This window comes from Streptomyces sp. NPDC001594 (assembly GCF_042893675.1).
Lineage (GTDB): Bacteria > Actinomycetota > Actinomycetes > Streptomycetales > Streptomycetaceae > Streptomyces.
This window is the reverse complement of sequence record NZ_JBIAVB010000030.1, coordinates 1-52447: the sequence shown is the minus strand read 5'-3', so window position 1 is coordinate 52447 and position 52447 is coordinate 1. Positions and strand designations below refer to the sequence as shown.

At 74.8% G+C, this 52447-nt stretch carries 41 protein-coding genes and 1 pseudogene; 29 read left to right on the top strand and 13 right to left on the bottom strand.

Going from position 1 to position 52447, the window contains the following annotated elements:
* Nucleotides 1–287: 287 nt before the first annotated feature.
* On the top strand, nucleotides 288–1229 hold the full coding sequence (locus ACFY0O_RS36900) for an SMP-30/gluconolactonase/LRE family protein (protein WP_388955280.1): 942 nt from the start codon (nucleotides 288–290) through the stop codon (nucleotides 1227–1229).
* 31 nt (nucleotides 1230–1260) lie between these two features.
* On the opposite strand, the gene ACFY0O_RS36895 is transcribed toward ACFY0O_RS36900, so the two are convergent.
* Complete coding sequence (locus tag ACFY0O_RS36895) at nucleotides 1261–1839, bottom strand: snapalysin family zinc-dependent metalloprotease (protein ID WP_388955278.1); 579 nt, start codon at nucleotides 1837–1839, stop codon at nucleotides 1261–1263.
* A 493-nt stretch (nucleotides 1840–2332) separates the two neighbouring features.
* On the opposite strand from ACFY0O_RS36895, the gene ACFY0O_RS36890 reads away from it, so the two are divergent.
* From ACFY0O_RS36890 to ACFY0O_RS36880, 3 genes are all read left to right on the top strand, one after another.
* A complete protein-coding gene (locus ACFY0O_RS36890) occupies nucleotides 2333–2500 on the top strand; it encodes a hypothetical protein (RefSeq protein WP_388955276.1) in 168 nt (55 codons plus the stop codon).
* Nucleotides 2501–2749: 249 nt separating this feature from the next.
* Entirely contained in the window at nucleotides 2750–3169 is a 420-nt protein-coding gene (locus ACFY0O_RS36885; RefSeq protein ID WP_388955274.1) for a molybdopterin-binding protein, read from the top strand.
* A 57-nt stretch (nucleotides 3170–3226) separates the two neighbouring features.
* Nucleotides 3227–4699: an aminotransferase class I/II-fold pyridoxal phosphate-dependent enzyme gene (locus tag ACFY0O_RS36880; RefSeq protein ID WP_388955272.1), complete on the top strand. Its 1473-nt coding sequence runs from the start codon at nucleotides 3227–3229 to the stop codon at nucleotides 4697–4699.
* A gap of 25 nt (nucleotides 4700–4724) precedes the next feature.
* Here the strand turns inward: ACFY0O_RS36880 and ACFY0O_RS36875 are convergent, their stop codons facing one another.
* Together ACFY0O_RS36875 and ACFY0O_RS36870 are read right to left on the bottom strand one after the other, a co-directional pair.
* Nucleotides 4725–5726 carry a PHP domain-containing protein gene (locus tag ACFY0O_RS36875; protein ID WP_388955270.1) on the bottom strand — a complete coding sequence of 334 codons (1002 nt, stop codon included), beginning with the start codon at nucleotides 5724–5726 and terminating at the stop codon, nucleotides 4725–4727.
* A gap of 95 nt (nucleotides 5727–5821) precedes the next feature.
* Nucleotides 5822–6001 (bottom strand): annotated as a pseudogene (locus ACFY0O_RS36870) (hypothetical protein); the annotation flags it as partial.
* Between the two features lie 100 nt (nucleotides 6002–6101).
* Here ACFY0O_RS36870 and ACFY0O_RS36865 point away from each other — a divergent pair.
* From ACFY0O_RS36865 to ACFY0O_RS36840, 6 genes are all read left to right on the top strand, one after another.
* Entirely contained in the window at nucleotides 6102–6656 is a 555-nt protein-coding gene (locus ACFY0O_RS36865) for an isochorismatase family cysteine hydrolase (RefSeq protein WP_388955268.1), read from the top strand.
* 214 nt (nucleotides 6657–6870) lie between these two features.
* Nucleotides 6871–7470, top strand: coding sequence for a nucleotidyltransferase family protein (locus ACFY0O_RS36860; protein ID WP_388955266.1), 600 nt, complete (start codon nucleotides 6871–6873; stop codon nucleotides 7468–7470).
* Entirely contained in the window at nucleotides 7457–7735 is a 279-nt protein-coding gene (locus ACFY0O_RS36855; protein ID WP_388955263.1) for a hypothetical protein, read from the top strand. Before ACFY0O_RS36860 ends, ACFY0O_RS36855 begins: the two co-directional genes overlap by 14 nt.
* On the top strand, nucleotides 7732–8478 hold the full coding sequence (locus tag ACFY0O_RS36850; RefSeq protein ID WP_388955261.1) for a metallophosphoesterase: 747 nt from the start codon (nucleotides 7732–7734) through the stop codon (nucleotides 8476–8478). The genes ACFY0O_RS36855 and ACFY0O_RS36850 overlap by 4 nt, the downstream gene beginning before the upstream one ends.
* A gap of 26 nt (nucleotides 8479–8504) precedes the next feature.
* Nucleotides 8505–8861 carry an ArsR/SmtB family transcription factor gene (locus ACFY0O_RS36845; RefSeq protein WP_388955258.1) on the top strand — a complete coding sequence of 119 codons (357 nt, stop codon included), beginning with the start codon at nucleotides 8505–8507 and terminating at the stop codon, nucleotides 8859–8861.
* Nucleotides 8862–8966: 105 nt separating this feature from the next.
* Nucleotides 8967–10250, top strand: coding sequence for an MFS transporter (locus tag ACFY0O_RS36840; RefSeq protein ID WP_388955256.1), 1284 nt, complete (start codon nucleotides 8967–8969; stop codon nucleotides 10248–10250).
* Here the strand turns inward: ACFY0O_RS36840 and ACFY0O_RS36835 are convergent.
* From ACFY0O_RS36835 to ACFY0O_RS36825, 3 genes are all read right to left on the bottom strand, one after another.
* Entirely contained in the window at nucleotides 10201–11898 is a 1698-nt protein-coding gene (locus ACFY0O_RS36835; protein ID WP_388955254.1) for a hypothetical protein, read from the bottom strand. The genes ACFY0O_RS36840 and ACFY0O_RS36835 overlap by 50 nt on opposite strands.
* Before the next feature lies 1 nt (nucleotide 11899).
* Nucleotides 11900–14611 carry a hypothetical protein gene (locus ACFY0O_RS36830; protein WP_388955252.1) on the bottom strand — a complete coding sequence of 904 codons (2712 nt, stop codon included), beginning with the start codon at nucleotides 14609–14611 and terminating at the stop codon, nucleotides 11900–11902.
* Nucleotides 14612–14772: 161 nt separating this feature from the next.
* Entirely contained in the window at nucleotides 14773–16353 is a 1581-nt protein-coding gene (locus ACFY0O_RS36825) for a serine/threonine-protein kinase (protein ID WP_388955250.1), read from the bottom strand.
* Between the two features lie 196 nt (nucleotides 16354–16549).
* On the opposite strand from ACFY0O_RS36825, the gene ACFY0O_RS36820 reads away from it, so the two are divergent.
* The 11 genes from ACFY0O_RS36820 to ACFY0O_RS36770 all read left to right on the top strand — a co-directional run bounded on the left by ACFY0O_RS36820 (nucleotide 16550) and on the right by ACFY0O_RS36770 (nucleotide 29156).
* On the top strand, nucleotides 16550–16948 hold the full coding sequence (locus ACFY0O_RS36820) for a hypothetical protein (protein WP_388955249.1): 399 nt from the start codon (nucleotides 16550–16552) through the stop codon (nucleotides 16946–16948).
* Nucleotides 16949–17071: 123 nt separating this feature from the next.
* A complete protein-coding gene (locus ACFY0O_RS36815) occupies nucleotides 17072–18556 on the top strand; it encodes a CehA/McbA family metallohydrolase (protein WP_388955246.1) in 1485 nt (494 codons plus the stop codon).
* A 162-nt stretch (nucleotides 18557–18718) separates the two neighbouring features.
* Nucleotides 18719–21358: a polysaccharide lyase family 8 super-sandwich domain-containing protein gene (locus ACFY0O_RS36810; protein ID WP_388955244.1), complete on the top strand. Its 2640-nt coding sequence runs from the start codon at nucleotides 18719–18721 to the stop codon at nucleotides 21356–21358.
* A gap of 330 nt (nucleotides 21359–21688) precedes the next feature.
* Entirely contained in the window at nucleotides 21689–22639 is a 951-nt protein-coding gene (locus ACFY0O_RS36805) for a SagB/ThcOx family dehydrogenase (protein WP_388955241.1), read from the top strand.
* A gap of 3 nt (nucleotides 22640–22642) precedes the next feature.
* Nucleotides 22643–23731 (top strand): hypothetical protein, encoded by a 1089-nt coding sequence (locus ACFY0O_RS36800; RefSeq protein WP_388955238.1) that lies wholly within the window; start codon nucleotides 22643–22645, stop codon nucleotides 23729–23731.
* Entirely contained in the window at nucleotides 23728–25092 is a 1365-nt protein-coding gene (locus ACFY0O_RS36795) for a YcaO-like family protein (RefSeq protein ID WP_388955236.1), read from the top strand. Before ACFY0O_RS36800 ends, ACFY0O_RS36795 begins: the two co-directional genes overlap by 4 nt.
* A complete protein-coding gene (locus ACFY0O_RS36790; RefSeq protein WP_388955233.1) occupies nucleotides 25067–25816 on the top strand; it encodes a type II CAAX prenyl endopeptidase Rce1 family protein in 750 nt (249 codons plus the stop codon). The genes ACFY0O_RS36795 and ACFY0O_RS36790 overlap by 26 nt, the downstream gene beginning before the upstream one ends.
* The gene (locus tag ACFY0O_RS36785) at nucleotides 25813–26574 is read left to right on the top strand and encodes a type II CAAX prenyl endopeptidase Rce1 family protein (protein WP_388955230.1); all 762 of its coding nucleotides are present in this window, start codon (nucleotides 25813–25815) and stop codon (nucleotides 26572–26574) included. The genes ACFY0O_RS36790 and ACFY0O_RS36785 overlap by 4 nt, the downstream gene beginning before the upstream one ends.
* Nucleotides 26571–27560, top strand: coding sequence for an ABC transporter ATP-binding protein (locus tag ACFY0O_RS36780; protein WP_388955228.1), 990 nt, complete (start codon nucleotides 26571–26573; stop codon nucleotides 27558–27560). Before ACFY0O_RS36785 ends, ACFY0O_RS36780 begins: the two co-directional genes overlap by 4 nt.
* Before the next feature lies 1 nt (nucleotide 27561).
* Nucleotides 27562–28311: an ABC transporter permease gene (locus ACFY0O_RS36775; protein WP_388955226.1), complete on the top strand. Its 750-nt coding sequence runs from the start codon at nucleotides 27562–27564 to the stop codon at nucleotides 28309–28311.
* A 2-nt stretch (nucleotides 28312–28313) separates the two neighbouring features.
* The gene (locus ACFY0O_RS36770) at nucleotides 28314–29156 is read left to right on the top strand and encodes a class I SAM-dependent methyltransferase (protein WP_388955223.1); all 843 of its coding nucleotides are present in this window, start codon (nucleotides 28314–28316) and stop codon (nucleotides 29154–29156) included.
* A 28-nt stretch (nucleotides 29157–29184) separates the two neighbouring features.
* On the opposite strand, the gene ACFY0O_RS36765 is transcribed toward ACFY0O_RS36770, so the two are convergent.
* Entirely contained in the window at nucleotides 29185–30411 is a 1227-nt protein-coding gene (locus ACFY0O_RS36765; protein WP_388955220.1) for a saccharopine dehydrogenase family protein, read from the bottom strand.
* A 113-nt stretch (nucleotides 30412–30524) separates the two neighbouring features.
* On the opposite strand from ACFY0O_RS36765, the gene ACFY0O_RS36760 reads away from it, so the two are divergent.
* The gene (locus ACFY0O_RS36760) at nucleotides 30525–31235 is read left to right on the top strand and encodes a TetR/AcrR family transcriptional regulator (RefSeq protein ID WP_388955217.1); all 711 of its coding nucleotides are present in this window, start codon (nucleotides 30525–30527) and stop codon (nucleotides 31233–31235) included.
* A gap of 153 nt (nucleotides 31236–31388) precedes the next feature.
* Nucleotides 31389–32918, top strand: coding sequence for an APC family permease (locus tag ACFY0O_RS36755; RefSeq protein WP_388955215.1), 1530 nt, complete (start codon nucleotides 31389–31391; stop codon nucleotides 32916–32918).
* 26 nt (nucleotides 32919–32944) lie between these two features.
* On the opposite strand, the gene ACFY0O_RS36750 is transcribed toward ACFY0O_RS36755, so the two are convergent.
* Nucleotides 32945–33736 (bottom strand): ABC transporter ATP-binding protein, encoded by a 792-nt coding sequence (locus tag ACFY0O_RS36750; protein ID WP_388955212.1) that lies wholly within the window; start codon nucleotides 33734–33736, stop codon nucleotides 32945–32947.
* Between the two features lie 110 nt (nucleotides 33737–33846).
* On the opposite strand from ACFY0O_RS36750, the gene ACFY0O_RS36745 reads away from it, so the two are divergent.
* From ACFY0O_RS36745 to ACFY0O_RS36730, 4 genes are all read left to right on the top strand, one after another.
* Complete coding sequence (locus tag ACFY0O_RS36745; protein WP_388955210.1) at nucleotides 33847–37113, top strand: FtsX-like permease family protein; 3267 nt, start codon at nucleotides 33847–33849, stop codon at nucleotides 37111–37113.
* A complete protein-coding gene (locus ACFY0O_RS36740) occupies nucleotides 37110–40031 on the top strand; it encodes a hypothetical protein (RefSeq protein ID WP_388955208.1) in 2922 nt (973 codons plus the stop codon). Before ACFY0O_RS36745 ends, ACFY0O_RS36740 begins: the two co-directional genes overlap by 4 nt.
* Nucleotides 40028–40987: an ABC transporter ATP-binding protein gene (locus ACFY0O_RS36735; protein ID WP_388955206.1), complete on the top strand. Its 960-nt coding sequence runs from the start codon at nucleotides 40028–40030 to the stop codon at nucleotides 40985–40987. The genes ACFY0O_RS36740 and ACFY0O_RS36735 overlap by 4 nt, the downstream gene beginning before the upstream one ends.
* A gap of 184 nt (nucleotides 40988–41171) precedes the next feature.
* Nucleotides 41172–41912, top strand: coding sequence for a methyltransferase domain-containing protein (locus tag ACFY0O_RS36730; RefSeq protein WP_358897722.1), 741 nt, complete (start codon nucleotides 41172–41174; stop codon nucleotides 41910–41912).
* A 32-nt stretch (nucleotides 41913–41944) separates the two neighbouring features.
* Here ACFY0O_RS36730 and ACFY0O_RS36725 read toward each other — a convergent pair whose 3' ends face one another.
* Nucleotides 41945–42805, bottom strand: a complete 861-nt coding sequence (locus ACFY0O_RS36725; RefSeq protein WP_388955204.1) for a TrmB family transcriptional regulator — start codon at nucleotides 42803–42805, stop codon at nucleotides 41945–41947.
* Between the two features lie 373 nt (nucleotides 42806–43178).
* On the opposite strand from ACFY0O_RS36725, the gene ACFY0O_RS36720 reads away from it, so the two are divergent.
* Together ACFY0O_RS36720 and ACFY0O_RS36715 are read left to right on the top strand one after the other, a co-directional pair.
* Entirely contained in the window at nucleotides 43179–45098 is a 1920-nt protein-coding gene (locus ACFY0O_RS36720; RefSeq protein WP_388955283.1) for a putative Ig domain-containing protein, read from the top strand.
* 177 nt (nucleotides 45099–45275) lie between these two features.
* Nucleotides 45276–47507 carry a sulfatase-like hydrolase/transferase gene (locus tag ACFY0O_RS36715; RefSeq protein ID WP_388955201.1) on the top strand — a complete coding sequence of 744 codons (2232 nt, stop codon included), beginning with the start codon at nucleotides 45276–45278 and terminating at the stop codon, nucleotides 47505–47507.
* Nucleotides 47508–47522: 15 nt separating this feature from the next.
* Here ACFY0O_RS36715 and ACFY0O_RS36710 read toward each other — a convergent pair whose 3' ends face one another.
* The 4 genes from ACFY0O_RS36710 to ACFY0O_RS36695 all read right to left on the bottom strand — a co-directional run bounded on the left by ACFY0O_RS36710 (nucleotide 47523) and on the right by ACFY0O_RS36695 (nucleotide 51941).
* Nucleotides 47523–48218 (bottom strand): DUF4232 domain-containing protein, encoded by a 696-nt coding sequence (locus ACFY0O_RS36710; protein WP_388955199.1) that lies wholly within the window; start codon nucleotides 48216–48218, stop codon nucleotides 47523–47525.
* A gap of 105 nt (nucleotides 48219–48323) precedes the next feature.
* Nucleotides 48324–49244 (bottom strand): formylglycine-generating enzyme family protein, encoded by a 921-nt coding sequence (locus tag ACFY0O_RS36705; protein ID WP_388955196.1) that lies wholly within the window; start codon nucleotides 49242–49244, stop codon nucleotides 48324–48326.
* Between the two features lie 73 nt (nucleotides 49245–49317).
* Nucleotides 49318–50721 (bottom strand): sulfatase, encoded by a 1404-nt coding sequence (locus tag ACFY0O_RS36700; RefSeq protein WP_388955193.1) that lies wholly within the window; start codon nucleotides 50719–50721, stop codon nucleotides 49318–49320.
* A gap of 353 nt (nucleotides 50722–51074) precedes the next feature.
* Nucleotides 51075–51941: a glutathione S-transferase C-terminal domain-containing protein gene (locus tag ACFY0O_RS36695; protein ID WP_388955191.1), complete on the bottom strand. Its 867-nt coding sequence runs from the start codon at nucleotides 51939–51941 to the stop codon at nucleotides 51075–51077.
* Between the last annotated feature and the right edge of the window lie 506 nt (nucleotides 51942–52447).

The following is a 52447-nucleotide window of genomic DNA, read 5'->3' as shown; positions in this document are numbered from 1 at the left end:
CCCCTCCGCCTCCAAGGCCCCAACCCCGGCAGCGAGCCGGGCCAGCCGGTGAACGTCAGCCTGCCCGGCCAGGTCTCCTTCGACGACGGCGCCCGCGTCACCTACTGGATCCCAGCCTCCGGCCTCGCCCTGCGCTTCATCATGTCCTCCTGACCGGGCATCGGAGTGGCGCGCGGCGGCGTTGATGGCGTGGCTCTCGTGACGTCCGCGGTCGCTGCCTAGGGTCGGCGGGAGCAGGCCGGCACGACGGAGGGCTGCCGGCCGGTCACGGAACAGGTGGGTGAGTCGTGGAACGCATCACGGTCAGGCCGTACGAAGACGAACCCCCCGTCCCCACGAGCCGGATCCGGCGGCGGGTGGTCGGGCGGGCCGCCCTCGCCGGACTGCTGCTCCTGTGCGTGTCGCCCGCGCACACCGTGGACGCCGCCGAACCGCACGACGGGCACCACCCGCACACCGGCCGGCGGCTGTACGTGTCCGACTACGGCGACAACCGCGTGGTCACCCTGCCCAGCCACGGCGGGGGCGAGAGCGTCCTCGTCCTCGACGGCCTGCTACGCCCGACCGGTCTCGCATGGGACCGGTCGGGCAGCCTCTACATCGCCGACACCGGCAACAACCGGGTCCTGCGGCTGCTGCCGGACGGGGGCGGCGAGGTCACCGTTCCCACCCACGGGCTCTCGCGCCCGCTGGGCCTCGCCGTCGACGCGTCCGGCGACCTCTACATCGCCGACAGCTTCAACGACCGCGTCGTGAAGGTGGCCGCCGACGGCAGCGGCCAGACCACGGTCCCGGCCACCGGGCTGTTGCACCCCTGGGGACTGGCCCTGGCGCCCGGCGGGGACCTCTACATCTCCGACTTCGTCAACGACCGCGTGGTCAGGGTGTCCTCCGCCGGCGGCCAGACCACCGTCCCCACCGACGGGCTCTCCCAGCCCACCGGGCTCGCCCTGAGCCCGACCGGAGACCTGTACGTCTCCGACAGCGGCAACAACCGCGTGGTCAAGGTCGCGGGCGGGGGCGGCGCGCAGACCACCGTGCCCTTCACCGGTCTGAACAGCCCGCTCGGCCTGGCCCTTGACCACCGCGGCACCCTCTACGTCGCCGACGCCTTCCACAACCGGGTGCTCCGCCTGCGCCCGAACGGCACCCAGACCGTGCTGAACCCCACCGGCCTCAACACCCCCACCGGCCTGGCCTTCCCGCCGCGCACCGGCGCAGACGGGTAGCTCCGGTCCGCACCCTTCCCCGTGGGGCTGGTCAGGGGGCGTCGACGAGGACCCGGCCGTCGGTCGGCCCGGCGGCTGCCAGGCCGTTGGCGTAGGTGTTCTGGACGCGGGTCCGCTCCGCCGCGTCGGGCACGGGGTTGGTGCAGGCCGTTCCGGCGCTGGATCCGGACATCAGCTGGGTGCACGGTCCCGGCTTGGTGTCCGGGAGGCCCAGGCTGTGGCCCAGCTCGTGCGCCGCGATGCGCGTCTTGTCGTACCCGTCGCCGACGGCCTGCGCGCCGAGTTCGACCCGCACCTGCCGCCCCGGGCGGACCGGTCCGAGGGTCGCCTGCGGCCAGCCGGTGGTGGCCACGATGAGGATCTCGGCCCGGACCCCGGGTGCGGCCTTGACCAGCCGCACGGTGCCGACGTTCGCGTTCCAGGAGGCGACCCCGGCCGCGATGGCGGCTTCCCAGCCGGCGGCCCGGCTGTCGTCGTAACGGAGCGTCACGGCCGCGGTGGTGGCGCCGGGGGTCGCCGCGGTGGCGGGTGCCGCGGTCGCGGCGGTCGCGGCGGCGAGGACCAGCGCGGCGGCGGAGGTTCCGGTCTTCAGCCGGGTACTCGGGGACATGGTGGTGCCCTTCGTGTGTGGGGGCCCGGCCCCTGGGGCGGAGCCGGGGCGTCGGAGGCGCCGCCACCGCCCGCCGGTGGCCCGGGCGTTCGGACAGCCGCCCCTCCGGAGCTCTAAGACGGTAGCCCCGGGCTCGCCCCGGTCGTCATGCACCTGCCAGCCATTTCGGAGGTGCTCCAGCCGATGCCCGGTCGGCGGGTCGGCGGCATGCGGCGAACGCGGGCCGGGCCCGCCGAGCGGCGTCCGGAGCGGCTCCGTGCCAGGTGTCCGCCCCGGCGCGGCGCCCTTCTCGCCCCGAGGCCCGAAGTCCCCTGTCAGCGTGACCGCATGCGCGTTCTGGTCATCGGCGGCAGCGGCTACGTCGCCGGCCTGACCTGCCCGCCCTCACGACCCGGCACGAGGTCACGGTCCTCGACCCCGTCCCGGCAGCGGTACCGGAACCCACACCCACATCACGGCATCCGCCACCGACCCGGCCGCGCTCACCGCCGCCATGGACGGCGTCGACGCCGTCCTGCGCCTGGCCTGGCCGACCACCAACCAGGCCTGGCCCGCCTGGGCCGTGCCCGGCCGGCCTCCCAGGAGCCACACCGAGGACGGCGCGCCGGTCCACGCCCTGGCCGCCGACGACCTGCTGCGCTGGGAACCCCGACGCCGCTGACCGCGCCCGCCCGTCGGCCCGTGGCGGAATCCCGCTTTTCCTCGCGGCGTGAGGTTGGCCCGCAATTTCGCCGTCTCAGGTCGTGAGACCTTTCGGAATAAGCCAAGGGGATTCGGCTATTCGGTTGGCGGATGAGAGGTGCCGTCCTTGGCCGGTTTTGCCTTCCTGTAATGTCGGCCGCAACGCAGATCACACACCGGGCTGCGCAATTTCCGTCCCTCTTTTCTTCTTCTGTGAGGCGTGGTTTTCATGACCCTGTCCATCCGCAACCAGATGGCCGGAACCGTCACCTCGATCACGGCCGGCGAGGCCATGTCCTCGGTGAAGGTCCGGCTGGAGGGCGGTCAGGAGATCACCGCGGCGATCACCACCGACGCCGCCAAGGAGCTGGGTCTCGCGGCGGGCTCCGCGGTCAAGGCCCTGGTCAAGGCCACCGAGGTGTCCCTCGCCACCGCCGCCGTCTCCGGCGTCTCCATCCGCAACCAGATCCCCGGCACCGTCGTCGACGTGGCCGCCGGCCCGGCGATGGCCTCCGTGAAGGTCGACGTGAACGGCGGCGGCCTGACCGCGGCCATCACCGCCGACGCCGCCCACGACCTCGGCCTCGTCGCCGGTACCCCCGTCGTCGCCCTGATCAAGGCCACCGAGATCTCCCTCGCCGCCGCCTGATCCACCGTCACGTCCCGCGCCCGTTTCCGTGGTCTCGCGGTGGGCAAGCGGGCAGGTATGGATCAGTCGAAGACGCCCGTACTGGACGCGCTGGCCGACTACCACGCATCCGGCCAGACGCCGTTCACGCCGCCGGGACACAAGCAGGGGCGCGGGGCCGACCCGCGCGTGCGCGCCGTGCTCGGCGACGCCGTGTTCCGCTCCGACGTCCTGGCCACCAGCGGCCTGGACGACCGCACTTCCTCCCACGGGGTCGTCGAGGAGGCGCAGGCGCTCATGGCCGACGCCGTCGGCGCCGAACACGCCTTCTTCTCCACCTGCGGCAGCTCGCTGTCGGTGAAGTCCGCCATGCTCTCGGTCGCCGGCCCGCACGAGGAGCTGGTGGTCGGACGGGACGCGCACAAGTCCGTGGTCGCGGGGCTGATCCTGTCCGGGATCCGCCCCGTCTGGGTCGACCCGCAGTGGGACGCCGAACGGCACCTGGCCCACCCGCCGTCCGCCGAGGCGTTCGCGCGAGCGCTGTCCGCACACCCCGACGCCCGCGGCGCGCTCGTCACGACCCCCACCCCCTACGGGACCTGCTCCGACCTGGCCGCCATCGCCGAGGTCTGCCACCGCCGCGGCGTGCCCCTCATCGTCGACGAGGCGTGGGGCGCCCACCTGCCCTTCCACCCCGACCTGCCCACCTGGGCGATGGACGCCGGCGCCGACGTGTGCGTCACCTCGGTGCACAAGATGGGCTCCGGACTCGAACAGAGCTCGGTCTTCCACCTCCAGGGCGACCTGGTGGCCCCCGAAGTACTCAAGGGCCGCGAGGACCTGCTGGGCACCACCAGCCCCTCCGTCCTCGTGTACGCGGCCCTCGACGGCTGGCGGCGGCAGATGGTCGAGTACGGCAAGTCCCTGTACGACGACGCCCTCGCGCTCACCGGACGGGTCCGCGACCGGATCTCGCGGATCGACGGCCTGCACGTCCACGACCGCGCCGACTTCTGCGGCCCCGGCAAGGCCACCGACCTGGACCCCCTCCAGATCATCATCGACCTCAGCGCCTGGCAGGTCACCGGATACCGCGCCGCCGACTGGCTGCGCCGCACCCACCGCATCAACCTCCACGTGTCCGATCACCGCCGCATCAGCGCCCAGTTCACCCACGCCGACGACGACCACACCGCCGGCACCCTGATCGCCGCCCTCACCGACCTCGCCGCCCACGCGCCCGAACTGCGCACCGGGCAGCCGGTGTACGTCCCCGATCCGGCCGAACTCAGGCTGGAGCAGGCGCTCCTGCCCCGGGACGCCTTCTTCGGCCGTACCGAGCAGGTCCCCTGGGAGCGGGCCGCCGGACGCATCGCCGCCGAGATGCTCACCCCCTACCCGCCCGGCATCCCGGCCGCGCTGCCGGGTGAACGCCTGACCACGGACGTGCTGCGCTACCAGCGCACCGGAGTCGAGGCCGGCATGGTCGTGCCCGACGCCGTCGACCCCGAAGCCACCAGCGTCAGGGTCGTGCGCGAGGACGCCGGCTGAACGGCCGGTCCGGCCCGGCGGGTGGTCACCGCCGGCGGCTTCCGTGCTCCAGCAGACGCCCGAGCGGCCAGGTCGTGATCAGCCGGTCCGCCGGCAGGCCGGTCCGTGCCGCGCGGGCGTAGCCGGTGCTCTGCCAGTGCAGTTGCTCCGGGGCGTGGGCGTCGGTGTCCACGGCGAAGAGGCAGCCCGCGGCGGCGGCCAGCGCGAGCAGGTCGTCCGGCGGATCGCGCCGCTCGGGCCGGCAGTTGATCTCCACGGCGGTACCGGCCTCCGCGCAGGCGGCGAACACGGCCTCGGCGTCGAACCGGGACTGCGGGCGGCCCCGGCCGGTGACGATCCGTCCCGTGCAGTGCCCCAGGACGTCGACGCGCGGGTTGCGCACCGCGGCCAGCAGGCGGGCGGTCATCGGCCCGGGCTCGGAGCGGAGCTTGGAGTGCACGGACGCCACGACGACGTCGAGCCGGCCGAGCAGGTCTTCCTCCTGGTCGAGCGAGCCGTCGTCCAGGATGTCGCACTCGATGCCGCTCAGCAGCCGGAAGCCGGGCCCCAGCCGGGCGTTGACGGCGGCCACGGCCCGCAGCTGGCTCCTGAGCCGGTCCGGGCTCAGTCCGTGGGCGATGGTCAGGCGCGGTGAGTGGTCGGTCAGCACGGCCCACCGGTGGCCCAGGGCGTGGGCCGCGTCGGCCATGTCCTGGATCGGGCTGCCGCCGTCCGACCAGTCGGAGTGCAGGTGGCAGTCGCCGGTGCTCGCGGCCGCGAGCTCCCAGCCGGCGCGGGCGTCCGGGCCGCCTTCGGCCTCCAGACGGGCGAGATAGCCGGGCACCGCGCCGGCCGACGCCTGGGCGATCACCTCGGCGGTGACCGGACCGACCCCGCGCAGGCGTCCGGCCCGCGCGGCGTCCACCGGACCGGGGGGCAGGTCGCGGACGGCGTCGGCCGCCGTGTGGAAGGCCCGCACCCGGTAGGGGGACGCCCCGCGCCATTCGAGGAGGAAGGCGATCCGCCGCAGGGCTTCGTCGGGCGTCACGGCAGTGCGGCTTCACCGGTGGCGGGGCGGGGCATTCCGGTCTCCTTCCGGCTCCGGGCTCACGGCCGTCAGGCGGAGGGTGGGCAGGCGACGGCCTTGCCGTAGGTGAGCACGCGGCCCTCGTCGTCGCTCTCGCCGATTTCGGCGTCCAGGCGTTCGAGGACACGTTGGGCGACGCTGGCCAGCAGGTGCGAGCTCGACGGCTTCGGTGACGGCGACAGTGAACAGACCAGCGAGACGGCGGGCAGCGGCGTGGTGTCGGTCGTGGTGTCCATGGGGCGCGGCTACCCCGATCATCGCCGCGTACCCGGAGGCCCGTCCGCGATTGGGTCCCGGCGGCGCGGGCAGGCGCCCGGCGTGACGGGAGGCGGTGGTATGGGCCGGACGGCACTCATCGTGATCGACATGCTCAACACCTACGAGCACGAGGACGCCGAGGTGCTGGTGCGGTCCGTCCGCAAGGCCCTCCCGGGCGTCGAGACGCTCCTCGAGCGGGCGCGCGACGCCGATGCGCCGGCCGTCTACGTCAACGACAACTTCGGGCGCTGGCGCTCCCACCACGGCGAGATCCTCGAAGCCGCCCTCGCGGGCCGCTACTCCGACCTGGTCGAGCCGGTCGCGCCCGACGAGGACGCCCTCTTCGTCGTCAAAGCACGGCACTCGGTCTTCTTCGAGACCCCCCTGGCCTACCTGCTGGGCCAGCTCGACGTGCAACGGGTGGTGCTGTGCGGGCAGGTGACCGAGCAGTGCGTGCTCTACTCGGCCCTCGACGCCCACATCCGCCACCTCGACGTCGTCGTGGCCCTCGACGCGGTCGCCCACATCGACGCCGGCCTCGCCGAGGCGGCCCTGCGCATGATGGAGCGCAACATGGCGGCCGAGCTGCGCCCGAGCCTGGAGATCAACTTCGACGACGCCCCGCCCGGCTGACGGGAGGCCGGGCGCCTTCGATCCCGGGCCGCGGGACGCGCGGGTTTGTGCCAGGGTGGCAGGGGGCACGCGCCTACCGGAACCGGAGACCGGGGAACGCGGTCCCGGTACAGAGTCCGCGCTACGGATCGGACAGGCCATGAACGCCCACCCCACCGGTGCGGGTGCACGACCGCGCACCGCCCGGGGAGACGCGGCGGCGGGGAGGTGAGCCGTGAGCGAGTCGGGCCTTCCGCGTGATCACACGCAGGCCATCCTGGAGACCACCAAACGGGTCGGCGCGCTCCTCAAGGAGGCCGGGGTGCCGTTCGCGCTCGCCGGAAGCGTCGCCGCCTTCGCCCACGGGCTGCCGGCCGGCTTCCGGCACGACACCGACTTCTGCCTGCGCCGCGAGGACGCGCCCGCCGCCGTGGCCGCGCTGGCCGAAGCGGGCATCACCGTCGTCGACGCCCCCGAGGACTGGCTGATCAAGGGCCGCGACGGCGACGAGGAGATCGACCTCATCCTGGACCTCGCGGGCCGGCCCGTCGCGCACGAGCTCCTCCAGCGGGCGGACGTCCGCGCCGTGGACTCCGTACGCATGCCCGTCCTCGCCCCCACCGACCTCATGGACAGCCGCCTGACCGCCCTGTGCGAGCACTACTGCGACTTCGCCGAGCTGCTCCCGATGGCCCGGATGCTCCGTGAACGCATCGACTGGCCGCTCCTGGACCGACGCCACCGCGACCAGCCCCTGCCCGACGCCTTCCTGTACCTCCTCGAACGCCTGCAGGTGATCGAGCCCCGAAAGCAGGCCCGCCATGAGCACCCCTGACCCCGCCGGCACCGCCGCCGGCGCACTGCCCGAGTACCGGGCCCAGCACCTGCGTGACCGGCTCGCCCAGGAGGACATCGCCGAACTCGGGGTCCGCGTCGAGTTGCGCGGCCCCACGGTCCTCGTCTGGGGGCCGGTCTCCAGCCGGGACTGCCGCGAAACGGTCCTGCGCATCGCCGCGGAAGCCCTCCACCCGCTCGACTGGCGCCACGACCTCACCGTCGTCAGCGCCCGCCCGCCCGACCGTGAGGAGGACCTGCCGTGATCCGCGTCGCGGCCGTGGGCGACATCCACCTCGCGCCGGGCTGCGAGGGCACCCTCCGGCCGGCCTTCGAGACGCTGGGGGACCACGCCGACCTGCTCCTCCTCGCCGGTGACCTCACCCGCCACGGCACCCCGCCGGAAGCCGCCGTCGTCGCCGGGGAGGTCGCCGGCCTGCCCGTCCCCGTCGTGGCCGTTCTCGGCAACCACGACCACCACGGCGAGCAGGCGGGGGAACTCGCCGCCGTCCTCGCGGAGGCGGGGGTGACCGTGCTGGAGGGGGAAGCCGTCGTCCTCGACCTCCACGGCACCACCGTGGGGGTGGCCGGGGCCAAGGGGTTCTGCGGGGGATACGCCGGCCGCTGCGGCAGCGACTTCGGCGAGCCCGAGATGAAGGCCTTCATGCGGCACTCCCGTACGTGCGCCGACGGGCTGCGCCGAGCCCTCACCGACCTGGCGCAGGCGCGCACCGCCCTGCGGATCGCCCTGACCCACTACTCGCCGGTGCCGGACACCCTGGCCGGCGAACCCCCCGAGATCCACCCGTTCCTCGGCAGCTACCTCCTCGCCGAGGCCATCGACGAGATCGGGGCCGACCTCGCCGTCCACGGCCACGCCCACCTGGGCACCGAGCACGGCACCACGGCCGGCGGGGTGCGGGTCCGCAACGTGGCCATGCCGGTCATCGACCGGGCCTACGCCGTCTACCACCTCACCCCGCGCCCACCCGGCGACCCCGCCCGGTAGGCGCGCGCCCGCCCTACGATGGGCGGATGACCTCAGGCACACCTGGAGCACCTGCGCATCCCTCGCAGAGCGGGGCGGGCGGGGAGCGGCTGGTGGTCGCCGCCTCGATCCTGGCGCTGCTCGCCGACCGCACCCGCCTGGCGCTGCTCCAGCGGCTCGGCGAGGGCGAGGCGGACGTCACGACGCTCACCGAGGTGTGCGGCGCCCCCCGCCCCTCGGTCAGCCAGCACCTGGCCAAACTGCGCCTCGCGGGTCTGGTCGCCACCCGCAGGGACGGGCGCCGGGTCGTGTACTCGCTCGGCCACGGCCACCTGCGCCGCCTCGTCGGCGAGGCGCTCAGCGCCGCCGACCACCGGATCGGCTCCCTCCCGCCCCACGACTGACCGGCCCCCCTCGGGCGGAGCGGTGCCCGGGCGCTGATATGTGCATGCTTGCGCACGCGTTGTCTACGATGGGACCGCCCCCATCCGTCGGACCTGGGCGAGGCCATGTTGTCCGTGCTGCGCAACCGCACCTACCGGCGACTGTTCACGGCCCAGGCCGTGGCCCTGACCGGCACCGGGCTGGCCACGGTCGCCCTGGGCCTGCTCGCGTACGACATCGCGGGGGAGGGCGCCTCCGCGGTACTGGGGACCGCACTGGGGATCAAGATGGTCGCCTACGTGGCCATCGCCCCGCTGGCCGGCGCGTTCGCCGCCCGGATGCCGCGCCGGACCCTGATGGCGGGGACGGACCTCATCCGGGCGTCGGTCGCCCTCGCCCTGCCGTTCGTCTCCCAGGTCTGGCAGGTCCACCTCCTGGTCTTCGCCCTGCAAGCGGCGTCGGCCGCCTTCACCCCGGCCTTCCAGGCCACCATCCCCGAGGTGCTGCCCGCCGAGCGCGACTACACCCGGGCCCTGTCGATGTCCCGGCTCGCCTACGACCTGGAGAGCCTGGGCAGTCCCGCGCTGGCCGCCGGCCTGCTGACCCTGGTCTCCTACGACTGGCTGTTCGCCGGAACCGCCGTCGGCTTCCTCGCCTCGGCCGCGCTGGTGTGCTCCGCCGTGTTGCCCGCGCCGGCGCCCGTGGACCGCGTCGGCGGCGTCCGTGCGCACGCCGTCTCCGGCCTCCGGCTGTTCTGGGCCACCCCGCGGCTGAGGGCGCTGCTCGCCCTGGACCTCGCGGTCGCCGCCTGCGGAGCGATCGTCTTCGTCGACACCGTCGTCCTGGTCCGCGACCACTTCCACCGCTCGGCCGGGGCCGTCTCCCTCGCCCTGGGCGCCTACGGGGCGGGTTCCGTGCTCGCGGCCCTGCTCCTCCCCCGCCTGCTGCGGCGGGCCGGTGACCGGGCCGTCATGCTGACCGGCGCCTTCGCCCTGCCGGCCGTGCTCGCCGCCGTCGCCGGCCTCGTGGCGGGCGCACCCGGCGACGGGGCCTGGTGGGCGCTCCTCGGGGCGTGGGCCGCGATCGGCGCCGCCTGCTCCGCCGTCCTCACCCCGGGCGGCCGGGTGCTCCGCCGTTCCGCCTCCGACGAGGACCTCCCCGCGGCCTTCGCCGCCCAGTTCTCCCTGTCCCACGGCTCCTGGCTGCTCACCTACCCCCTCGCGGGATGGCTCGCCGCCGCCGCGGGACTGCCCCTCACCGCCGCCCTCCTGGGCGCCGTCGCGCTCGCGGCCTCCCTCGCCGCCGCCGTCCTGTGGCCCGCGCGGGACCCGGGACACCTCGAACACACCCCGCCGCCGTTCAGCCGGCGCGCAGTTTCGCCGCGTGGCCGAAGCCGAGGGCAGCCGTGAAGCGGTGGATCAGGCGGGGGTCGCCTGATTCCAGGGGGAAGAGGGGGAGGACGCCCTCGGGCCGGGTCGGGGCGCGCAGAAGCTTCGCCCGGTAGAACGCGGCCGTCCAGCGGCCGTCGTCGGAGTGCCATTCCTCGGCGAGTCCGGGCAGCGCGGCGGCCTGGTGGGGAAGCCGTGCCAGGGCGGCGAACCGCCGGTGCGCCGGGGCGTCCCCCAGGGTGTGCTCCGAATGGTAGAGGCGCATGCGGCGGTCGTTCCCCGCACCGAACCACTGGAGGAGGTGCTGCTCGTAGTCGGCCGTCCTGATGCCCGTCTCACCGGTGTTCAGCGCCAGGTCGAGGTCCCACCATTCGCGCCAGACCGCGCCGAACGCCGCCGCGTCACCGCCGAAGAGGTGGCGCGGGAAGTGGTGGGGGAGGGAGATCTCCCGGCGGGTCAGGAGCGGGTGGATGCCCATGATCGCGCTGCTGAACCCGCAGACGGTGACGTTGCGCAGGGCCGGCGGGGGCGTGGGCACGGAGCCGGAGCGGCGCGCCGTGGGGAGCGGGGGCAGCGAGCCGACCGGGGCGGTGCTGCCCTGCCAGCGGCTGAAATCGGTGCCGGAAGGGCCGTAGCCGAAGCGGTGCAGGAAGTGCGTCACCTCCAGCAGGAGGCGGTGGAGGCCCTCCTGGGAGTTGAACGGCTGCCAGGCGAGCCTCTCGTTGTCCCTGCCCGGGGGCAGCGCCGGGACGATGGGGACGACGAGCACGGCCGGGCGGCCCGAGACGTGCTGCGCCTGCACGAGGTTGAGGTCCCGCAGCATGTGCCGGTAGCCCACGACGACGTACGGCTGGTCGGCCGGGGTGTCCTTCTTGACGGTGTAGGGGTAGTTGGTGCGGAAGGGGTAGGCGGAGAGCGGGAACCCGTCCGTCTCGGTGGAGGGGGTGAAGTAGCAGACGACGTCCGTGCCGTCGGCCGCGGCCGGCGCCGGGGGCGGCTTCGGTGCCCAGACCGCGACCAGGAAGCGCGGCTGCGGCGGGCGCGCGTCGTCGTTGCCGCCGTACTCCAGCCAGAGGAAGCCCCCGGTGTCCGCCAGAACCACCACCTGGTCGGTGGTGCGCAGCCGGTCCCAGCCGCTCTGGCCGGAGCGGGCCGGAGCGGCGTCCGTGAGCGTGCGGACGGTCACCTTCTCCAGCCACAGGGGCGTCTCGGGCGGGGGCGGGTTGTTCAGCACCGCGTACCTCCGGGGCTGACCCGACGCCTCCCGGAAGAAGACCCCCGGCTGGTCGCCGCGCGCCTTGGTGCCGGTGTACGGGGGCGCCGTGAGCGGTGACTGGCGGACGCGGCCCAGCTCCATGGTGAGGCGGAGGTCGTCCCCGTCCCGGGTCACCGAGACGCCCCGGTTGTCCCAGTACACGGGGGCGTCGGGGTTGCGGGTGAGGGTGACCGACTCCGGCACGTAGTCGGGGTGGGCGACCTCCAGGTCGATCCGGCTCCACTCCTGCGCCGGCACCGCCCGGGTGACGGGCCGGTCCAGCGGGACGCTGATGAGCTGGGTCACCGGCCCCCGCGCGTCCGTCCACGTCAGCTTCACCTCGGCCGCGGTCCCGGCCTGCGGCGGGCGGCCGAGGACGTCGGCCGCGGCGAAGGTGAGGCGGGTCGTGGCCATCTCAGAGCTGCATCCCGGTCTTCGGGTCGTAGCGGACCTCGGTGGCGACGATCTGATCGGTCGGCATGACCTCGATCCACTGGTCGAAGACCTGGAAGGGCTCGGTGCCGTCCGCCTCGAACCCCTCGCCGAGCGGATCGAATCCGCGCTCGTAGACCTTGTCGGTGGGCAGGTAGTTCACGGGCGTGCCGTCCGGAAGCCGGTCGCTGACCTTCGCCCGCGACTTCTGCCAGTCGCCGCCGACCACCACGGCCAGATAGCGGATGGCGTCGTGCACCGTCAGCGCCTCGGCCGGCAGGTCGCGGTAGCGGGCGGTGAGCGCCGGGTCCTTCCACGGGTACCGCTTGAGCACCAGCAGCATCCGGGCGCGTTCGCCCGGCACCGACTCGGCGTACAGCGAGTCGAGTCCGTCCGTGCCCTCCACGCCGGCGTTGGCCAGCCAGTCCAGCGCCTCGAACTCGTGCCCCTGGCGGATCGGGACGACGGCCTTGACCCAGGGGGCGTTGAGGAAGGCGTTGCGCAGGTTGTCGCCGTCGAGCTGGAGCAGCCAGCCCAGGGAACTCCCGAGCCTGGCGGGCCGGGAGCCGGCGGTGATGTAGTAGTCCGCGCCGGCGCCGCCGGTGCGGCCCCAGCCGACGACGGCGCTCTTCTCGAACTCCTTCTCCGAGGTCCCCGAGCCGTCGAAGCCCAGGTTCTCCTTCACGGCGAGCTTGTTGGGCACCCACCACTCGGGGGCCACGAAATACAGCATTCGGTCGACGTCGAAGAACGTCTGGACCAGCTCCGCCATGATGTGCTGGGTCTGGCTGCTGACGCCGGACAGCCCCTTGCCCTTGAACAGCTGGCGGACCAGGCTGCGGTACACGACGATCTGCTCCTCCGCGCGCAGATCCTCGAAGCGGCGGGGGCTGATGCCCGCGGCCAGCTCGACGCGTTCCTGGGCGGCCTTGAAGAACGCCTCCTTCGCCAGCCGCTCCTTCTCCTGGTCGACCTCCTTGAGGCGCTCGGCGTTGACCTTGTTCACCTGCTCCACGTAGGCCGAGGTGGGGCCGTAGTTGACGGTGAAGCGGTAGGGGAACATCTCGCCGTCGTCACCGCTGTGTCCGGCGATCCGCAGCCTCAGCCGGTTGCTGCCCTCCGCGAACGGGCTGACCCGCAGATCGGCGACGTTGCTGCTCAGCCACTGCACGTTGGTGTGGCTCTTGTACTCGTACCCGTACTTCGGATAGAGCAGGAGGTCCGCCAGCGCGTCGTCGAAGTAGTCGTCGTCGGGCCCCTTGTAGGTGCCTTCGACGGTCTCCTGGTACTGCTCGGGCATCGGTACGAGCTGGGCGGGCTGGACCTGGCCCTGCGGGGGCTGCGCGAGGTGGACCAGCTCGGCGACCCCGAGTTCGTCGCCGGGCCGGTCGATGTAGGTCTGCCAGCACAGCTGGGTGCCGATCTCCTGGACCTGGACCCCCACCTGGCGCATCTTGCGCCGCAGTTCGTAGTTGACGAGCTTGTCGGTGGTGTTCTGCAGGAGGTACCTCTTGCTGGAGGTGTCCGTGGTCTCCACGACCGTCTTGAACGTCGACTTGAGGCTGCGTTTGATCTCCGTGGACAGCTTGATCGTCTGCTGGCGCAGCTGCTTGTGGGTCTGCTCCTTGGCGGTCTTGCGCGCGTCCGCCGAGTCGTAGCTCGTACGGGCGGTGGCCTGGGTGTTGAAGACCCCGAGCTTGCCGCTGGTGCTCGCCTCCAGGCTCACCCCGAACTTGCTGCTGCTCTGGTTCTCCTCGCTGACCGAGGCCGACAGTTCGTCCTCGGACCGGCTCTCCTGCTCGCCGCGCCGGCTGACCTCCTCGGAGGCCTCCGTGGTCCGTTCGGTGAGGGTGCGGCGCGTGGAGACCTCGATCAGCTCGACCGAGGCGCCGGGGCTGAGCCAGACGTGCTGGACCGGGGGGCCGAGGAACGAGTCGAACTCGAAGAAGTACTGGCGGAAGAGGTGGACGACGCCGAGCGGGGACAGCGATGCCTCGGGCAGGCCTGCGGTGGTGGTGGCGGCCGCGCCGCGTGCTCCCGGTGACACGGGGGGCCCGCCTCCCAGCAGTCCGGCCAGGGCGTCGACCTCCGGCACGCTCACCCGGTGGCCGGCCGTCGCGAACACCGCGTGCAGCACGTCGTAGCGGCCGGAGGCCTGCAGGTTCTTCAGCGCCCCCGCGACACGGGACTCCTGGGCCGCGGCCAGGGCCGTGGAGTCGGCGGCGGCGACGGCCGAGGGCCGGCCGTCGGACGCGGCGTGGACGATGACCCCGCCCTGGGCGATCTTCTCCTCCGCGAAGCGAAGCAAGGCCGCGAGGCCGTCGGGTCCCGGCCCCACGAGACGGTCCCAGACGGCCGGATCGGTCAGGTCCGCCTTCTTGATCCGGGCCAGGAGTTCCCGGGTGACCAGCGAGTCGAGGGCGCCGGGCAGGGCGGAGGCGACCGAGGGCACCGGGGCGCCCGGCTCGATCGTCAGGGCGGGTGCGGCGGCCGAGGCGGAGCCCGGGGCCACCGTGTAGGAGGGGCGCATGTTCTCGGTGAGCGCCGCCGCGAGCGAGCGGCGCATGGCGGGGCCCGTGGTGCCGAACCGCTCGGCGAGCCGGGCCGAGCGCCACCCGAGGAGCGGCTGGTAGACCCCGTACAGCTCGGAGGCGTACGGCAGGGAGCCCTGGAACTTCGCGAAGTTGACCTTCATCTGCTGACTCCCGCCTCCCCGACGCGGGCCGCCCGCCCGACCCCTTCCCCAGGCTCCCGGTCCGGGCGGTCCGCGCCCAGACCGGGCCGGGGGATCCACGGCTCAAACCACCTGGCCGAGTGAAGGGGCGACCTGCAGAAACGATCCCCGACGGCCCCGGCTCAGGCCTTCGCGATCCGGAGCACCGACGCGATCAGCAGGAAGGGCGACACCACCGCCCCGATGACGGCCACCGGCAGGGCCACCCACATGAGGGGATGGGTCCCGGCCTCGTACGGCATGTCCTCCTGCACGATCACGGCCCACGCCACGTGCAGGGCCGTGCCCGCGATCAGGGCGATCCAGTACAGGCCGATCCCGGCCGACCACAGCCGGACCCGGCCGGGCGGCACCCTCGTCAGCCGCTTCCGGTAGACCTGCAGCCACGCCATCGCGCCCAGGAGCAGGAGGGCGACGGGGAAGCGCCACCAGTCGTCGTGCACGGCCCAGTCGTGCGCGGCGCTCGGCCGCTCGGATTCGGACGGGAACCGCGCGGCCCGGTCCAGCAGGTCGAACCCCCCGACGAGCAGGGCGACGACCGGGACCAGGAAGAACAGCCCGTAGAGCGGCCGGCCGAGCCCCGTGGTCAGGGACCGGACGGCGTCCTCCCGGCGGAAGGGCGCGGCCGACGACGCGGCGCGGGGGCGGTCCTGCCCGGCCGGTGGCCGGCCGGGCAGGACCGCCGTGGGCGGCGGGGTCCGCGGGGTCCGCGGCGGCGGCGCGAGGGTGGTCACCCCGTCCGGTCCGGACGCCGCCGCGGACACGGCCCCGGACGCGGGCTCCCGTACGGGGCGCTCCGCCGCCGCCTCCTCCTCGGGCTCCACCGCCTCCGCGTTGAGCAGTTCCTCCGCCTTCTGCGCGATGGCGGCCACCACGGGCGCCGGCAGCCACGGGCCCGTGCCCGCCCGCGCCCCGGCCGTGGCGACCAGCTCCGCGACCGCGGGCCGGTCCTCGGGCCGCTTGGCCAGGCAGCGCCGGGCCAGTTCCCCGAACGGGCCCCCGACCCCGTCGAGGTCGGGTTCGTGGTGCACCAGCCGGTACAGCAGCTCGGCCACCGACCCTCCGCCGAAGGGGCCGCGCCCGGTCGCCGCGAAGGCCAGCACCGCTCCCAGGGAGAACACGTCCGCCGCCGGGCCGGCGGTCCGGCCCTCCGCCTGCTCCGGCGACATGTAGCCCGGCGAACCCACCACCAGACCGGTCCCGGTCAGCACCGTCGCGTCGGCGGACCGGGCGATGCCGAAGTCGATGAGCAGCGGTCCCGCCTGGGAGAGCAGCACGTTGGACGGTTTGACGTCCCGGTGCACCAGCCCGGCCCCGTGCACCCCCGCCAGCGCCCGCGCGAGTCCGGAGAACAGCCGCCACAGGGCCTCCTCGGGCAGCGGCCCGTGGCTGATGACGGCGTCGGAGAGGGCCGGCCCCGGAACGTACGCCGTGGCGAGCCAGGGCACCTCCGCCTCCGGGTCGGCGTCCAGCACCGGCACCGTCCCCGCGCCCCCGAGCGACCGAGCCGCCCTGACCTCCCGGGCGAAGCGCAGGCGGAAGCCGGCGTCGTCGGCGATCTGCGCGTGCACCACCTTGAGGGCGACCGTCCGGCCGCCGGGCGACCGGCCGAGGTAGACCCGGCCCATGCCGCCCTCGCCCAGGCGGTACAGCAGCCGGTACGCGCCCACGCGGCGCGGATCGGTCGCGGTCAACGGCTGCATGCCACACCCCCGTGAGACCTCTTCCCCGTCGTCGCCCACGCGACGCGCGTCCCGTGGGCGCCAGACAGCATGGCACACGGAACACCGCCCGGGGCCTCACCCGTTCGGCCCAGCATGCCGCAGTCCACGGCCGGTCGGCTGGTTAGCCTCGAAGGCGCGAGGGGGGATTCCTGCCCAGCCCCAGACGGGAGCCACCGTGAACTCCACCCTGCGTGCCCTTGCCTGCGCCACCCTCACCGCCACGCTGCTGGCGGGCGGCGCCGCGACCTCGTACGCCGCCGCGTCGCCGTCCCCCAAGGGGAGCGCGAGCGCGAGCGCCGAACAGCCGAGCCTGACCATCACCGTCGACAGGACCGAAGTGAAGGCCGGGGAGAAGGTGCACGTCACAGGCCGCACCAAGGGCCTCAAGATAGGCAGCAAGGTGGTCCTGCAGCACAAGAAGGACGGGAAGTGGACCACCCTCAAGGCCGAGACCGTCGTCAAGAACGGCAGCAGCTACGCCCTGGACGGCAAGCTCAACACCAAGGGCAAGGAGGAGCTGCGGGTGCTCTCGGGTGATGTCTTCTCGCCCAGCACCACCGTCACGGTCCGCTGACCCACCACCGCGGCGGAGCCCCGGCTGTGCCGGGGCTCCGTCCGGCACCGCCCCCACCAGCCCCACCGGCCGAACGTCCGTGCGTTTACGTGGGGTTCACCTCCGCCCGCGACCCTGGGCCCCATGGCCCTCAGTAGACGAGCACTACTGGCACAGGCAGCCGCGTCGGCCACCGCCGTCGCCGCCCCTTCCCCCTCGCCCGCCGCCGCGGCCGCGGAACCCGAGCCGGCCACGACCACCACCACCCTGCGCGGCACCATAGGGCCCGGCGCCCCGGACTTCGTGTACGTGCCCTTCGACGTCCCGCCGGACGTGCGCGAGTTACGCGTCTCCTACCGCTACGACAGACCGCCCACCCCGCCGGGCACCCCCGGCAACGCCCTCGACATAGGCCTGTTCGACCAGCACGGCACCGCGCTCGGCGGCCGCGGCTTCCGCGGCTGGTCCGGCGGCGCCCGCGGCGAGTTCCTCCTCCGCGCGGACGAAGCCACCCCCGGCTACCTGCCCGGACCGCTGGAGCGCGGCCGGTGGCACCTCGCGCTCGGCCCCTACACCGTGGCCCCCCAGGGACTGCCCTACGAGATCACCGTCACCCTCGTCCACGGCGCACCGGCACCCCCCGCCCCCCTGACCTACCCGCCCGAACGCCTCCCCGGCCGCGGCCGGGCCTGGTACCGCGGGGACTGCCACATCCACTCCGTGCACTCCGACGGCCGCCGCACCCCCGCCGAGCTCGCCGCCCTCGCCCGCGCCGCCGGCCTGGACTTCGTCAACACCTCCGAGCACAACACCCACAGCTCCCACACCGCCTGGCAGGGCGCCGCCGCCGCGGGTCTGCTCGTCCTCACCGGCGAGGAGATCACCACCCGCACCGGCCACGTCCTCGCCGTCGGCACCGATCCGGGCACCTTCGTCGACTGGCGCTACCGGGCCCGGGACCGCCGCTTCACACGCTTCGCCCGCGCCATACGGCAGGCGGGCGGCCTCGTCGTCCCCGCCCATCCACACGCCACCTGCGTCGGCTGCGCCTGGAAGTTCGGCTTCGGCGAGGCCGACGCCGTCGAGGTGTGGAACGGCCCCTGGACGGCCGACGACGAGGTCTCCCTGGCCTCCTGGGACGCCACCCTGTGCGCCGCGAACGGCGACCGCTGGCTGCCCGCCCTGGCCCACAGCGACTACCACCGCGACCCGGACCGCGTCGGTGAACCCCAGACCGTCGTCCTGGCCGACGACCTGTCCCGCGCCGCGATACTGGCGGGGCTGCGCGCCGGACGCGCCTACGCCGCCGAATCCTCCGCCGTCTCCGTGGACTTCACCGCCGTCACCGCCCGCGGGGCCCACGCGGGCATCGGGGAGACGCTGGCGCCGGCCGACGCCGACACGGAGGTCCTCGTGCGGCTGTCGGTGACCGGAGCCGAGGGCTGCGAGCTGCGCCTGGTCACGGACCAGGGCCTGGTCCTCACCGTGCCCGCGGCGGCTTCCGCCCAGTGGCGCACGACCTCCGCCCGCACCGCCTACGTCCGCGCGGAGGTCCGCCACCCGGCCCAGGCGCCACCCCTGCCGGGGCCGCCGGCCGCCCTCACCAACCCGATCTGGCTGCGCCCCTGACGGCCGGCGCGGCCGGAGCCGCCGGGCGGCCGGTACGGCATCCGGCGGCCGCGGCCGTGTCGGACCCGCTGCCCGGCGCCGCGCGCGTGGTTGGCTGGGCCCGGTCGCCGGGGCGGCCGGATCCGGCCCGGCGGCCGCGGCCCGACGGAGGAGGCGGCGGCGGTGGACCTCTCGCGCAGACGGATGCTGAACGCCCTGTCGTGCGCGGGCGTCCCTCCGGTCCTGCGGGGACGGGCAGCCGGTGACCAGGGCGGGGAGCGCGTGCCGGACCGGGACGCCGCGTGCGCACGGCTGCTGGCCAACCTGACCGCCCTGTTCGCGGGTACGGCCGCGTCCAACCGCCGGCCCGAGACCCGCCCCCTGCTCGACGCACTGGCCCTGGCGGCGCGCGCGGACCTCGCCGCCATGGACCGTGCCCGGGGCGGCGAGATCTTCGCGGGGCTCCCGCTCGGGGACTCCGAGGCGCGGCTGGAGGAGTCGTTCCGCAGGCTCTACGGGATCGCCCTGGCCACCCGCGTCCCCGGCGGCGCGGCGCCCGGCGCCTCCGGGGGCGGGGCCGCGCGGCCGAAGGTGCTGCGCGCGCTGGTCCGCCTGTACGAGGAGCACTACGGCGACCGGGCCCCGGCCTCCCACGGCAACTGGTTCCCGTGGGAGATCGGCATCCCGCGCCACGCCGGCCGGACCCTGGCGCTGCTCGCGCCGGAGGCGGCCGCGCGGTATCCGGGGCTGACGGCGGCCTACGTCGCGGCGATGGACCGCCGGCTGGGCCACGGCGCGGCCGGGGACGTGGACCTGGACTCGCGCTTCCACACGGCGGCCAACCTCGCCGACATCACCACCAACCGCATGGTGCAGGGGGCCCTGCTCGGCGACCCCGCCCGGATCCGCAAGGCCGTCGCCGACCAGCTGACGGTCCTCGACCCCCTCGACCCCTACGCCCCCCGGCACGGTGTCACCGACGGCTTCCACCGCGACGGTTCGTTCGTCCAGCACGGCTCCGTCGCCTCCACCGGCTCCTACGGCACGGCGCTGCTCACGCGGGTCGTGGAGGCGCTCTCACTCCTCGACGGGACGGGCCTGGGGCCGGGGCCGGAAGCGGGAGCGGCCGTGTACGGGTGGATCCGGGACGGCTTCGCCCCGCTGGTCTTCGAAGGGTGGATGACGGAGACGGTCAAGGGCCGGGCCCTCACCCGGCCGCAGGGCGGGTACGCCGACGCGCGAGCCGTGTGCGAGGCCGTCCTGGGGCTGTCCGCCCTCACCACGGGCGACCGGGCCCGGGCCCTGCGGGCCTACGCCAGGCACCTGGGCCCCGCCTGCCGGGCCGGCGCCGACCCGGCCGCCTTCGTCTCACCCCTCTCCTTCGCGCGCTACGCCGACCTCCTCGCCGACCCCGCGGTGCGGGCCGCGGACCTGGCGCCCCCGCGCGCCAGCTTCGCCTTCAACGCCATGGACCGGACCGTCCACCGGCGCCCCGGCTACGCCTTCGTCCTGGCCCGCAGCTCGACGCGGACCAGCAAGTACGAGTACCTGAACGGCGAGAACCTCATGCCCTGGTTCCAGGGGGACGGGGCCCACCGGCTGTACCTGTCGGGCGAGGACCAGGGCCCGGGGCACGACGTCGGCCACTACGCCACCGTCTCCCCCTACGGCCTGCCCGGCGTGAGCACCCCCGTCGAGCGGCGCCGGACGGTGCCCGAGCTGTACGGCGGCGCCCTGTACTACGACAACCCGTCCCACGCCCTGGCGTTCACGGCCTCCTCCGCGTCGCAGAACGCCTACGTGTACTTCCCGCGCGGGACCGCCGACTGGTCGGGCGGGACGGTCCTCGGCGCGTACGGCGCGGCCGGAATGGTGCAGAGCGACGACGAGGCGTTCCGGGACCGGGCACTGCTGCCGGCGGACTTCACCGTGTACCGCGGCGCGACGGCCACGAAGTCGTGGTTCCTGTTCGACGAGGAGGTCCTCGTCCTGGCGGCGGACGTCGCGGACCTCGCCGGACGGGCGGTGACGACCACGGTCGACGCCCGCACGGCGCACCCGGACGACCGGATCCTCGTCACCGGCGCCACCCGCGACGGCCGTCCCTACGAGGGGCCCGGCGCGGGGACGGCCCCGTGCGGCCTGCGGTGGCTGCGGCACGCCAATCTCACCCGGGGCACGGCGGTCGGCTACCTCTTCCTCGACCCGTCTCCCGTACGCGTCGGCCTGGACCTGGTCACCGGCAGTCCCAGGGCGGTGCGCCTGGCGAACCCGGCCGCCCCGGTCACCCGGCGGGTGTTCACGGCGGCCCTCGACCGGCCCGCGGGCGCGCCGCCGCTGTGCGCCGCCTGGGCCCTGGTGCCCGACGCCGACGAGGAGCGGATGCGCGGCTACGGCACGCGGGGCGGGCCCCTGCGGGTGCTGGCCAACACCGCCCGCCTCCAGGCGGTGGCGCACACCGGTCTCGGTCTGCTCGCCGCCAACTGCTTCGCACCCGGCCCGCACGGGACCGCCGCCCTGCGCCTGGACGGACCCGGGTCCGTGATCGTCGCCCACCGGCCGGCGGACCGGGACCCCGCGGCCGTGCGGGTGGCCGTCTCCGATCCGACCACCCGCCGGGCCGCCGTGGGACTGCTGCTGCCGGGCCGGTGGCTGCGGCCGGTGGAGGGGGACCCGCGAGTACGCGTACGCCATGTCGCGGCCGGCACCCGGCTGGAGGTGGACACCCGCCGGGCCCACGGCCGGAGCTTCACCGTCACCCTCCGGCCGACCGCCCGCACCGGCCCCGTCCACCGGACCGTCACGCCACCCAACTGGATGTAAAAGAAAGGGAGTTGAGGGTTCACGCGACTGCTTCTCGCCACCTCCGGCGGCTGCTACGCTCCAGGCGGCCTGCGGGTCCGGGCCGTTGTTCTTCGCGTCCTCGATGGGAGGTGAGGGAAACAATGCTGAGCTTCTCCGGCCAGGTCGGCAGCACCGCCACGGGCGGTGCGTTCGTCCAGGTCGCTCCGGGCGCCAGCACCACCTGCGGTGGCGGGAACTGCTGCTGCAGCTCGTGCTGCAGCTGGTAGCCGCCGATGTCGGGCGGGGTCGCCGGCCCCGCTCGACGCCCTGCCCTCACGCGCGCACCCCGTCGTCGAAGGAAAGGCCGAGATGTCACTGAAGGACTCGCAGGAAGCCGTCTCCGACCACCTGGGCCGCAACAGCCACCTGGCGACGGTGGCGGCCTTCGGCCAGCAGCACACCTCCGTGTCGATGTACAGCGCGACGACGGTGGTACGGGCGCCGGAGTCGGTGGTCCGGGGGAGGTGGAGTCCGGCCGTGCACGGCTTCGTGGGGGAGGAGTTGCTGCTCAACCACCGCCGCGGGGGGCGCGATCTCGGGATGCAGCTGGGGGTGTCCCGGTTCTACGGCCACGACGCCGTCCTCTCCACCGCGCACAACGACCTCCAGGAGCGGCTCGACGGGGCGGTCGCCCTGCCCCCGCACCGGCGACTGCGCAGCGGCCTGACCGACACCGTCGCCGGCCGGCGCAGCGGCCGCGGCTTCTCGGGCAAGCCGGTGACGCTGGAGGACCTGGCCACCGTGCTGTGGCACGCCCAAGGGATCTCGGGCAGCCTGCCGGTGCCCACGGCCCAGGACGGCGACGCCGCCGTGGCGCTGCGCAACGCGCCCTCCGGCGGCGGGCTCTACCCGGTCCGGGTGGCCGTGCTCGCCCAGCACGTGAAGGGCCTGGCGCCGGGAGCGTACGCCTACCAGCCGCACAGCCACACCCTGTTCCCCTGCCGGCCGCAGCCGCGGCCGGTCGAGCTGGCCCGGCAGCTGCAGACCAAGGACGTCGAGGCGGACAAGGCGGCCCTGGCCCTGGTCTACGTCTACGACCTGTACTCCAACTCGCAGAAGTACGGGGACAGCGGACTGGTCTTCGGGCTGATCGAGGCCGGCGGGATCTCCCAGAACGTGCACCTGGCCCGGACCTCGCTGGGCCTGATCGGCTGCGACCAGGGCGGGTACGACAAGCAGTCGCTGGAACGGGAACTCGGCTGCGACGGCACCTCGCGCCACGTGATCCACCTGACGCTCCTCGGACACGGAGAGGCCTGAGCCATGACCCCCGCACCCTCCGCTTCGAGAGTCCTCCTCGCCACCTCCGTCCGGCTGCTCGCCGTGGAGCCGGGCGTCATCCGGCTGCGCTGGGGCATATGGAACTTCTCCGAGGTCAACGTCGACCTGCGGGCCGAGTCGCCCGCGGTCCGGGCCGCGATGACCGCCCTGTTCGAGACGCTGGCGGCCGGCAAGCCGGCCGACGGCACCTTCGCCGACGCCGCCGGCCTCACCCCGGTCGAGCGCGCCAACCTGGAGCTCGCCGTCAACGAGCTGCGCCAGGCCGGGTTCCTCGCGTACGACCGTCCGTCCGAGCGCGGCGCGGACATGGCCCGGGCCCTGCTCGGCAACCTGGACCTGTACGGCGCCGCCGAATCGGCCGCGGCGACGGTCGCCTTCGCGGCGGACTCGCCCAGCGCCGCCGCGTACGTGGCCGCCCAGGCCGAGGCGCTGGACCTGCCGCTGGAGCCGTTGCCGGCGGACTTCCTGGACGCCCTGCACGCCGCCGACCTGACCTCGGGGACGGGCGGTCTGGCCGCGGCGGACGCGCTGAAGCGGCTGAGCGCGACCGTGGCGCACTGCGACGCGCTGGTGGTCCACCTCGGGCAGGCCTCGATCCTGGCGCTGCGCGCGCTCAACCGCCTCGCCTGCCACCTGGAGAAGCCGGTGGTGGTCGGTCTGGTCGACGGCCCGTTCGCCACCGTCGTGGGCGCCGACAGCCCGCGCACCGGCTGCCTGGAGTGCTTCGAACAGCGCTCCCTCGCCCGGCTGGAGGACCACATCGGCTACCACAGCATGGTCGGGGCCACCGCCCCCGGCGGCACGGGACGGGCCAACGGCGTGGAGTCGCTGGTCTGCGCCCATCTGGTCAACGAGGCCGTGCTGCTGCGCTCGCTCGGCACCTCGCGCTTCCTGGGCCGGGCGCTGAGCATCTACCTGCCCACGTACGAGATCCAGGCGCAGGACGTCCTGCGCATCGGGACCTGCCCGGCCTGCGGCCACGTCGCCAGGGACGTCGTACGGGAGATCAACTTCAACAGCCGGGTGATCGTCGACCACCACGTGCGCGAGGCGCTCGGAGGGGGCCGATGAGCGGCATCCCGCTCCTGGGCCACCCCGGGATGGGCGCGGCGCTCGCCCGCTACGGGCGGATCGGCGGCAACCAGGGCGGGATCCTGCCCGGCATGCTGGTCTCGGTCGCCGCCGTGGAGGGCGAGCCGTACCTGCGCTCGGCCACGGCCGCGATGCCCCAGTACCACCGGCTGGCGCTGGACGACCCGCACATGCAGATGCAGTACCACCTGGCCGGCTACGGCTCGACCCACGAGGAGGCGGTGACCCGGCTCACCGGCGAGGCGGTCGAGCGCTACGCGGCGATCATGGCCATGCCGCTGTTCGCGGACCGGATCGAATACGCCTCCTACCGTGCGCTGTCCTCCCGGCACCGCGTGGCGCCCCTGGAACTGCTGGGCGTCTTCGACGCCGGACAGCAGGAGCGGATCGCCCGGATGATGCCCCGGTACTCGCCCGTCCCGCCCGGCGAGGACGACGTGATCGCGTGGATCGCCTGTCCCTCGCTCACCCGGCCCGGGGAGGAGGTGTACCTGCCGGCGCAGCTGGTCTTCCTCGGCTTCCGCAGCGAACCGGTCGCGGGCGACAAGCTGTTCACCCCGTCCTTCTCGACGGGCACCGCGGCCCACGTCTCCCTCGACAAGGCCCTGCTCGGCGCCCTCGTCGAAGCCGTGCAGATCGACGCGTTCATCCTCAACTGGTACACCGACGCCAAGGCCCCGCTGATCGACCTCGACGCGGACGGCCACGAGCTGCTGGAGGCGGCCGGACTGGCCCCGGACGGGCCGTACGAGGTACGGGCGAGCCTGCTCACCCGGCCGGAACTGCCGCTGCCGAACATCGGGGTGACCCTGGTGCGCCGGGACGGGAAGCTGCCCTACATCGCCTTCGGGCTCCAGGCCGACCCGGACCCGCGGCGGGCGCTGCTGCGCGGCGCGGCGGAGGCGGCGGCCATCCTCGGGATCGGCATGTTCAGCACCGTCTTCGACCTGCCCCACGTGCACTTCGCGCAGCACGGCTCGGCCTACACCGACCTGGACACCAACGTGCTGTGGTTCGCCGCCCCCGGGGACGCACGGCGCAAACTCACCGCGGTGGAGAGCCGCGTGGAGGGCCGCACCGGCTTCGCCGCGCTGCCCGGCTACGCCGACGGCGACACGGCGGCGATCCGCCGGCTCCTGAAGGACCTCGGCGGTGTCGGCGAGTTCGCCGGCTACCTGGACTTCACCCCGCCGGAGCTGGCCGACACCCCGTGGCGCGTGGTCCGGGCGGTCGTCCCGGAGCTGCTGAGCATGTGCCTGCCCGGGTTCCCGCCGAAGAACCATCCGCGGATACGAGAGCACGGGGGTGTGACCCATGTGGTCCCCCACCCGCTCCCTTGAACTGCTGGTGCTGGCGGCCACCGTCGCGCCCGCCGAACTGATCCGCGTCGCCACGGCGTTCGGCCCCGCGGCGAAGGCGGGAGCGGACCGGATACGGGCCGCCCGGCGGGGGCTGGCGGGCGTCCCGGCCGCCTACCTGGTGGTGACGGCGGCGGCCCTCGCCGTCGCCGCCGACGGCGGCTTCCTCCCGGGCGCGCTCCCCGGCCGGGCCCCCGGCGTGCTCTGGCTGCCGGCCGCGGCCGCGGTGGGGGCCGCGCTGGTCGGCGCCGAGTTCGCGGTCGGCGCCCTGCCCCGGCTGGCGGCCGGGGCGGGCCTGCCCCGGCTCGCGGTGCACCGCGACGGCGGCGCCGCGAGCGCCGGGTACGCGGTGTCCGTGCTGGCCACCGCGGTCGCCGAGGAACTCCTGTACCGGGGCCTGTGGATCGGGGTCCTGCACGAGCGCCTCCACCTGCCGGCCGGTGTCGCGGTCGCGGTGGCCGCCGTGGCGTACGCGGTGGGACACCTGTTCTTCGGGGGGCTCGCGGTGGCGCAGAAGGCCCTGTCCGGGGCGGTGTTCGGGCTGCTGTTGGTGGTGTCGGGCAGCCTGGCGGTGCCGCTCGTGGCGCACCTCGCGCAGAACGGGACGGTCTTCGCCCTGGCCGTCCGCCAGGAACGGGAGCAGGAGCGGGAGCGGGAACACGCGCACCGGGCGCGTGCGGCCGCCGGACGGGAGTCCGCCGGATGAGCGTGCCCGCCTTCACCGCGCTGACCACCGGCGCGGTCGCCCTCTGGCTGGCCCTGTACCGGCTGCCGTTCGGCGATCCGGCACGGCGGCGGCGCACCGCCCTGTGGCTGGCCGGCTGGACCCGGCTGCGCCCGGAGCCGGCCTTCGCGGTGTTCGGCACCCTCGTCTACCTGGTGCTGGGCGGCCTGGCCCTGGCGGTGCTGCTGGCGGCCACACCGCTCGCGCTCCGGCAGGTGTTCGCCGTCCCCGCGCCCGGGGACGCGCTCGCCCTGCTGCTGGCGGTCCTCGGTACCTCCAGCACCACCATCCTGTGCGTGTCCCTGCTCTACCGGGTCCACCCGCGGGCGGACGTCCCCGGTGAAATCGCCCGCATCCAGTGGATCTCCGCGATCCTCGCCCTGCCCCGGCACTCCCGGTGGACCGTCCCGGCGGCCGCGGCCCTGTTCGAGGAGGTCCTCTTCCGCGGGGCGGTCCTGCTGGGGCTCGGGGCGCTGGGCGCCGGCCCCGCCTTCGCCCTGGGGTTCAGCACCATCCTGTTCGCGGCCGGCCAGGTCGCCCTCGTCTCCACCCGCATCCAGGCCTACGTGCTGGGTACCTCCAGCCTCGTCCTCGGCACGGTCGGCGGCCTGCTGACCATCGCCACCGGCGGCGTGCTGCCCGCCCTCGTGCTGCACATGTCGTTCGCCGGCTTCTACACCAACCTCAGCGCCTCCCCGGCAGCGGGAGCGCGCACGGCCCCCGGGAGGCTCAGCCTGTGACCACCGACCAGCCGCCCGCCGGACCGCCGCCCGCCACCGACCCGGCGCCGGCCCCCGTCGTGCACGCCGACCGGCTGACCGTCGCCTACGGAACCTTCACCGCCGTCCGCGACGTCTCGTTCCGGATCCGCCCCGGGGAGGTCTTCGGGCTCATCGGGCCGAACGGCGCGGGCAAGACCTCGGTCGTCGAGGCCGTCGGCGGCCTGCGGCCCGTCCGCGGCGGCACCGTCACGGTCTGCGGCCACGACCCCCGCCGCGACCGCGCCGCGGTCACCCGGCTGCTCGGCATGCAGCTCCAGGAGTCCCAGTTCCCCAGCCGGGCCCGGGTCGGCGAACTGTGCGACCTCTACGAGGCGGTCTACCGCACGCCCGGCGCCGCGGCCGCCCTGCTGGAGACCTTCGGCCTCGCCGACCGCCGCAGCAGCCTGATCACCGACCTCTCCGGCGGCATGCGCCAGCGGCTGGCCCTGGCCCTCGCCCAGATCGGCGACGTCCGCCTGGTCGTCCTCGACGAGCTGACCACCGGCCTCGACCCGCACCAGCGCCGCGAGACCTGGCGCTCGGTCCTCGACCTCGCCGCCCGCGGGGTCGCGGTGCTGCTCACCTCGCACGCGATGGACGAGGTCGAGGCGCTGTGCGGCCGGGTGGGCGTCCTGCGGGCCGGGGAACTCGTCGCGCTCGACACCCCGGCGAAGCTGACCGAGGCGCACGGGGGCCCCTCCACCTTCCTGGTCGAGCTCGGGGGGCCGGGTCCCGGCCGGGCCGCCGGGATCGAGGAGCGGCTCGCCGGCCTCGGACTGACCCTGCTGCCCGGCGCGCCGGACCGGCTGGAGTTCGCGGGCAGCTACCCCGCCGACTACGACCGCATCGTCGGCCTGCTGGCACGGGCCGGACTCCCCGCGTCGGCGGTGAGCCGCCGCACCCCGGGCTTCGAGGACGCCTATCTGCGCCTGGTCGGCGCCGCCGCCGTGAAGGAAGGGGCCTGAGATGTCGGTGCTGTGGCCGATCGTGCGGTTCGAGGGGCGGCGGATGCGGCGGAACTTCGCCCCGGTCTTCTTCGCCCTCGCCTTCCCGGTGCTGATGCTGTGCATGTTCGGCGGGATCTACGGCAACGAACCGGCCAAGGAGTTCGGCGGGCGCGGGACGGTGGACATGTCGGTGCCCGCCTACCTGGTCCTGGTCGTCGCCGTCACCGGGCTGATGAGCTTCCCGCTCGGCCTCGCCGAGTACCGCGACCGCAAGGTCCTCAAACGCTTCCGCGCGACCCCGGTCGACGCGTCCGCCTTCCTCGTCGCCCAGGGGCTGGTCAACCTCGCGCTGACCCTGCTCGGAGCCCTGCTGCTGGTCGCCTCCGGGTACCTGTTCTTCGGACTCCACCTGCCGGCCACCCCCGCGGCCGCCGCCGCGACGGCCGGGGCCCTGCTGCTGTGCGCCCTGGCCATGTACGCGCTCGGGGGAGTGGTGGCCGCGGTCGCCCCGTCCGAACGCGCGGCGGTGGCCATCGCCAACCTGGTCTACTTCCCGATGATCTTCCTGTCGGGGGCGACCATCCCGCTGCAGATCTTCCCGGACGCCATGAAGACCATCAGCGCCGCGCTGCCCGCGACCTATGCGGTCGAGCTGCTCCAGCACGCCTGGCTGGACGGTCCCGCCGACGTCGCCCTCGACCTGGGCGTGCTCGCGGGCGTGGTCGTCCTGGGCACGGTGGCCGCCGCGCGGCTGTTCCGATGGGAGTAGCGGTGCCGGACGCAGGCTCCCCGCCCCCCGCCCCGCGGACCGGCCCGCCGGACGCCGACGAGGTCCCGGACACCGCCTTCCTCACCGCGCTCGCCCGGGCCCGCGCGACGGCCGACCCGGACGGCGTGCTGCGCGACCCCTACGCCGAACGCTTCGCCCGCCTCTGCCCGGACTCCGTCGTCCGCGTCACCCGGCACACCGCGGGGCCGTCCGTCGTCGTCGCCCGCACCCTCGTGATCGACCGCATGCTCTCCGGGCTGCTCCGCAACGGGCCCTGGGACGCCTGCGTCAACCTCGGCGCGGGCTTCGACGCCCGGACCCACCGGCTGGACTGGCCCCCCGGCTGCCGGGTGACCGAAGTCGACCGCGCCGCCGTCCTCGACCTCAAGGACCGCCTGCTGCCCGCCGCGACGGCCCGCGTCCCGGTGGAGCGGCTCCGCTGCGACCTGCGCGAACCCGCCGCCCTCACCGCACTCCTGCGGCCCCGCGTCGCGGGCCGCCAGACCCTCCTGCTGGCCGAGGGGCTGCTCACCTACCTCACCGCGGACCAGGTCCGCGCCCTGGCGGCAGCGGTGGCCGGGGCGGCGGGCGCCGGCAGCGCGTGGATCTGCGACGTCCTCTCCCCGGCCTCCGCCCGCACCCTCACCGCCGCCGCCCGCACCGCCGGAACCTCCCTGACCCTGCACGGCCTCCCCGACCTCGACGCCTTCGAGGCCGCCGGCTGGCACTGCGAGCACCTCGAACCCCTGCCCACGGCCCGGCCCCCCGCCGGGGCCGCCGGCACGGCCCGGCAACTCCCGGACGGCGTACTGCGCTTGGGACGGGCTGCTGCTCCTGCTCCCTGACAGTGCCGCCGCCGCGGAGCGGGGCGGCTCAGCCCTGTTCCCGGACGCCCCACGGGGAGCCGTACGCCGTGAGCAGGTCCAGGAACGGGCGCGGTGCGAAGGCCTCGGGGCCGAGCACCCCGGCCCGGGCCCACACACCGCCGGCCATGAGCTCCAGGGCCACCACCGGGTTGACGGCGGTCTGCCACACGACGGCCTGGGAGCCGTACTCGCGCATCGACCACCGGTTGTCCACCACGTGGTACAGGTACACCTCGCGCGCCCGGCCGTCCTTGGTGCCCTTCACCCAGGTGCCCGCGCAGGTCTTGCCGGACATGCGCTCGCCCAGCGTCGCCGGGTCGGGCAGGCAGGCGGCCACCACGTCGCGCGGGGAGACCCGTACCGGAGCGCCGTCCGCACCGCGGACCGTGACCGGCTCGGTCGAGTCCAGGCCCAGCGCGTGCAGGGTCTTGAGCTTGCCGATGAAGTCCTCGCCCAGCCCGTACTTGAAGGTGACGCGCCGCGCGTCGACCCAGCGCGGGACCAGCAGCACCTCCTCGTGCTCGACGTTGACGCACTCCACCGGGCCGATGCCGTCGGGGAAGTCGAACACCTCCGGCTCGCTGAACGGCTCCGTGGTGAACCATCCGCGCTCGCGCTCCCAGACCACGGGCGGGTTCAGGCACTCCTCGATCGTCGTCCAGATGTTGAACGAGGGGGCGAACTCGTGGCCCTCGACGGTCAGGTTCGCCCCGTCACGGATCCCGATCTCCTCGATCTCGTCGAACAGCTCGTCAGCCGCGTAGCGGGCGAAGACGTCCGAGAGGCCGGGCTCCACGCCCATGCCGACCAGCGCCAGCCGGCCCGACTTCTCCCAGGCCTCGGCCCGGGCGAACTGCCCGTCGCCCAGCTTGACCCCGCACTCGGCGTACGGCAGGGCGGGGTGCGGCCGCGACAGCGACATGGCCATGTCCATGTAGTGGCTGTCCGCGGCGAGGGCCGCCTCGAACAGCGGCATCACGAAGCGCGGGTCGGTGGCGTTCAACAGCACGTCGCACCGCTCCTCGGTGAGGAGCGCGGCCACCGCCGCCTGGTCGGAGGCGTCGATCCGGCGGGCCGTGAACCGGCCGGCGGAGTCGTCGAGGGCGGCGACGGCCGCCTCGGCGCGGGCGAGGTCGTAGTCGGCGACCACGAAGTGGTCGAAGAAGTCCCGGCGGGCCGCGATCCGGGTGATCGCGGTACCGACGCCGCCGGCGCCCACAAGCAGAACACGCATGACGAAACCCTCTCTCAGCGGGGTCCACGAAGGTCCGTGCCCCTCGGGAGGGATGAAAGCGGGGCCCGCGAGATAAGGTCAATGGTGTTGGCATAAGACCGGGAGGGTGTGCGATGGCGAAACCGGTGGTCCCCGAGGACGCCCGCAGGCGGCGGCGTCCCACCCGGCAGGGCGTCGTCCTGTCCGAACGGCTGATCGTCGACACCGCCCTGCGCATGCTGCGCGAACACGGCAGCGCCGGGCTCTCCGCCCGCCGGCTCGGCGCCGCCCTCGGCGCCGACCCCAGCACCCTCTACCGCTACTTCGACGGCATGGACGGCCTGACCCTCGCCATCGGCGAGGAACTGATCGGACGGGCCCTCGAAGGATGGACCGCCACCGGGACCTGGCGCTCCGACCTGCGCGAACTCGGCCTGCGCATCCACGGAGCCTACCTGGCCCACCCCCAGGCGGCCGTGCTCACCGCCAGCCGCGTCACCGGCCGGCCCCGCGAGATCGCCGCCGACGAGGCGGTCCTCGGGATCCTGCGCACCGCGGGCTTCCCGGACCCGGAGGCGGTCCTGATCTACCACGCCTTCATCGACCAGAGCCTGGCCTTCGCCTCCCTCGACGCCGGCGCCCTCGCCCTGAGCGAGGCCTCGCGCCTCTCCGACGAGCAGCAGTGGGAGTCCACCTACGCCAAGCTGCCGGCCGACCGGTACCCGCACATCGCGGCCACGGGCAGGCTGCTCGCCGCCCGGATGAACCACAGCGCCTACCCGGTCGCCCTGGACATGCTCCTCGCCAGCGCCGAGGCCCGTCTCCAGGCCCTGCGCACCCGCTGAACCCACCGGCTCCGGCGCCCTCCGGCGCCCCTTATGCCAACACCATTGACCCCCGAGCGGCCGCGCGGGTTTCCTCTTCGCAGTTCACGCCCTGTTCACACCACGCCCGGCAGCGGCGCAGCCCGCACACCGCACACAGCACAGCGAGGGACGATGGCCGCAGACACCCCCACGGAGACCGCCGCCCGGCAGCACACCGAACCCGCGACGGCCACCGCCCCCACCGCCCCGGCCGGCGCGCTCAAGGCCGACGCGATCGGCTTCCTCGACGCCCTCGCCATCGGCCTCAACGCCACCTCGCCCGCCTACTCGCTGGCCGCCGTCATCGGCCCGCTGGTGGTCCTGGTGGGGGTGCACGCCCCCGGCGTCATGCTCGCCTCCTTCGTGCCGATGCTGCTGATCGCCTCGGCCTTCCACTACCTCAACCGCTCCGACCCGGACTGCGGCACGACCTTCTCCTGGGCCACCCGCGCCCTGGGCCCCACCACCGGATGGCTGGGCGGCTGGGCCATCGCGATGACCGGGGTGCTCGTCGTCGGCTCCCTCGCGGACGTGGCCGTGGGCTTCGGCCTGCTCGCCGTCGGCGCCGACGGCCTGGCCGGGAACGCGCTGGTCCGCGAGGTCCTGACCGTCCTGCTGATCCTGGTGATGTCCTGGCTCTGCGTTCGGGGCACCGAGGCCTCGGCACGCTTCCAGAACGTGCTCGTCCTGCTCCAGGTGATCTGCCTCGTCGTGTTCGCGGCCGTCGCCCTGTACCGGGTCTACGCCGGGACCGGGAGCCTGGACGCCGTACGCCCCGCCGCCGGCTGGCTGAACCCCTTCGGTGCCGGAGGCTCCGCCCTCACCGGCGGGCTGCTGCTCGGCGTGTTCGCGTACTGGGGCTGGGAGTCCGCCCTCAACCTGACCGAGGAGACCAAGGACTCCGCCAACGCCCCCGGCCGCGCGGGCATCTGGTCGACCGTCGTGCTGCTCGCCACCTACCTGTCCGTGGCCGTGGCCGTCGTCGCCTACGCGGGCACCGCCTACCTCGCGGGACGGGCCGACACCGAGGAGGACGTCTTCGCCGCCCTCGCCCACGAGGTCCTCGGCGGCTGGGACTGGATCCTGCTCCTCGCCGTCAGCACCTCGGCCCTCGCCTCGACCCAGACCACCATCATCCCCGCCTCCCGCACGGCCCTGTCCATGGCCCGCCGCCACGCCCTGCCCGCCCGCTTCGCCCGCGTCGACCCCCGCCGGGGCACGCCCGGCACGAGCACCTGGTGGGTCGCCGGCACCGCGACCGTCTGGTACGTGGTGATCCACCGGATCAGCGAGAACGCCCTCGCCGACTCCCTCACCGCGCTCTCGCTGCTCATCGCCTTCTACTACGCCCTCACCGGCATCGCCTGCGCCGTCTGGTACCGGCGCCGGCTGACGCGGGGCCTGCGCCCCTTCCTGCTGCTCGGCGCCGGGCCGCTGGTGGGCGCGGCCCTGCTGGTCTGGCTGCTGGTGGAGTCCGTCGCCGACATGGCCGACCCCCACAACGCGGCCTCCTCGACGGCCTGGTTCGGCCTGGGCGCACCGCTGGTCATCGCCCTCTTCCTGAGCGCTGCCGGAGTGGTGCTGATGCTCGTGCGCAGGGCGGCGTCGGCGGCGTTCTGGCGCGAACGGCCCGGCACCCACCAGGACACCCCGCCGGCCTAGGCACCCGGGCGGGTGCCGCCCGACCCCTACCGGGCGGCGGGCGCCGCGGCGTCCGCGCCGGTGGCGACGATGCGGCCGTCGCGCAGTTCCACGACGCGGTCGGCGAGTTCGATCAGGTTCGGGTCGTGGGTGGCGACGAGGATGGTCACCCCCTTGCCGCGCACCAGTGCGCGCAGCAGCTCCATGATCGACCGGCCGGTCTCCAGGTCGAGCTGGCCGGTGGGTTCGTCAGCGATGATCAGCGCGGGGTCGTTGGCCAGGGCGCGGGCCACCGCGACGCGCTGCTGCTGGCCGCCGGAGAGTTCGCCGGGGCGCTGGTCGGCGTGGTCCGCGAGGCCGACCAGGGCGAGCAGGGTCCGGGCGCGCTCCTCGCGCTCCCTGGCGGGGACGCGGCGCAGCCGCATCGGCACGCCCACGTTCTCGGCGGCGGTCAGGACGGGGATCAGCCCGAAGGACTGGAAGACGAAGCCGATCCGGTCCCGGCGCAGGGCGAGCAGGCCCGCCTCGTCGAGGCCGGCCAGGTCGGTGCCGTCGAGGGTGATCCGGCCGCCGGTGGGGGTGTCCAGCCCGCCCAGCAGGTTGAGCAGGGTGGTCTTGCCGGAGCCCGACCGGCCCCGCAGGGCGGTGAGTTCGCCCCGGCGGACCTCGAAGGAGACCCCGCGCAGGGCGTGTACGGTCTGCGCGCCGCTGCCGAAGCTGTGGCGCACCTCCTCGGCGACCACGATCGGCGTGTCCGCGCCCTGCCGTGCCGCCGGGACCGTCGGCGTGTGCTGGTGTTCCGTCACTGTGCTCCCCCTGCTTCGGACTTCCGATCGCATTTGCGCATCTGTCTCACCAATCACGCAAGTCCCTTCCGCGCTTCGATCGGATCTGACAACATCGTCCGCTATCCGGTACCGAAGGTCCGGACGGGGGAGGGACTGCACACGTGCTCGGCTTCGTCGTGCGCCGACTGCGCGGGCGATGGCCACTCGCCGTCGCCGTACTGCTCACCGTACTGATCACCGCGACCGCGCTGACCGCGCTGACCTCCTTCACGCGCGGCGTGGGGGAGCAGGGACTGCGCCGGGCCCTGACCGGCCCGGAACACTCCCGGACCGGCGTCGTCGTCACCAGCGGCCAGAACGCCGCCGCGCGCGCCAAGGACGACGAGGCCGTACGGGCCTACGCGGGCCAGGTCTTCGGCCGGCTCCCGGTGGCCTCCGACAGCGTGGCCCGCAGCCGCTCCTACGGACTCCCCGGTGCCGCCGTCTCCGGCCGCGACGCGGACCTCACCCTGCTGGCCGCGTTCGGCCGCGAGCACGTACGGCTGCTCGCCGGAGCCTGGCCCCGGCCCGTCACCGCCCCCGTCGGCGACCCCGCCCAGCCGCTCCAGGCCGCCGTGCCGCGCACCGCGCTCGCCCGCCTCGGCCTGGCCGAGTCCGCGCTGCCCGCGCCCGTCCGGCTCGACGACCGCTTCGGCGGGCCCCCGCTGACCGTGCTGGTCACCGGCGTGTACAAGGCCGCCGCCCCCGACTCCGGGTACTGGCGGCTCGACCCGCTCGGCGGCCGCGAGCTCCAGGTCGGCAGCTTCACCACCTACGGCCCGCTCATGGTGGACGACACCGCCTTCACCGCCGGCGGCATCCTCCAGAACTACCGCGGCACCCTCCTCACCCCCGACCTCAGCACGGTCACCACCGCCGAGGCCAGGGCCGTGCGCACCGCCGCCGCCCCCGCGGGCGCCGCGCTCAAGCGCACCACCTCGCTCCAGGCCGCCACCGAACTGCCCGAACTGCTCGCCCAGCTGGACTCCGGACTGCTGGTCGCCCGCTCCACCCTGCTGGTCGGCGCCCTCCAGCTCGCCGTCCTCTCGGCCGCCGCCCTGCTCCTCGTCTCCCACCTCATGACGGCCCGCCAGGAACCCGAACGGATCCTGCTCACCGCGCGCGGCGCCTCCCGCCGGCGCCTCGGCGTGCTGAGCGCCGTCGAATCACTGCTGCTCGCCCTCCCGGCCGCCGTCCTGGCACCGCTGCTCGCACCGACCCTGCTGCGGCTGCTGGGCCGCTTCGGCCCCCTCGGACGGGTCCGCCTGGAGATCCCGGACACCTGGCTGGTCTGGCCCGTCGCCGCCGGCTGCGCCCTGGCCTGCGTCCTGCTCACCACCCTCCCCTCCGCCCTGCGCGGCGCCTCAGCCGCCGTACTGCGCCGGGCCGGCCGCCGGCAGGCCCTGGTCACCGGCGCCGCCCGCTCCGGACTGGACCTGGCCGTGGTGGCCCTCGCCGTCCTCTGCCACCAGCAGCTGTCCCACTACGGCGCGAGTACCTCCGCCACCGGCCCCGCCGACGGCGGCCTCGGCGTGGACCCCGTGCTGGTCGCCGCCCCCGTCCTCGCCCTGTGCGCGGGCACCCTGCTGGTCCTGCGGCTGCTGCCGTTCGCCGCCCGGGCCGGGGGACGGCTCGCCGCCCGCGGCCGGAGCCTGGGCCCGGCCCTCTTCGGCTGGCAGCTCGCCCGCCGCCCCGGCCGCGCCACCGGACCCGTGCTGCTGCTCGTCCTCGCCGTCTCCAGCGGGGTCCTCGCCCTCGGCCAGCACGCCGCCTGGTCCGCCTCCCAGCGCGACCAGGCCGACTTCCAGACCGCCGGCGGACTGCGGATCTCCGCCTCCGGCATGTCCCCGATGGGCCAGGGCGGACGATACGGCTCCCTCCCGGGCGCCGACCACCTGATCCCCGTGGTCCGCCAGGACCAGCCGCTGCCCGGCGGCGGCACCGCCGACCTCCTCGCGCTGGACGCCGCCAAGACGGGCGAACGCGTACCCCTGCGCGCGGACCTGCGCGGCGGCCGCGGCATGCGGGAGCTGTTCGCCCCGCTCGCGCCCGACACCGCCGGGGCCCCGGCCGCGGCGCCCGCGCTGCCCCTGCCCGGCTCGCCCCGACGCGTCGACCTCGACGTGACGGTACGGTCCACCGGAACGGACCACGCCGCCGTGAGCCTGCTCCTGCGCGACCGGTTCGGAACCGTCCACACGACACCGCAGATCACCCTCCCCGCCGGCGGGGACGCCACCCTCCGCTTCCCCCTCGACGCCCTGGCCGACGCCCCGATCGGCTCCGCCGCCACCCCGCTGGCGCTGGCCGGGCTGAACCTCTCCTACGCCGGCGACGGCGGCCCCGCGGGCGACGGAGCCGAACTGGCCCTGCGCCGCGTCGCCGTCTCCGACACCCCCGACGGCGGCCCCGTACCGGTCCCCGCCGGTACCGCGGGCTGGCAGCTGGCGCCCCCGGCGCAGCCCCGCGCCTCGGGGACCCCCGTCCTCGCCCCGGCCGCGGCCGGCTCCACCGACGTGCTGCGGCTGCGCTACTGGGGCGGGTTCGGCACCGAGAGGGGCGTCCACGCCCTGCTGTTCCCCGCCCCCGCCGCCCCGCCCGCCACCCCGGTCCCGGCGGTCGCCACCACCGGCTACCTGCGCTCCCTCGGCGCCGCCACGGGCGACACCGTGCACGTCACCGTCGACGGGGTGACGGTCCCGCTGCGGATCACCGCCGCCGTGGAAGCCCTCCCCGTCGCCGGACGCACGGCCCTCGCCGTCGACCTGCGCACCCTCGGCCGGTTCCTGCTGGAGACCGCCGGGCAGCAGCCGTCCCCGCCCACCGAGTGGTGGCTGCCCGCCGACTCGGCCGCCGACCCCGTCCCGGCCCGCGCGGCCAAGGCCCTCCGCGACGGGGCCAGGACCGAACGCGTCCAGCTCAGCGGGGAGATCGCCGCCGGCCTGCTGGACGACCCGCTGAGCGCCGGCCCGCAGAGCGCCCTCGCCGCCCTCGCCGCCGCCTGCGCGGTCCTGGCCGCCATCGGCTTCGCCACCGCCACCGCCGCCGAACGGCGCGTCCGCGGACGGGAGTCCTCCGTACTGCTCGCGCTCGGCACCCCCCGCCGGTCGCTGGCCCGGGCCGCCGCCGCGGAGGGGGCGGTGCTGATCGTCCTCGGGACCGCCGTCGGCACCGGGCTGGGCGTCGCCCTCGTCCACCTGATGGCACCCCTGGTCGTGCTGACCCCGGCCGCGCACCGGCCGTTCCCGCCCGTACAGGTGGACATGCCGGCGTGGCAGACCCTGCTCACGGCCGCCGCCATCGCGGCCGTCCCCCTGCTGTCGGCCGCCACCGGCGGCCCCCGGGGCCGCGACATCGCCGCCCGGCTGCGCCCCGTGGAGGAGATGTGACCACCCCGCCGCCGTCCGCGACCGAGGAACCCTCCGCGCCCGCGGCGCGGACCGCCGCCCCGTCCGGTGCCCGGCCCGCGCCCTGGGTCAGGACCCGGCTGCGGGCCGCCCGGGCCGGCAGCGTGCTCGCCGCCGTGCTCGCGTTCGTCGCCGTCCTGCTGGCCGCCGCCCTGCCGCGCGCCCAGGACCGCGGCGCCGACCAGGCGCTGCGCTCCTTCCTCCAGCGCGGCGGCCCCGGCTACACCAGCCTGCTGGCCACCGCGCCGCCCCAGGAGGGGGCCCACGGCACGGACGCCCTCGACGCGACACGGGCCGCCCTGCTCGCGCACACCGGAGGCAGCTTCCACGTCGACCCGGACACGGTGGTGTACGGCACGTGGACCGTCAAGGGCCGCGCTCTGGTGAACCCGGGCCTGGCCGCCCCCTCCGGCCTGCCGCCCGTCATGCGCCTGCTGTACCTCCGCGACGCCCGGGCCCACGTACGGCTGGTGGAGGGCCAGTGGCCGAGCGAGACACCCGCCGCCGGCACGGCACCCGCCGCACGCGGCGCCGCCGACGACGGGCCTCCCCTGCGGATCGCCCTCTCCCAGCGCGCCGCCCGGACCATCGGAGCCGGCCTCGGCACGGTCCTCACCACCTCGCCCGCGCCCGGCGGAGGCCCCCGCGCGGAGGTCGTCGGCCTCTACACCGTCCCCGACGAGAGCGAGGACTTCTGGGTGGACCTGGGCTGCCTCGCCTTCGCCTGCGAATACCACCAGGGCGAGAACAGCTACTGGGCGGCCGACGCCCTGGTCGGGGCCGCCGACCTGCCCCGCCTGGACGGCTGGAGCTCCACCGCCGAGGACTTCTGGCGGCTGCCGGTGGACACCGGCCGGCTGCGGGCGGACCGGCTCGGCGCCACCCGCCAGGACATCGCCTCGTACGTCACCGGGCCCGTCTCCGCCGAACTCCTCACGCAGACCGGGCGCGAGATGCTGCGCACCAACTCCCGGCTGCCCGAACTCTTCACCCAGGCCAAGGCCCGCAGCCAGGCCGCTGCACCGCTCGCCGCGATCGGCCCCGCCGGGGTGGCGGGCGTCGCCCTCGTCGTGCTCTGCCTGGCCGGAGCGCTCGCCGCGGACCGCCGGGAGTCCGAGCTGCGGCTGCTGCTGGCGCGCGGCGGTTCACGCGCCGGCATCGTCGCCCGGCTCCTCGGCGAGGGCGCCGTCACGGTGCTCCCGGCGGCCGCGGCGGCCACCGCGCTCGCCGTCCTGACGCTGCCCACGCCCCGGCTCGCGGCCTCGCTGCTCAGCGCCGCCGCCGTCACCCTGCTCGCGCTGCTGGCCTTCCCGGTCCGCGCGGCCCTCCTGCTGTCCCCGCCCCGGCCGGCCGTGCGCTGGCGCAGGCCCGTGGCCGAACTGCTGGTTCTGATTGCCGCCGGGGCAGCCGTCTCCGAGGTGCGCCGCCGCGGGGTCGCGCCGGCCGGCAGCGACACCGACCCGCTGCTGATCGCCGCACCGCTGCTGCTCGCCCTGTGCGGGGGCCTGCTGCTGGCCCGGCTGCTGCCGCTCGTCACCGGCGTGCTCGCCCGGGCGGCCGGCCGCAGCCGCGGACTGGTCGGCTTCCTCGGACTGGTGCGGGCCGCGCGGGGACCGGGCGCCGCGGCACGCGGCCGGAGCGGGCCCTCCGTCCTGCCGCTGATCGCCCTGCTGCTGGCCGTCACCACCGGCGGCTTCGGAGCCGCGGTCCTGGCCTCCGTGGACGCCGCCCGCCTCGCGGCCGCCCACCGGACGATCGGCGGCGACGCGGTGGTCTCCCCCGTCGGAGCCGGATCGCTCCCGGACGCCCTGGTGCAGTCCGCGGCGCGGCTGCCGGGCGTCCGGACGTCCGCCGCGGTGTGGAGCGACGACGACGCCTTCGTCCAGGGCACAGCCGAGGGCCGTACCCGGGTCACCCTGGTCGTCGCCGAGCCCGCCGCCTACGCGGCACTCTCCCGGGGCCTGGGCTGCGGAGCCTTCGACCCCGCCCTGCTGGGCGGCGGCACCGGCTCCGCCGACGCCCCGGTGCCGGCGCTGTTCAGCGCCGGTCTGGCACGCAAGGCCGGCCCGGGCACGTACGCGCTGCGGCCCGGGCCCGGCGGGGAGCTGCGCGTACGCACCGCCGGAGTCGTCGGCTGCACCCCCGCCCCCTCGGGCCCGGGCGGGGAGACCGTGATCCTGCCGGCCGGGCCCGCGACGGCCTCGATCCGCGGGGGAGTCCAGCCCAACCGGTGGTTCGCCCTCGGCCCCGTCGACGGCGATCGGCTGCGCGCCCTGACCCGGGCCGCCCGCCCCGCGCCGTCGGCGGCGCCCTCGGCCCCCGCGTCGTCGCGGCCCCCCGCGCCGTCGCAGCCCGCCGCCGGGCAGGACCCGCGGGCGCGGCCGGCCGCCGGGGCGAAGCCGGCCGACGAGCGGTACCTGGTGCGCACCAGCGCCGAGTACGTCGCCGAACTGGGTGCCGATCCGCTCCAGGGCTCGGCCGAGCGGCTGTTCTGGTCCTGCGTGGCCGCCGCCGCCGGATTCGCCCTGCTGGCCGTGCTGCTGACCCTGCTGCGGACCGTGCCCGAACGGGCGGCGCTGCTGGCCCGGCTGCGCACCATGGGACTGCGCCGCCGTCAGGGCGTTGCCCTGATCCTCGCCGAGGCCCTGCCGCAGACCCTGGCCGCCGCCCTCGGCGGAGCCCTGGCGGCGGCGGTGGCGGTGGCCCTGCTGGGCCCGGCGATGGACCTGTCCACGCTGGTCGGCGCGACCGCGCCGACCGGCGTACGGCTCAGCGCGGCGGCCGTGCTCACCCCGGCCCTGGGGCTGGCCGCGCTGGTCGCCGCGGCCGTGCTCCTGGAGGCGGCGACGTCCGGGCGCCGGCAGATCACCACCGAGTTGAGAGCGGGAGACCAGCGTTGAACACCGACCAGCCGACGTACGAGGAGCTGCACCGCAGGGCGGCGGCGGCCACGGAGGCCCGCACCCCCGCGCCGGACGCCGCGATCGCCTGCGACCGTCTGGTGCGCATCTTCAGTACGGACGGGATCGAGGTGCAGGCCCTCCAGGGGCTGGAGCTGACCGTGGCCCAGGGCGACCTGGTGGCCCTCGTCGGCGCCTCCGGCAGCGGCAAGTCCACGCTGCTGAACATCCTGGCCGGCCTGGACGTGCCGACGGCGGGCAGCGCGGCGGTCGCCGGGTACGACCTGCTGGAGCTGTCGGCGCGGGACCGGCTGCGCTACCGGCGTGAAGCGGTCGGGTTCGTCTTCCAGCAGACGGCCCGCAATCTGCTGCCTTTCCTGACGGCAGCTCAGAACGTGGCGCTGCCAATGCAGTTGAAGGGCGGTGGCGGGCGGCGCGGTGCGCGGGCCCGGCAGTCGGCGCGGGTCGCGGAGGTGCTGGACGCCCTCGGGATCGGCGACCTGGCCGACCGGCGTCCGGCGCAGCTGTCGGGCGGGCAGCAGCAGCGCGTCGCCATCGCCGTCGCGATGGCCAACGACCCCAAGGTGCTGTTGGCCGACGAGCCCACGGGCGAGCTGGACTCGGAGACCGCGGCGGCGGTCTTCGAGACCTTCCGCACCGTGAACAAGGAACTCGGCGTGACGGTGGTCATCGTGACGCACGACCCCATGGTGGCGGGCGAGGTCCGCCGCACCGTGGCCATCCGCGACGGCCGCACCAGCAGTGAGGTCCTGCGCAGCCTGGTCACCGACGAGCACGGCGAGGAATCCGTCAGCGAACGCGAGTACGTGGTCCTCGACCGCTCCGGCCGCGTCCAGCTGCCGCAGAAGTTCCTGGCGGCCCTGGGCATGGAGCACCGCCTGGCGGTCGACCTGGCCCCGGACCACATCGAACTGCGGGCGGACGGCGGCAGTTGAGCCGGATTCGGAGGAACCTCCCAGGCCGGCGGCGGGGTGCGCTCGTTTGTGCGCACCTCGGTGAGACGGCCAGGAGTTTCGTGTGTTCCACCAGTGCGAAGTGACCTTGGTGGCGGCGCAGACTTCCTGGTGAGGGCCGCGGCTCGTCATGTGAGCCGACGCCGCAGAACGAGGGGGAACCACGATGAGTGGTCAGTTGTACGACGGTATCGGCGAAGCCTTCGAAGGCTTCAAGACCCTGCCCGTCATCCGTTACGCCGAGGTGCCGGGCTTCCTCGCCCTGGTCGGCGACGTCACCGGCAAGTCCGTCCTGGACATCGCCTGCGGCACCGGCTTCTACAGCCGTGAACTCAAGCGCCGGGGCGCGTCCCGGGTCTTCGGGTTCGACATCTCCGGCGCGATGGTCGACGCGGCCGCCGCGATCGAGAAGGCCGAGCCCCTGGGCATCGAGTACCAGGTCGCCGACACGGCCGGCCTGCAGGTCTTCGAGGAGCCGTTCGACGTCGCCGTGGCCGTGCAGGCGTTCAACTACGCGAGCGAGACCGCCGAGATCGAGCTGATGATGCGCAACATCCGGCGCAGCCTGGTCGCGGGCGGCTCGTTCTACCTGTTCGTGCAGGACCCGGGCTACGACTTCGGCGGTCCGTCGCTGGAGAAGTACGGCTTCCTGTTCGAGTCGACGGGCAAGGACAACGAGATCGGCCGGGGGATCCGCCTCACCGCCCTGCTCGACCCGCCGGTCTCCTTCGAGGCGGTCGTCCCGTCGAAGGAGACGTACGAGCGGGCCCTGGCGGCGGCCGGGTTCACCGGCGTCGAGTGGGTCACGCTGGAGGTCTCGGCGGAGGGCGTGGAGAAGTTCGGCGAGGAGTACTGGGCGGACTACAACGGCAACCGCCCGCTGACCATGATCCGCTGTACCGCCTGACCCGCACGACCCGGCACTCCGCCGGGCCGGTGTCATGCGTCTTCGGTGTCACGCGTATCGGCGTCATGAGCCGTCCCGGGGTCCGGCAGGCCCGGAAGTTCCTCGGCCTGGTCCCAGACGGCGAGGAAGGCCATCCGCAGACAGGTCGCCAGCGCGGGGTGCTCGATGTACAGGGCGGTGGTGGTGCGGGTGTCGGCCACCGGGTCGGGCATGTCGCACAGGACCAGGGAGGCGTCCGCGACGACGAGCTTGAGCGGCAGCCGCGCCGCGAAGCGGGACTCCTCGCCCGCCGCCGCGAACCGCCGTACGTTCCGCGAGACTTCGGCGTCGTCGAGGGCCTCCAGGGTGTAGACGGCCCGGGCCGTGCCGCCGGCCCGCCGCAGCCTGCGCACGGCCTCGATGCCCTCGTCGTTGGCCGGGGGTGCGACGAAGGGCGGCTTGCAGAGGCTGAGGAGCTCGCGCCCGGCCTGTTCCTGGATGCTCGCGAACCGTGCGGCGATCGCCCGCGGATCGCGGAGCACCTCGATGTAGTCGAGGGGATCGGTGTGGCTGCGGCCGTCGGTCCAGACCGGGGACAGGGCGCGGCCCAGGGCGGCCGACACCTGGTCCAGGCGTTCCAGGGACTGGCGCTGACGGGCCATCAGGCGGGCCAGGGCGAGCTCGGGGGCCACCGCCGAGAACGCCGTGACCCGGCCGGGGCGCGGCACGGCCAACTGCCGCCGTACGAGGGCGTCGAGCACGTCGTAGACGCGCTGGCGCGGGACCTGCGCGGCGCGTGCCGCCTCGGCGGCGGTGTAGGACTCCCGCCGGACCAGGGCGAGGTAGACCAGCGCCTCGTAGCGGGAGAGCCCCAGGGATACCAGATCGTTGACCGCGCTGTCGTCCGACTCCATGGAAAGACACGGTATAGGTGTCCAACACCGAACCAGAGCCAACCCTTTGCCATCTGCCGGGTGTCCCCTTGGCTGGAATCTCCATACCTTCGGCGTTGGCCACCACTGCACGTGGTGACAGCTCTCGCACCGCCGCAAGCGTGCCATCCCGCAGCCCCGTGCCGCCCTTTTCCGGTCCGGCGTCCGGCAGATCGACGTGCCTGAAAGCCATGTATGTCAGGGACCTGCCATGCCCGGAATTCCCCTGTGGCACGGGACCCGACCCCCCATGGAGGGCAGTTCCTTGAGCAACGCCCTGTCCCAGCGCGCCGCACGGCTCGGCCGTCGCGGCGCGACCGCCTTACTCTCGGCGGCAGCCCTGGTATCCGGCGGCATGTTCGCCGTCGCGGGCCCGGCCGCCGCGGCCGGACCCTCGGCCGCCCCGGCCGGCGCCCCCGCCGCGGTCCACACCCGGCGGCTCTGCTCCGAACCCGCCCAGCGCGATTTCATGGCCTGCCACGCCCTCGCCCGCACCGACGTCGCGCAGCACCCGAGCCTCGCGCCCGGCCTCGTGCCCTCCGGCTACGGACCCGCCGACCTGCAGAGCGCCTACGCCCTGCCGGCCGCCGCCGGCGCCGGGTCCACGGTCGCCATCATCGACGCCTACGACGACCCGAACGCCGAGTCCGACCTGGCCGCCTACCGCGCGCAGTACGGCCTGCCCGCCTGCACCACCGCCAACGGCTGCTTCCGCAAGGTCGACCAGAACGGCGGGACGAGCTACCCGACCGCCGACTCCGGCTGGGCCGGCGAGATCTCCCTCGACGTGGACATGGTCAGCGCCGTCTGCCCGCAGTGCCACATCCTCCTCGTCGAGGCGGCGCAGCCGTCCATGGAGGACCTGGGCGCCGCAGTGAACCGCGCCGTGTCCATGGGCGCCAAGTTCGTCTCCAACAGCTACGGCGGCGGCGAGGACTCCACCGACCCCGCTTCCGACGCCTCCTACTTCAACCACCCCGGCGTGGCCATCACGGTCAGCTCCGGCGACAGCGGCTACGGCGTCGAGTACCCGGCCGCCTCCCAGTACGTCACCGCCGTCGGCGGCACCTCCCTCAGCCGCGCCGGAGGCACCTCCCGGGGCTGGTCCGAAAGCGTGTGGGGCAGCAGCTCCGGGGGCAACGGGGCCGGCTCCGGCTGCTCGGCCTACACCGCCAAGCCGTCCTGGCAGACCGACACCGGCTGCGGCAAGCGCACCGTCGCCGACGTCGCCGCCGTCGCCGACCCGGCCACCGGTCTCGCGGTCTACGACAGCTACCAGGCCAGCGGCTGGAACGTCTACGGCGGCACCAGCGCGTCCGCGCCGATCATCGCCTCCGTGTACGCCCTCGCGGGCGCCCCGGCCGCCGGCTCCACCCCGTCGTCCTTCCCCTACGCCCACACCGGCTCGCTCAACGACGTCACCAGCGGCGCCAACGGCTCCTGCGGCAGCAGCTACCTGTGCACCGCCAAGTCCGGCTACGACGGCCCCACAGGGCTGGGCACCCCGCAGGGCACCGCGGCCTTCACCGGCGGCTCCACCGGCGGCAACACCGTCACCGTCACCAACCCCGGCAACCGCTCCACCCCCGTGGGCACCGCCGCCTCCCTCCAGATCCAGGCCACCGACTCCGCGAGCGGCCAGACCCTCACCTACAGCGCCACCGGCCTGCCGCCCGGCCTGTCCGTGAACGCCTCCACCGGCCTGATCGGCGGCACGCCCACCACCGCGGGCACCTACACCGTGACGGTCAGCGCCAAGGACACCACCAACGCGACCGGCAGCGCCTCCTTCACCTGGACCGTCACCCCCACCGGCGGGAACTGCACCCCGGCCCAGCTCCTGGGCAACCAAGGCTTCGAATCCGGCACCGCCCCCTGGACCGCCAGCTCCGGCGTCGTCGACAGCAGCGCCGGCGAGCCCGCGCACACCGGCACCTGGAAGGCCTGGCTCGACGGCTACGGCTCCAGCCACACCGACTCGCTCGCCCAGACGGTGACCATCCCGGCCGGCTGCCACGCGACCCTCAGCTTCTACCTGCACGTCGACACCGCCGAGACCACCACCACGGTCGCCTACGACAAGCTCACCGTCCAGGCGGGCTCCACCACCCTGGCCGGCTACTCCAACCTCGACCAGAAGTCCGGCTACACGCAGAAGACCTTCGACCTGTCCGCCTTCGCGGGCCAGACGGTCACGGTCAAGTTCACCGGAACCGAGGACTCCAGCCTCCAGACCTCCTTCGTCATCGACGACACGGCCCTCACCACGGGCTGACCCACCGCACCGGCGGAACGGGGGCCCCGCACCGGGTGCGGGGCCCCACCCCCGGATGACGCGGGGCCGGGTGCCGTCACAAGGTCTTCATACCCCGTGCATGGTTCCGGCGGGCCCCCACGGCCCATGATCGGCGCACCGCCCGGTCCGCGACCCGCACCCGAGGAGCACCCCGCCATGCCCAGCCGCCGTACGTTCCTGGCGGGTTCCACCGCCGCGCTCGGCCTCACCGCCACCGCCACCACCGCACCGGTGGCCCGGGCCGCGCCCGGGGCGACGGCCCCGGCGGACGCGCCCGGCACCCGGCAGCCGAACCTCGTCGTCGTCCTCGCCGACGACCTCGGCTACGGCGAACTCGGCGCGTACGGACAAAAGTTGATCACCACCCCGCGCCTGGACCGGCTCGCCGCCGAAGGGCTGCGCTTCACCGACGCCTACTCCACCGCCGCCGTCTGCGCCCCGTCACGCGGCTCCCTCCTGACCGGCCTCCACACCGGCCACGCCACCGTCCGCGCCAACCCCTCCTCCGGCGGCCAGGGCTCCCTCACCGCCGCCGACACCACCTTCGCCCAGGTGCTGAGGGCCCGCGGCTACCGGACCGCCGTGATCGGCAAATGGGGCTTCGGGCCGGAGGCCCCCGGCCAGGACAGCCACCCGGCCGCCCGCGGCTTCGAGGAGTTCTACGGGTACATCGACCACGGCCACGCCCACCAGTACTACCCCGAGTACCTCTGGCACAACGACGTGAAGGAGCCCATCCCCGCCAACGCGGGCGGGGCGAAGGCCGTGTACGCCCCGGACCTGCTGGAGCGCCGCGCCCTGGAGTTCATCGACGACCACGCGGCGGAGCCCTTCCTCCTGCTGCTCACCCCCAACGTCCCGCACGCCCCCAGCGACGTCCCCGACACCGGCGCCTACGCCGCCCGACCCTGGTCCGCCGCCGACAAGGGGCACGCCGCCCAGGTGAGCTACTTCGACGCCCTCGTCGGCAAGGTCGTCGACCGGCTGAGCGCCCTCGGCCTGGAACGCGACACCGTCCTCCTCGTCACCAGCGACAACGGCCCCCACGAGGAGGGCGGCGTCAACCCCGACCTGTTCGACGCCAACGGCCCGCTGCGCGGCTACAAGCGCAACCTCTACGAGGGCGGCGTCAGGATCCCCCTCGTCGCCTGGGGCCCCGGCCGCGTCCGGCCCGGCACCACCGACCGCCCCACCCCCCTGACCGACGTCCTGCCCACCCTCGCCGAGCTCGGCGGCGCCCCCGCCCCCGCCGACGTGGACGGGCTCTCCGCCGCGCCCCTGCTCGCCGGCAGCCCCGACGCGGCCCGCCACGGACACCTCTACTGGTTCCGCGACGAGCTCGGCGTCACCAGCCGGGCCAACGCCCAGGACGCCAAACGCGCCACCTGGCTCGCCGAAGCGGTCCGCCGCGACAACTGGAAGGCCGTGCGCTTCGCCCCCGAACGCGACCACGCGCTCCCCGACGCGAAATGGCAGGTCGAGCTGTACGACCTGGCGGCCGACCCCGGCGAGACCCGCGACGTCGCCGCGACCTACCCGGCCAGGGCCGCCGAACTGGTGGCGCTGATGCGCGCCTCCTGGAAGGACCCCTATCCCCGCACCGGATTCGGCACCCGCCTCACCCTGCCCGCCCTGGCCGTCCCCGGCGAGGCGTTCACGGTCACCGCCACCCTCGACAACGGGTCCCCGCGCCCCTGGACCAACGCCGCACTCGGCCTCGCGGCCCCCGCCGGATGGACGGTGACCGCCACCTCCCCGGGCGCCGCCCAGCAGCTCCCGGCGGGCGCCCGGCTCACCGCGTCCTGGCAGGTCACCCCGCCCGCGGACGCGACCCCGGCGACCGCGTGGACGCTCACCGCCGAAGGCACCGCCCTCGCCCCGGGCGGTCCCGTCCGCTACCCGGCGAAGGGGACCGTCCCCACCCCGCCGCCGCCCCCCACCCGTGACTCCTACCTCTCCGACCTCGCCTGGATCAGCGCGACGAACGGCTGGGGACCGGTGGAACGCGACGCCTCGAACGGGAAGAACGCCGCCGGGGACGGGCCGCCGATCTCCTTCGGGGGCACCTCCTACCCCAAGGGCCTCGGCGTCCACGCACCCAGCGACATCGCCTACCACCTCGGCGGGTCCGCCGTACGGTTCACCGCGCTCGTCGGCATCGACGACTTCTCCGCGAAGCAGAGCGCGCTCGGCGCCACCCGCGCCAAGGTCTACGGGGACGGCCGCCTGCTGCTGACCACCCCCACCCTCACGGCGGCCGGCGGCCCGGTCGCCGTCGACCTGGACGTGCGCGGCGTACGCGTGCTGCGCCTGGTGGTCGAGGACGCCAACGACCGGACGTCCTTCGACCACACCTCCTGGGCCCTGGCCCGCGTCACCGTGGCCTGAGCCCGTCGGGGGCGCCTACCGCAGGGAGTTGAACGAGTCCCGGGCGCTGAAGTGGTACACCCCGACCCTCGGGCGGGCCACCGCCGCCGGGGCGGCGAGCGGCAGGCTGGTGGCGTCCGCGTTCGGCATGTGGGCGGGATCGGCCAGGATGTTGATCTCGTCGGCGACCGGTCCGGTGCCGCCCGACGGGTCGAGGTTCACGGCGGCGTAGGCGGTGGCCCCGGGCCGCACCGGGTGGGCGGGGGCGCCGCCGAGGCCGTCGGGGGGCGTCGCCTGGATGCCGAGGGCGGAGCCCTTGGCGCTGAAGCCCACCGCGGGGTGGAGGTCGAGACCGCAGGTGGCCGGCCCGTTGTTGGTCACCGTGACGACGCGGACCGTCGCCGGGAAGCCCTGCGGCGCGGTGACCCTGACGGTGATGTCCCGCGCGGAACAGGGGTGGGTGTACGCGTAGGAGTCGTCGGTGGCGGCCCCGGCGGCGGCCGTGCCCTTGCCGTCCGGCGACGGGCTCGCGGAGGCCGCCGGGGTGGCGGTGCCGAACGGCGCCGGTGTGACCTCCGGTGCCGGGGCGGAGCCGGAGGCCGCCGCGGCGGGGCTCGTGGCCGGCGGCCCGGCCGCCCCGTCGGCGGAGCCTGAGCCGCCGCAGGCGGTGAGCGCCAGGGCGAGCCCGACGAGGGTGGCCAGGGCCGTGGACCGGCTCCGGTGGATGCGCATGAGGGGACTCCCCGTGTCGTACGTGCGGGGCGGAAGGCCGCCCGGGTGTGATCCACTATGACCCGGACGGCGGCCGCGGCACGAACGTCCGCGCCGGTCAACTCCTCACGCGAGGACGGCGGAAGCCCCGACGGCATCGGCCGCCACCCGGAATCCGATGTTCCCCGTCGAGCTGTCCGGCGTGTTCGAGCTGCGGGCCGCCACCCGGTAGCGGTTGCAGTAGGAGTCGTGGCAGAGGTAGGAGCCCCCGCGCATCGCGCGGGAGGTCTCGTCGCCGGGCGTGAACGCGTCCGCGCACCACTCCCAGACGTTGCCGACGGTGTTGTACAGGCCGAAGCCGTTGGGCCGGAAGGACTTCACGGGGGCGGTGGACACATGGCCGTCGGCGGCGGTGTTGAGCACCGGGAACTCCCCCTGCCAGATGTTGCACATGTGCCGCCCGCCGGGGGTGAGTTCGTCGCCCCACGGATAGCGCCGCTGCTCCAGACCGCCCCGGGCGGCGTACTCCCACTCCACCTCGGTGGGCAGCCGGGTCCCGGACCAGGCGCAGTAGGCCAGGGCGTCGTTCCAGGAGACGTGGACGACGGGATGGTCCTGCCGGGCGGTGACGTCCGAACCGGGCCCCTCGGGGCTGCGCCAGGAGGCCCCCTCCACGGCCCGCCACCACGGAACGCCCGCCACCGGCGGCGAGACGGCGGCGACCTCCTCGGCGAGGAAGGCGCCGAAGGTGAACGAGAACCCGAACCGCTCGGCCTCGGTGACATGGCCCGTGGCCTTGACGAAGGTGGCGAACCGGGCGTTGGTCACGGTCGTGGCCGCGATCCGGAAGGGCCGTACGGCCACCTCGCGGACCGGCCCCTCGGCGTCGGTGGGGAACCCCTCGGGGTCCTCGGTGCCCATCAGGAAGCGGCCCCCGGGCAGCGCGAGCAGCTGCCGGGCCACCCGCGAGGGCGGGGCCGCGGGCGGCGGCGGGGCGAGGGGGAGCACGGGCGGGTGGGTGTGGCCGGGGGTGCAGCAGTCGGGCATGTCGGCTCCGGAGACAGGCTCTAGACGGGTCCGGCCGGGCACCCCGGGGAGGGGTGCCCGGCCGGAGGGGCGGTCAGGCGGTGCGGTCGGCGTGCAGCCGGCCGGCCAGGGCGGGGATGCCGAGGGCCTGCTCCTGCGCCGGGGTGGCCCCGTGCAGCAGGTTGGTCAGCTGGTACGGGTCACCGGCCAGGTCGTAGTACTCGCGGAAGGTGACCTGGCCCGTGCCGGACACGGTTCCGCTCGCGTCGGTCCTCAGGTCGTAGTACTCCGTGTACTGCTCGTCCTTGGCGACGTACGAGGACCAGGTCGGGGCCCCGCCGGCGGCCGTGCCCTGCTTCCACCACTCCACCAGCAGGTGGTCGCGGCTGTGGGAGGAGAGCAGGGAGCGGCCGTCCTGGGGCGCGGCGGGAGTGATCCCGGCCGCGTCGAGGAGGGTGGGCGCGATGTCGATGTTGGCGACGATCCGGTCGTCCTGCGTGCCCGCGCCCCGGCCGCCGGCCGGCCAGGAGAGGTAGAAGGGCACCTCGTGCGCCGGGCGGTAGGGCACCGACTTGGCGGTCCAGCCGTGGTCGCCCCAGCTGAACCCGTTGTCGCCGATGTAGACGACCAGCGTGTTGTCGAGCTGGCCCAGGGCCTGGAGCTTGTCCTTGAAGGCCTGGACGGCGTCGTCCACGGAGAGCAGGGTCCGCAGCTGCTCGGCCCGGATGGCCCGGCCGTCGGCGAGGGTGCCGGTGGCGTCGCGGATGTACGGGGGCTTGTCGGCGCGGTCCTGCTCGGGGACGGAGGGGCGGCCGTCCCACCCGGGGACGGCGGTGTCCGCGTACTTGGCCTCGGGGGTGCGCGGGCCGTGCGAGGCGTACGGGGTGACGTAGGCGAACCAGGGCCGGGGGTCGGTGGCGGCCTTGTCGAGGAAGGCGAGGGTGCGGTTCTTGACGATGGTGGTGGTGTAGCCGTCGATGGTCTGGACGGTGCCGTCGACGTTCCAGCGGGCGTCGACGTACGCGGGCTGGAGGAGGGCGAACTCCTCGAAGTGCGGCGGGTTGTCCGCCAGGGTCCAGGAGTTGAGGTACTTGCCGAACAGGCCGGTGCGGTAGCCCGCCTGCCGCAGGTACTTCTGCACGGTGGTGCTCTGGTCGAGCGCGTGCGCGGCCTGGTTGTTGCGCACGCCGTGGTTGTGGGCGTACCGGCCGGAGAACACGCTGGAGCGCGAGGGAGCGCACAGCGGCGTGGTGACGTGCCCGTGGGTGAAATTCACGCCCTGGCCGGCGAGCCAGGCCACGGTCTTGGGCAGGGCCCACTCGGTGTGCTTGGGCTGGTCGTCGGTGACGATCAGCAGGATGTTCGGACGGCCGGCGGCCGCGGCGGGACCGGCCGCGGCGACCTGGGCGACGGCGGGCACGGCCGTGGCGGCCGCCACGGCCGCGGCACCGCCGAGGAAGCCGCGGCGGCTCACCGGGTGACGTGGGTTCTCGCTCATGCTGTCTGTCCCTCCTGGACACGAAGGCGCGTGGGCGCACGGCGGCGCGCGCGGTGCGCGGGGGAAGAGACGGGTACCGGGCGCGGATCCCGTCGGGGGAGGGGCGCGGTCAGCGCGCCGGGGCGACCGTACAGAGGGCGGCGGCCACGCCGCCCAGGTCGACGTGGCGGCGCGAGGTGAGCGTTCCTGCTGCCATGGCGACGAGCGTAGGCCCACCGGAACCCCGGTTCCATGTACGGCGGATGAAATGACCGCCCCCCACCGCCCCCACCGCGCCCCCCGCCCGGCCCCCCGCCCAGACCCGGCCCGGGCCCCGCCGGGGAGCGGGCCGGACCGCTGCGCAGCGGACTCGGTCAGGGCCCGGTGACACCCGCCGGGTCCGGGAGCCGTCCCGGCCAGGCCACGATGCGGATCGCCGCGCCGGCCGCCTCCTCGCCCCGGCACCGGGCGTGGTGGCGGCGGGCGATGCCGTCGAGGTCCAGGTGGGGCGCGAAGGCCGGATGCGCGGCCAGCCGCCTGGCGTAGGACCACAGGCGCGGGTGGTCGGTGAGGCGGTACACCGCCGCCGCGTCCAGGTGCCAGCGGTGCACCGTGTCCAGCTGGACCAGGGTGACCCACAACCGCACGTCGGCCGCCGTCAGTTCGCCGCCCAGGACGTACGGGGCGCAGGCCAGACGCCGCTCCAGGGCGCCCAGGGAGCGCAGCAGCACGGTCAGGGCCGCCTCGCGCGCCGCCGGGTCGGCGCCGGAGCGGCCCGCGCGCTGCGCCGCCGCGTCCACGCCCTGCTCGCAGAGCCGGCCCACGGCCTCGATCCGCCGGTCGGCCCCCTCCGGGTGCAGACGCGGGCCGCGGGTGTCGAACCGCAGCCCCAGGTCCTCGAGGATGTCCGGGGCGTGGGTGCTGACGATCCGTCCGGTCCAGTCGTCACTGAGCACCGGGGCCACGGCCGGGCCGGGGTACAGGTGCGCACTGGCCTGGTACAGCGCGCGCAACGCCAGGTGCCCGCCGTCGGGCGCGTCGGGTACGGCGGGCAGCGGGGTCACCGGGAGGACATCGTCCAGGCCGAGCAGGCTGTGGGTGATCGCGATCCGCAGACAGGACGGACCGGAGGGCGACAGGTGCAGCCGGTAGCGGTGAGGGACGGCCGGATAGCCGCTGCGCGCGTCACGGCCGATCCTGCTCCGGAAGGACGGCACGGCTTGGGGGGAAATGGCGGACATGCGTCTCCCTGGGAGTGCTCGGTCGCGGGCGTGCGAGGAGGACGGCCGGTGACGGCTGCGCTACGGCGGGCACCGGCGGGCGCGTGCGCGGGGGGTCAGGCAGGACCCGTCAGGCAGGACCCGGCCGGGACGGCCCGGCGGGCGCGGGGGCGCCGCGGTGCGGCGGATTCGCCGCACCGCACACGCGCAGGAGGTCGATGTGCCGGCGGGAGGTCAACAGGGGGCGCGGCAGCGGCGGGACGGCGGTGCGTCCGCCGTCGGTGCCGTGGTCGCGCGCGCAACAGCCCATGATTCCCTACCGGTTCACCAGGATGGGCCATTTCGGAGTCTCGACCGGTGCCCGGGGGCTGTCAAGACCGCGGCACCGGCCCCCGTGGGGGCCGGTGCCGCCGTGCCGGACGGGGGCGGGGCTACTTGGCGCCGAGGCCGGCGTCGTTGACCTCGGGCTTGCCGGCGGCCTTGAGGACCTTGTTGAGGAGCGTGAGGTCGTAGATGCCGGTGAGGTC

Coding starts and splice junctions, on each gene's coding strand:
- ACFY0O_RS36895 (WP_388955278.1), bottom strand. CDS start 1,839: ATGTCCCCGAGTACCCGGCTGAAGACCGGAACCTCCGCCGCCGCGCTG.
- ACFY0O_RS36890 (WP_388955276.1), top strand. CDS start 2,333: ATGGACGGCGTCGACGCCGTCCTGCGCCTGGCCTGGCCGACCACCAAC.
- ACFY0O_RS36885 (WP_388955274.1), top strand. CDS start 2,750: ATGACCCTGTCCATCCGCAACCAGATGGCCGGAACCGTCACCTCGATC.
- ACFY0O_RS36880 (WP_388955272.1), top strand. CDS start 3,227: ATGGATCAGTCGAAGACGCCCGTACTGGACGCGCTGGCCGACTACCAC.
- ACFY0O_RS36865 (WP_388955268.1), top strand. CDS start 6,102: ATGGGCCGGACGGCACTCATCGTGATCGACATGCTCAACACCTACGAG.
- ACFY0O_RS36855 (WP_388955263.1), top strand. CDS start 7,457: ATGAGCACCCCTGACCCCGCCGGCACCGCCGCCGGCGCACTGCCCGAG.
- ACFY0O_RS36845 (WP_388955258.1), top strand. CDS start 8,505: ATGACCTCAGGCACACCTGGAGCACCTGCGCATCCCTCGCAGAGCGGG.
- ACFY0O_RS36840 (WP_388955256.1), top strand. CDS start 8,967: ATGTTGTCCGTGCTGCGCAACCGCACCTACCGGCGACTGTTCACGGCC.
- ACFY0O_RS36835 (WP_388955254.1), bottom strand. CDS start 11,898: ATGGCCACGACCCGCCTCACCTTCGCCGCGGCCGACGTCCTCGGCCGC.
- ACFY0O_RS36830 (WP_388955252.1), bottom strand. CDS start 14,611: ATGAAGGTCAACTTCGCGAAGTTCCAGGGCTCCCTGCCGTACGCCTCC.
- ACFY0O_RS36825 (WP_388955250.1), bottom strand. CDS start 16,353: ATGCAGCCGTTGACCGCGACCGATCCGCGCCGCGTGGGCGCGTACCGG.
- ACFY0O_RS36815 (WP_388955246.1), top strand. CDS start 17,072: ATGGCCCTCAGTAGACGAGCACTACTGGCACAGGCAGCCGCGTCGGCC.
- ACFY0O_RS36805 (WP_388955241.1), top strand. CDS start 21,689: ATGTCACTGAAGGACTCGCAGGAAGCCGTCTCCGACCACCTGGGCCGC.
- ACFY0O_RS36800 (WP_388955238.1), top strand. CDS start 22,643: ATGACCCCCGCACCCTCCGCTTCGAGAGTCCTCCTCGCCACCTCCGTC.
- ACFY0O_RS36795 (WP_388955236.1), top strand. CDS start 23,728: ATGAGCGGCATCCCGCTCCTGGGCCACCCCGGGATGGGCGCGGCGCTC.
- ACFY0O_RS36790 (WP_388955233.1), top strand. CDS start 25,067: ATGTGGTCCCCCACCCGCTCCCTTGAACTGCTGGTGCTGGCGGCCACC.
- ACFY0O_RS36785 (WP_388955230.1), top strand. CDS start 25,813: ATGAGCGTGCCCGCCTTCACCGCGCTGACCACCGGCGCGGTCGCCCTC.
- ACFY0O_RS36775 (WP_388955226.1), top strand. CDS start 27,562: ATGTCGGTGCTGTGGCCGATCGTGCGGTTCGAGGGGCGGCGGATGCGG.
- ACFY0O_RS36765 (WP_388955220.1), bottom strand. CDS start 30,411: ATGCGTGTTCTGCTTGTGGGCGCCGGCGGCGTCGGTACCGCGATCACC.
- ACFY0O_RS36760 (WP_388955217.1), top strand. CDS start 30,525: ATGGCGAAACCGGTGGTCCCCGAGGACGCCCGCAGGCGGCGGCGTCCC.
- ACFY0O_RS36755 (WP_388955215.1), top strand. CDS start 31,389: ATGGCCGCAGACACCCCCACGGAGACCGCCGCCCGGCAGCACACCGAA.
- ACFY0O_RS36750 (WP_388955212.1), bottom strand. CDS start 33,736: ATGCGATCGGAAGTCCGAAGCAGGGGGAGCACAGTGACGGAACACCAG.
- ACFY0O_RS36730 (WP_358897722.1), top strand. CDS start 41,172: ATGAGTGGTCAGTTGTACGACGGTATCGGCGAAGCCTTCGAAGGCTTC.
- ACFY0O_RS36725 (WP_388955204.1), bottom strand. CDS start 42,805: ATGGAGTCGGACGACAGCGCGGTCAACGATCTGGTATCCCTGGGGCTC.
- ACFY0O_RS36720 (WP_388955283.1), top strand. CDS start 43,179: ATGTTCGCCGTCGCGGGCCCGGCCGCCGCGGCCGGACCCTCGGCCGCC.
- ACFY0O_RS36715 (WP_388955201.1), top strand. CDS start 45,276: ATGCCCAGCCGCCGTACGTTCCTGGCGGGTTCCACCGCCGCGCTCGGC.
- ACFY0O_RS36710 (WP_388955199.1), bottom strand. CDS start 48,218: ATGCGCATCCACCGGAGCCGGTCCACGGCCCTGGCCACCCTCGTCGGG.
- ACFY0O_RS36705 (WP_388955196.1), bottom strand. CDS start 49,244: ATGCCCGACTGCTGCACCCCCGGCCACACCCACCCGCCCGTGCTCCCC.
- ACFY0O_RS36700 (WP_388955193.1), bottom strand. CDS start 50,721: ATGAGCGAGAACCCACGTCACCCGGTGAGCCGCCGCGGCTTCCTCGGC.
- ACFY0O_RS36695 (WP_388955191.1), bottom strand. CDS start 51,941: ATGTCCGCCATTTCCCCCCAAGCCGTGCCGTCCTTCCGGAGCAGGATC.